Annotated in this window: 55 protein-coding genes, 1 other RNA gene and 1 pseudogene (1 of these 57 running past the window's edge); 31 read left to right on the top strand and 26 right to left on the bottom strand. The window is 65.6% G+C overall.

From position 1 onward, the window contains the following. The 3 genes in view from FG93_RS12705 to FG93_RS12715 are tightly spaced (at most 60 nt apart) and all read right to left on the bottom strand, a layout consistent with a single transcriptional unit that may run on beyond the window. Positions 1 to 317 carry the start of a Gfo/Idh/MocA family protein gene (locus tag FG93_RS12705; RefSeq protein WP_043234889.1) on the bottom strand. It extends 829 nt beyond the left edge of the window, so the window shows 317 of its 1146 coding nt (coding positions 1-317); the start codon lies at positions 315 to 317; its stop codon lies off the left edge, out of view. Between the two features lie 39 nt (positions 318 to 356). Then, positions 357 to 2741, bottom strand: coding sequence for a Wzz/FepE/Etk N-terminal domain-containing protein (locus FG93_RS31200; RefSeq protein ID WP_152579419.1), 2385 nt, complete (start codon positions 2739 to 2741; stop codon positions 357 to 359). A gap of 60 nt (positions 2742 to 2801) precedes the next feature. Further along, complete coding sequence (locus FG93_RS12715; RefSeq protein ID WP_043234890.1) at positions 2802 to 3863, bottom strand: endo-1,4-beta-xylanase; 1062 nt, start codon at positions 3861 to 3863, stop codon at positions 2802 to 2804. A gap of 151 nt (positions 3864 to 4014) precedes the next feature. Between FG93_RS12715 and FG93_RS12720 the strand changes: the two genes are divergently transcribed. Further along, positions 4015 to 5244: a lipopolysaccharide biosynthesis protein gene (locus FG93_RS12720; protein WP_043234892.1), complete on the top strand. Its 1230-nt coding sequence runs from the start codon at positions 4015 to 4017 to the stop codon at positions 5242 to 5244. A gap of 7 nt (positions 5245 to 5251) precedes the next feature. Here the strand turns inward: FG93_RS12720 and FG93_RS12725 are convergent, their stop codons facing one another. Beyond that, positions 5252 to 6145, bottom strand: a complete 894-nt coding sequence (locus tag FG93_RS12725) for a DUF6492 family protein (protein ID WP_052513695.1) — start codon at positions 6143 to 6145, stop codon at positions 5252 to 5254. Next, positions 6142 to 6945 carry a WecB/TagA/CpsF family glycosyltransferase gene (locus FG93_RS12730; RefSeq protein WP_244448598.1) on the bottom strand — a complete coding sequence of 268 codons (804 nt, stop codon included), beginning with the start codon at positions 6943 to 6945 and terminating at the stop codon, positions 6142 to 6144. Before FG93_RS12730 ends, FG93_RS12725 begins: the two co-directional genes overlap by 4 nt. Before the next feature lie 370 nt (positions 6946 to 7315). Here FG93_RS12730 and FG93_RS12735 point away from each other — a divergent pair, with 370 nt between their 5' ends. Both FG93_RS12735 and FG93_RS12740 read left to right on the top strand, forming a co-directional pair. Continuing rightward, positions 7316 to 8773, top strand: coding sequence for an undecaprenyl-phosphate glucose phosphotransferase (locus FG93_RS12735; protein ID WP_081881505.1), 1458 nt, complete (start codon positions 7316 to 7318; stop codon positions 8771 to 8773). Positions 8774 to 8885: 112 nt separating this feature from the next. Then, positions 8886 to 9632: an SDR family NAD(P)-dependent oxidoreductase gene (locus FG93_RS12740; RefSeq protein ID WP_043234893.1), complete on the top strand. Its 747-nt coding sequence runs from the start codon at positions 8886 to 8888 to the stop codon at positions 9630 to 9632. 49 nt (positions 9633 to 9681) lie between these two features. Here FG93_RS12740 and FG93_RS12745 read toward each other — a convergent pair whose 3' ends face one another. Beyond that, a complete protein-coding gene (locus tag FG93_RS12745) occupies positions 9682 to 10059 on the bottom strand; it encodes a glyoxalase superfamily protein (protein ID WP_043234894.1) in 378 nt (125 codons plus the stop codon). A 198-nt stretch (positions 10060 to 10257) separates the two neighbouring features. Between FG93_RS12745 and FG93_RS12750 the strand changes: the two genes are divergently transcribed. After that, positions 10258 to 11517, top strand: a complete 1260-nt coding sequence (locus tag FG93_RS12750; RefSeq protein WP_043235105.1) for an allantoate amidohydrolase — start codon at positions 10258 to 10260, stop codon at positions 11515 to 11517. A gap of 108 nt (positions 11518 to 11625) precedes the next feature. On the opposite strand, the gene hutH is transcribed toward FG93_RS12750, so the two are convergent. Further along, a complete protein-coding gene (gene hutH / locus FG93_RS12755) occupies positions 11626 to 13257 on the bottom strand; it encodes a histidine ammonia-lyase (RefSeq protein ID WP_043234895.1) in 1632 nt (543 codons plus the stop codon). Positions 13258 to 13563: 306 nt separating this feature from the next. Here hutH and FG93_RS12760 point away from each other — a divergent pair, with 306 nt between their 5' ends. From FG93_RS12760 to hemA, 3 genes are all read left to right on the top strand, one after another. Continuing rightward, on the top strand, positions 13564 to 14187 hold the full coding sequence (locus tag FG93_RS12760) for a 2-hydroxychromene-2-carboxylate isomerase (RefSeq protein WP_043234897.1): 624 nt from the start codon (positions 13564 to 13566) through the stop codon (positions 14185 to 14187). Positions 14188 to 14336: 149 nt separating this feature from the next. Further along, a complete protein-coding gene (locus FG93_RS12765) occupies positions 14337 to 15137 on the top strand; it encodes an SDR family NAD(P)-dependent oxidoreductase (protein WP_200878102.1) in 801 nt (266 codons plus the stop codon). A gap of 89 nt (positions 15138 to 15226) precedes the next feature. Continuing rightward, positions 15227 to 16438: a 5-aminolevulinate synthase gene (gene hemA, locus FG93_RS12770; RefSeq protein WP_043234898.1), complete on the top strand. Its 1212-nt coding sequence runs from the start codon at positions 15227 to 15229 to the stop codon at positions 16436 to 16438. A gap of 118 nt (positions 16439 to 16556) precedes the next feature. On the opposite strand, the gene FG93_RS12775 is transcribed toward hemA, so the two are convergent. The 10 genes from FG93_RS12775 to FG93_RS31800 form a co-directional block, all read right to left on the bottom strand. Further along, the gene (locus FG93_RS12775; RefSeq protein WP_043234900.1) at positions 16557 to 17753 is read right to left on the bottom strand and encodes an O-succinylhomoserine sulfhydrylase; all 1197 of its coding nucleotides are present in this window, start codon (positions 17751 to 17753) and stop codon (positions 16557 to 16559) included. 210 nt (positions 17754 to 17963) lie between these two features. Continuing rightward, positions 17964 to 18707, bottom strand: a complete 744-nt coding sequence (locus FG93_RS12780) for a pyrimidine 5'-nucleotidase (protein ID WP_052513697.1) — start codon at positions 18705 to 18707, stop codon at positions 17964 to 17966. 403 nt (positions 18708 to 19110) lie between these two features. Further along, positions 19111 to 20010 (bottom strand): acetylglutamate kinase, encoded by a 900-nt coding sequence (argB, locus tag FG93_RS12785; protein WP_043234901.1) that lies wholly within the window; start codon positions 20008 to 20010, stop codon positions 19111 to 19113. An 82-nt stretch (positions 20011 to 20092) separates the two neighbouring features. Then, positions 20093 to 20479, bottom strand: a complete 387-nt coding sequence (locus FG93_RS12790; RefSeq protein ID WP_244448599.1) for a DUF423 domain-containing protein — start codon at positions 20477 to 20479, stop codon at positions 20093 to 20095. After that, complete coding sequence (gene yihA / locus FG93_RS12795; RefSeq protein WP_043234904.1) at positions 20476 to 21141, bottom strand: ribosome biogenesis GTP-binding protein YihA/YsxC; 666 nt, start codon at positions 21139 to 21141, stop codon at positions 20476 to 20478. Before yihA ends, FG93_RS12790 begins: the two co-directional genes overlap by 4 nt. 9 nt (positions 21142 to 21150) lie before the next feature. Continuing rightward, positions 21151 to 21783 (bottom strand): CatB-related O-acetyltransferase, encoded by a 633-nt coding sequence (locus tag FG93_RS12800; protein WP_043234905.1) that lies wholly within the window; start codon positions 21781 to 21783, stop codon positions 21151 to 21153. 93 nt (positions 21784 to 21876) lie between these two features. Continuing rightward, positions 21877 to 23763 carry a membrane protein insertase YidC gene (gene yidC / locus FG93_RS12805; RefSeq protein ID WP_043235111.1) on the bottom strand — a complete coding sequence of 629 codons (1887 nt, stop codon included), beginning with the start codon at positions 23761 to 23763 and terminating at the stop codon, positions 21877 to 21879. A 46-nt stretch (positions 23764 to 23809) separates the two neighbouring features. Further along, positions 23810 to 24292, bottom strand: coding sequence for a ribonuclease P protein component (gene rnpA / locus FG93_RS12810; RefSeq protein WP_152579420.1), 483 nt, complete (start codon positions 24290 to 24292; stop codon positions 23810 to 23812). Then, positions 24267 to 24401 carry a 50S ribosomal protein L34 gene (rpmH, locus tag FG93_RS12815; RefSeq protein ID WP_038364779.1) on the bottom strand — a complete coding sequence of 45 codons (135 nt, stop codon included), beginning with the start codon at positions 24399 to 24401 and terminating at the stop codon, positions 24267 to 24269. The genes rnpA and rpmH overlap by 26 nt, the downstream gene beginning before the upstream one ends. Positions 24402 to 24601: 200 nt before the next feature. Continuing rightward, positions 24602 to 24928 carry a hypothetical protein gene (locus FG93_RS31800; protein WP_081881506.1) on the bottom strand — a complete coding sequence of 109 codons (327 nt, stop codon included), beginning with the start codon at positions 24926 to 24928 and terminating at the stop codon, positions 24602 to 24604. Positions 24929 to 24944: 16 nt separating this feature from the next. Between FG93_RS31800 and ffs the strand changes: the two genes are divergently transcribed. From ffs to recR, 4 genes are all read left to right on the top strand, one after another. Beyond that, an RNA gene (gene ffs, locus FG93_RS31805) (signal recognition particle sRNA small type) lies at positions 24945 to 25041 on the top strand. A gap of 154 nt (positions 25042 to 25195) precedes the next feature. After that, positions 25196 to 27040: a DNA polymerase III subunit gamma/tau gene (locus FG93_RS12825; RefSeq protein WP_043234909.1), complete on the top strand. Its 1845-nt coding sequence runs from the start codon at positions 25196 to 25198 to the stop codon at positions 27038 to 27040. Between the two features lie 24 nt (positions 27041 to 27064). After that, positions 27065 to 27385, top strand: coding sequence for a YbaB/EbfC family nucleoid-associated protein (locus FG93_RS12830; RefSeq protein WP_043234910.1), 321 nt, complete (start codon positions 27065 to 27067; stop codon positions 27383 to 27385). Between the two features lie 14 nt (positions 27386 to 27399). Continuing rightward, positions 27400 to 28005, top strand: a complete 606-nt coding sequence (gene recR, locus FG93_RS12835; protein ID WP_043234911.1) for a recombination mediator RecR — start codon at positions 27400 to 27402, stop codon at positions 28003 to 28005. 16 nt (positions 28006 to 28021) lie between these two features. Here the strand turns inward: recR and FG93_RS12840 are convergent, their stop codons facing one another. Next, positions 28022 to 28741 carry an outer membrane protein gene (locus FG93_RS12840; protein WP_081881507.1) on the bottom strand — a complete coding sequence of 240 codons (720 nt, stop codon included), beginning with the start codon at positions 28739 to 28741 and terminating at the stop codon, positions 28022 to 28024. Between the two features lie 240 nt (positions 28742 to 28981). Here FG93_RS12840 and FG93_RS12845 point away from each other — a divergent pair, with 240 nt between their 5' ends. Together FG93_RS12845 and FG93_RS12850 are read left to right on the top strand one after the other, a co-directional pair. After that, positions 28982 to 30037 carry a YihY/virulence factor BrkB family protein gene (locus FG93_RS12845; RefSeq protein ID WP_052513700.1) on the top strand — a complete coding sequence of 352 codons (1056 nt, stop codon included), beginning with the start codon at positions 28982 to 28984 and terminating at the stop codon, positions 30035 to 30037. Between the two features lie 382 nt (positions 30038 to 30419). Continuing rightward, the gene (locus FG93_RS12850) at positions 30420 to 31289 is read left to right on the top strand and encodes a VOC family protein (RefSeq protein ID WP_052513701.1); all 870 of its coding nucleotides are present in this window, start codon (positions 30420 to 30422) and stop codon (positions 31287 to 31289) included. A gap of 98 nt (positions 31290 to 31387) precedes the next feature. Here FG93_RS12850 and FG93_RS12855 read toward each other — a convergent pair whose 3' ends face one another. The 6 genes from FG93_RS12855 to FG93_RS12880 all read right to left on the bottom strand — a co-directional run bounded on the left by FG93_RS12855 (position 31388) and on the right by FG93_RS12880 (position 36667). Continuing rightward, the gene (locus FG93_RS12855) at positions 31388 to 31840 is read right to left on the bottom strand and encodes a GNAT family N-acetyltransferase (RefSeq protein WP_043234912.1); all 453 of its coding nucleotides are present in this window, start codon (positions 31838 to 31840) and stop codon (positions 31388 to 31390) included. Beyond that, positions 31837 to 32823 (bottom strand): cysteine synthase A, encoded by a 987-nt coding sequence (gene cysK, locus FG93_RS12860; protein WP_043234913.1) that lies wholly within the window; start codon positions 32821 to 32823, stop codon positions 31837 to 31839. The genes FG93_RS12855 and cysK overlap by 4 nt, the downstream gene beginning before the upstream one ends. A gap of 85 nt (positions 32824 to 32908) precedes the next feature. Beyond that, a complete protein-coding gene (locus tag FG93_RS12865) occupies positions 32909 to 33358 on the bottom strand; it encodes an Rrf2 family transcriptional regulator (protein WP_043234916.1) in 450 nt (149 codons plus the stop codon). Next, a complete protein-coding gene (gene dut, locus FG93_RS12870) occupies positions 33355 to 33840 on the bottom strand; it encodes a dUTP diphosphatase (protein WP_043234917.1) in 486 nt (161 codons plus the stop codon). Before dut ends, FG93_RS12865 begins: the two co-directional genes overlap by 4 nt. A 5-nt stretch (positions 33841 to 33845) precedes the next feature. Further along, positions 33846 to 35132 (bottom strand): phosphopantothenoylcysteine decarboxylase, encoded by a 1287-nt coding sequence (locus FG93_RS12875; RefSeq protein ID WP_043234919.1) that lies wholly within the window; start codon positions 35130 to 35132, stop codon positions 33846 to 33848. Positions 35133 to 35212: 80 nt separating this feature from the next. Continuing rightward, on the bottom strand, positions 35213 to 36667 hold the full coding sequence (locus FG93_RS12880) for an AMP nucleosidase (RefSeq protein WP_043234921.1): 1455 nt from the start codon (positions 36665 to 36667) through the stop codon (positions 35213 to 35215). 161 nt (positions 36668 to 36828) lie between these two features. On the opposite strand from FG93_RS12880, the gene FG93_RS12885 reads away from it, so the two are divergent. The 6 genes from FG93_RS12885 to FG93_RS12910 all read left to right on the top strand — a co-directional run bounded on the left by FG93_RS12885 (position 36829) and on the right by FG93_RS12910 (position 39636). Then, positions 36829 to 37209 (top strand): helix-turn-helix transcriptional regulator, encoded by a 381-nt coding sequence (locus FG93_RS12885; RefSeq protein ID WP_043234922.1) that lies wholly within the window; start codon positions 36829 to 36831, stop codon positions 37207 to 37209. A gap of 89 nt (positions 37210 to 37298) precedes the next feature. Beyond that, positions 37299 to 37721 carry a DoxX family protein gene (locus tag FG93_RS12890; RefSeq protein WP_052513702.1) on the top strand — a complete coding sequence of 141 codons (423 nt, stop codon included), beginning with the start codon at positions 37299 to 37301 and terminating at the stop codon, positions 37719 to 37721. A gap of 42 nt (positions 37722 to 37763) precedes the next feature. Beyond that, a complete protein-coding gene (locus FG93_RS12895; RefSeq protein ID WP_043234924.1) occupies positions 37764 to 38318 on the top strand; it encodes an SRPBCC family protein in 555 nt (184 codons plus the stop codon). A 44-nt stretch (positions 38319 to 38362) separates the two neighbouring features. Next, positions 38363 to 38839, top strand: a complete 477-nt coding sequence (locus FG93_RS12900; protein ID WP_043234925.1) for a DUF1579 domain-containing protein — start codon at positions 38363 to 38365, stop codon at positions 38837 to 38839. A 54-nt stretch (positions 38840 to 38893) separates the two neighbouring features. Then, a complete protein-coding gene (locus tag FG93_RS12905) occupies positions 38894 to 39310 on the top strand; it encodes a VOC family protein (RefSeq protein ID WP_043234926.1) in 417 nt (138 codons plus the stop codon). Positions 39311 to 39453: 143 nt separating this feature from the next. After that, positions 39454 to 39636, top strand: coding sequence for a hypothetical protein (locus FG93_RS12910; protein WP_043234927.1), 183 nt, complete (start codon positions 39454 to 39456; stop codon positions 39634 to 39636). On the opposite strand, the gene ubiB is transcribed toward FG93_RS12910, so the two are convergent. Together ubiB and ubiE are read right to left on the bottom strand one after the other, a co-directional pair. Continuing rightward, positions 39629 to 41185, bottom strand: coding sequence for a 2-polyprenylphenol 6-hydroxylase (gene ubiB / locus FG93_RS12915; RefSeq protein WP_043234928.1), 1557 nt, complete (start codon positions 41183 to 41185; stop codon positions 39629 to 39631). The genes FG93_RS12910 and ubiB overlap by 8 nt on opposite strands. Positions 41186 to 41201: 16 nt before the next feature. Further along, complete coding sequence (ubiE, locus tag FG93_RS12920; RefSeq protein ID WP_043234929.1) at positions 41202 to 41963, bottom strand: bifunctional demethylmenaquinone methyltransferase/2-methoxy-6-polyprenyl-1,4-benzoquinol methylase UbiE; 762 nt, start codon at positions 41961 to 41963, stop codon at positions 41202 to 41204. 112 nt (positions 41964 to 42075) lie between these two features. Here ubiE and mutM point away from each other — a divergent pair, with 112 nt between their 5' ends. The 12 genes and pseudogenes from mutM (at position 42076) to gyrB (ending at position 55717) form a co-directional block, all read left to right on the top strand. Further along, on the top strand, positions 42076 to 42966 hold the full coding sequence (gene mutM, locus FG93_RS12925) for a bifunctional DNA-formamidopyrimidine glycosylase/DNA-(apurinic or apyrimidinic site) lyase (RefSeq protein ID WP_043234930.1): 891 nt from the start codon (positions 42076 to 42078) through the stop codon (positions 42964 to 42966). A 138-nt stretch (positions 42967 to 43104) separates the two neighbouring features. Beyond that, positions 43105 to 43878 (top strand): enoyl-CoA hydratase, encoded by a 774-nt coding sequence (locus FG93_RS12930; protein ID WP_043234931.1) that lies wholly within the window; start codon positions 43105 to 43107, stop codon positions 43876 to 43878. Positions 43879 to 43983: 105 nt separating this feature from the next. Next, a complete protein-coding gene (locus tag FG93_RS12935; RefSeq protein ID WP_043234932.1) occupies positions 43984 to 44982 on the top strand; it encodes a threo-3-hydroxy-L-aspartate ammonia-lyase in 999 nt (332 codons plus the stop codon). Further along, positions 44979 to 45128: pseudogene (locus tag FG93_RS33950) on the top strand (RidA family protein); the annotation flags it as partial. The gene FG93_RS12935 and the pseudogene FG93_RS33950, both read left to right, overlap by 4 nt. Before the next feature lie 98 nt (positions 45129 to 45226). Next, positions 45227 to 45367 carry a RidA family protein gene (locus tag FG93_RS33955; RefSeq protein WP_348270476.1) on the top strand — a complete coding sequence of 47 codons (141 nt, stop codon included), beginning with the start codon at positions 45227 to 45229 and terminating at the stop codon, positions 45365 to 45367. Between the two features lie 188 nt (positions 45368 to 45555). Further along, the gene (gene rpsT / locus FG93_RS12945) at positions 45556 to 45822 is read left to right on the top strand and encodes a 30S ribosomal protein S20 (protein ID WP_043234934.1); all 267 of its coding nucleotides are present in this window, start codon (positions 45556 to 45558) and stop codon (positions 45820 to 45822) included. A 798-nt stretch (positions 45823 to 46620) separates the two neighbouring features. Continuing rightward, complete coding sequence (gene dnaA / locus FG93_RS12950; protein WP_244448600.1) at positions 46621 to 48123, top strand: chromosomal replication initiator protein DnaA; 1503 nt, start codon at positions 46621 to 46623, stop codon at positions 48121 to 48123. A 157-nt stretch (positions 48124 to 48280) separates the two neighbouring features. Then, positions 48281 to 49396 (top strand): DNA polymerase III subunit beta, encoded by a 1116-nt coding sequence (gene dnaN, locus FG93_RS12955; protein ID WP_043234935.1) that lies wholly within the window; start codon positions 48281 to 48283, stop codon positions 49394 to 49396. 14 nt (positions 49397 to 49410) lie between these two features. After that, positions 49411 to 50535: a DNA replication/repair protein RecF gene (gene recF, locus FG93_RS12960; protein WP_244448601.1), complete on the top strand. Its 1125-nt coding sequence runs from the start codon at positions 49411 to 49413 to the stop codon at positions 50533 to 50535. Positions 50536 to 50633: 98 nt separating this feature from the next. Further along, positions 50634 to 51248: a LysE family translocator gene (locus FG93_RS12965; RefSeq protein ID WP_043234938.1), complete on the top strand. Its 615-nt coding sequence runs from the start codon at positions 50634 to 50636 to the stop codon at positions 51246 to 51248. A 76-nt stretch (positions 51249 to 51324) separates the two neighbouring features. Beyond that, entirely contained in the window at positions 51325 to 53157 is a 1833-nt protein-coding gene (recQ, locus tag FG93_RS12970; RefSeq protein WP_043235119.1) for a DNA helicase RecQ, read from the top strand. A 139-nt stretch (positions 53158 to 53296) separates the two neighbouring features. After that, positions 53297 to 55717 carry a DNA topoisomerase (ATP-hydrolyzing) subunit B gene (gene gyrB / locus FG93_RS12975; protein ID WP_043234939.1) on the top strand — a complete coding sequence of 807 codons (2421 nt, stop codon included), beginning with the start codon at positions 53297 to 53299 and terminating at the stop codon, positions 55715 to 55717. The last annotated feature ends 69 nt before the right edge of the window (positions 55718 to 55786 follow it).

Below are 55786 nucleotides of genomic sequence, written 5' to 3' on the forward strand. Positions count from 1 at the left end.
GCGACGAGCTCGCGTGCCTGCTCGAGCTGCATGGCCAGCGGCTTTTCACAATAGACATGCTTGCCGGCGGCAAGCGCCTGCCTCGTGACCTCATAGTGGCTTTCGGGCGTCGTCAGGTTGACGACGATGCCGACCTGCGGATCGGCCAGCACGGCCTCCAGCCCTTCATAAGGTCTCGTGCCGTGAAAGGCGCAGAACGCCCGGAGACGGTCCGGCGAGCGATCATAGACGCCGGCAAGCTCAAGCTCGCGATGGTTGGCCAGCGTGGTCATGTAGTAGTCGGCCACGAATCCTGTGCCGATAAGCGCGATCTTCATCACGGTGTCCTGTCTGGCGATCGGGAGCGACGGCAGCCCTCAGGCTTCGTTGCTGACGAAGCCGCGGATCTTGGCTGCGTTCTTGCCCAGTGCCGCACTTGCCTGCTGGAGTTCGCCCGCGCCGACCTCGCCCTCGCGACCGACCAGAACGATGTCGTCGACTGCATCCGCGAAACGCTGTGTGAACGCGTCGGAGCCCAGCGACGCACCATCGATGAAGACCGGCCCGAAGCGGCGGGCCGCGCCGAAGAAGTCGTGGCTGATCTGTTCGGCCGTGACGAGTTCCGAGTGCCCCTTGCGCGGCACGAAGAACAGTCCGGTGCCCTCGTCCTGCAGTGCTGCACGGATCAGACTTGCGCTGCCGGAGACGATCTCGTGCACACCTGCCTGCGCATCCGGCGCAAAGACGGTTGTCAGACTGTTTCCGCCGAGGCCGGCATCGACCAGCATAGCCGGCAATCCCGCCTGCGCGGCGTCGAGCGCGAGGTTGAGCGCCAGCGTCGAGGCGCCGGCATTACGGCGCAATCCGACGACGAGGACCCGCCGATTGGGGCTGCCCTGGCTCGCGAGCTCGGTTCGGATGCCGCGGATCGCCCTGGCGAAGGACGCATTCGGTTTGTCGATGACGTCGACGAGATGAGCCTTGGCCTGGAAAACCGAGCGCACCTCGCCATCCCGCCGCCAGCGTCGATGCCTCACGACCGGTAGTTTTGCCAGGAGTACGGGGGGTGTCGCGGTGGCTTGCTCGACCTCCGGAGTACCGGCCGGTTGGCCGCCTTGGATCGTCATGAAACGCCGCCATCCGGTCCTGGCTGGGACCACAGCCGTAGCTGGGGAAGACGGCTCCGTAGCAGGGGGGATTAACGGGACAGGCTCAACAGGTGCGGCTGGAGGCGCGGCTGCGGCAGCAGGCTCACGGCGGGTGCGGAACGGCCAGCGGCGGAGCCCGGGTGGCGGTGCAGGCAGGGAGCCGCCAAACAGCGCCAGTCCGAGCGTGGCGATCGCGCCCAGGCCGCCGCCGGCAATGCCTCCGAGCATGACGACGGTGCGCCTGCTGACGCCGCTCTTCTCGAGAGCCGGCATGGCCATGCTGATGACGCGCGCATTCGTCGTGTCGATGCCGGATTGTTCCCCGGTCTCACGCGCCCGGCGCAGGAAGGCGTCATAGACGGCCCGCGAGGATTCGATCTCGCGTTCGAGCTCGCGCAACTGCACCGAAGCGCGGCCGGCGCTGTATTGCTGCCTGGTCAGCTCCTCGACGCGGCGGGCGATCTGCCTCTCGGCGTCGACGGCGCGGTCGTATTCGATCTTGGCCGCGCGCGCGATGCGGGCAAGTTCCTCGTTGATCTGCCGGCGCGCATCGCGCACCTGAGCCCGTGCCGAGGCGAGCGCCGGGTGCCGTGAGCCAAGCGAGGCCAGCAGATCGGCTTCCTTGCTGAGCGCCGCGCCCAGCTGGGAACGGAGCGCGGTCATGGTGTTCGACGCGACAGCCTCGGGTATGGCACCCGCCTCGACGCTGGAGGCGCGAGTCGCAAGCGTCTGGTCGTATTTTGCCTTGGCTTCGCTGACCTTGGTGCGCAAGGCGACGAGCTGGGCATTGTTCAGGGCAAGCTGCTCTTCGCCGATCGACTTGCCGCCCGCACCGACGAGGCTGTTGGCCTCCTTGTATTTCTCGGCCTTCTCCTCGGCGATGCGCAGGCGGTTGCGCAACTCCTCCAGGCGCCCGGTCAGCGCGCCGGTGGCGCGTTGTGCAGCCTCGGCACGGACGGAAGCCTGATCGTCGAGATAGGCGGTGGCAAGCGCATTGGCGATCCGCGCCGCCTTGTCAGGATCGCGCGAGGTGACCGAGATGTCGATGACGAAGGTACGCTCGCCACGCCGGACCGTGACGCTCTTATCGAGCGCTGCGAGGGCGTAGAGCAGTCCGTCACGAGAGGAGGTGCTGCTGCCGGAGAGAAGTCGGGCCAGCCCGCTCTTGGCGGCCTCGCCCCCGAATTCCGGATCCTTGTCGAGGCCCTCGCTCTTGATCACGCGCGCCTTGATACTGTCCGAGGCAATGATGCGCGCCTGGCTTTCGAGATAGGCCGTGATCGAGGTCGGGTCGCTGCCGACCGCATTTGGCGAGACTTCGTTCTGCAGCACGCGCAGGTCGCGCGGATCGATGAAGAGCTGTGCGGTCGAGACGTATTTCGGCGGAATGAACAGGCTCGCCAGAGCGGCAAGGAGAGCGCCCGCCAGCGCCGCCGCTGTGATCAGTCCCTTTCGGCTCCACAGCGTCTGAAAGAGCCAGGCCGGGTTGGTCAGGCGCGCCAGTGCCGACGGCATGGCTCCGCCGGCCGCCGGCTCCGCGCGGCTGCCGGCCTGTTCGGTTCTGCTGAGCTCGCCATCGGCGCTCTCGGTCGTGAACATGACGCTACGCTTCACTCAACCCCGCCCGGCCCGGGATGATGGTCACCCCGGCGGACATCGAACTCACCACGCCGCTCAGCTCGTCCCCAGCCGATAACGGTCAAGTACCTGCATCATCGGCTTCCCCCTGTAGTCCTCATCGAGGGGGAGCGGCCGGGCCTTGGCAGAATCCTTACGCGCGAAGGTCTCTCCGATCCATGAATAGCGGTCGCTGAGGCCCCAGGTGACGATCGCCTTGGGCTGGCGCGCGGAGACCACCGCCTTCAGGAAGGTCGAAACGAGCTCTGCCGCGGCGCTGTCGCGCTGTCCCGGGTCAGCGGGCAGCTTCCAATCGATCACGTCGAGTTCGGTGATCTCGACATCGACGCCGAGCGTGCCGAGATCCTGCATGAACTGCTGCAGGCCGGACGTATCGATGGCGCGTTCGCCATAGAGATGGGCCTGCATGCCGAGGCCATGGACCGGGATGCCCTTGTCGCGCAGGTCCCGGATGATCGAGAGAGCCGCGGCGCGGCGCCTCGCGATGCGCGGATCGGCGTCCTCGAAATCATAGTCGTTGATCACCAGCCGCGCCTCCGGATCGATCTGCGCCGCGGTCCGGAAAGCGATCTCGATATGTTCGGGGCCGAGCAGGCGCTGCCAGATCGTGTCGCGATAGGGCTGCTCGAGTGTCGGATCGTGAGCGATCACCTCGTTGACGACGTCCCAGGTCGCGATGGCGCCCCTGTAGCGGTCGACGACGGTCTCGATATGGGTGATCAGTTCGCGCTCGGCTTCCGCCCGCGTGCTCATCTCCTTGGCCCAGGGCGGCAAGGCCATGCCCCAGAGCAAGGCATGGCCGCGCAATGCCTGCCTGTTCTCGCGCGCGAAGGCGACCAGCTCGTCGGCTCCGGAGAAGTCGAACCGGGAGCGGTCGTGCCGCAGCGCTTCCCATTTGAGGTCGTTCATCGGCACGATGACGTTGCAATAGGTTTTCAGGGCCTCGCGGTAGCGCGGGTCGGCGCGGAAGGGTTCGATCTGCGCGGCCGAGCCGAATGGAATGGCGGGTCGACCTGCCTGTGCGAGACCTGCTCCCGGCCAGGCCAGGGCGAGGCTGGCAGTTCCGGCCAGGGCGTCGCGTCTGGAGATGTGGCTCATGTTCCGTTCCGATTCCAGGCGGCTGCGCGGGGGCAGCTCTGCCCATGCTCCGTTTAGGGTCGCTCAATGCCTTTGCGTTAAGCGAGGTTCGGGCTCAATTTTGGCATGAGCAGGGCCCGAACCAGCTCTCGCAGCCGCCGCAACGGACTCCATGTCGCCAGATCGTGCCACCATATCCGCCTACCTTACGATCCTGAGCGGCTCAGCCGGTCGTCTCATCATCTCTCTTGTATATTTCCTCATCGTTGCGAATACGTTGACCCTTGGTGAGTTTGGCCTGTTCGCGACCGCCTCCTCGACGGGCCTCATTCTCTCGCGGTTGCTGGCCTTCGGCTTCGTCTCGCCGGTCTATCGTGTCGCCACAGTCAAGCCGCGCCTGCTCGGCGCCTATCTCGCCGGCTTCGGCGGGCTTGCCGTCCTGTCGCTGCCGCTGATCGCTGCAGTCGCAGCGCTTGCCTATGTCGCACTGTTCAGGGAGCGGCTGGATCTCCTGCCCTTCGCCCTGGTCATCATGGCTGAGGTGCTCGGTTGGCGCCTCGTCGAGGTCGTCGCCATCATCAACAACGGTCTCAGGCGTTTCAGGCAGTCGGCTCTGCTCGTCATCATCGGCTCCTCGCTGCGCACGCTTGCTGCGGTGGCCTTCTATGGTCTGGGCCATGCGAGCCTGGAAACCTGGGTCTGGGCCTATCTCGGCACCACGATCCTGTCCGCAGTGATCGCACTGACGCTGTTTCTGCCGCCGCTGCGCCTGCGTTTCGTCCGGGCCCTCTATCCCCGCCGCATGGCTGATGCCGTCTTTGCGGGCGCCGCCGACGTCGTGTTCTACGTCCAGTCCGAACTCGACAAGCTGCTGATGCTGGCGCTGGCGGGCGAGCGCACAGCGGGGCTCTATGCCATCGCCATGCGTGTCATCGATCTCACCGCGATGCCGGTGCGCAGCTTCAACCAGATGCTGGTCCAGAAGATCATGAAGGACCGCGGCCTCGGCGGCGGCTGGCGCCGCAAGATGCTGGTCGAGCTCGCGATCGCGCTCGTCTCGATCGGCGGCCTGGTCGCCATCGTCATCCTGCTGATGCCGTTTCCCCGCGCGCTCGGCCGCAACGTCTCCGAGGCCGCCTACCTCTTCCTGCCGATGCTCGCGGTGCCTGCCTTCCGCAATCTCGTCGAGTATCACGCCGAACTGCTCTACGCGCGGGAACGTACCGGTTCGCGTATCACGCTGCTTTGCGCCATCACCGCGCTCAAGGCGGCGCTGATCGCCTGGGTGATGCTACGCTTTGGCCAGGACGAAGCCTGGGCGCCCTGGTTCAACGCCGTCTTCGGCGCCGTCTACCTGCTCTCGGCCACGGTCACCTATCGGTTGCTCGGCCGGGCACGCTGAACAGGGACTACTGCGCCTCGAACAGAGCCTTCAGGCGCTCAACGGGCTGCCCGATGAAGGATTGCACGCCGACCGCGACCTGTCCCGGTTCCAGTATCTCCTCGAAGCTGCGCAACGTCGCCAGCTCTCCGACATCTTCCGGAAACCAGTAAACCTTGCAGAGCTCGTGTTCGTCCGGCCAGTGGCCGGCGGCTTCGAGCCCGAGCACGCGCTCAACGAAATAGCCATAGATCAGGTACTCAGAGAATTGCCGGTGCGTTGCGATCGCCTCGACCCAGCTGCGGCCGGCTATCCCTTCGATGCGCGTCATCATCGCCGCGACGGCGTCCCGTCGCCAGCTGACGAGATTGTTGATGTAGTCGGCGCTGGGAAATGTTGGCTCCGGCAGCCCGAGCAGGCGAGCCGCCATCGTGCACCAGTCGGCATGCTGGGCCATCGTGCCGGCGATGCCATCCGGCTTGCGGTAGAGCCGGACCTTGCCGTCCCGGCCGAGGCGCGTGACGTCGAAAGGCCGCAGGAACATCATGTCGGAATCGGCGAAGATCACGACGTCTTCGTAGCTCTTCATCGGAAAGGCAAACTTGCGCAGCTGTTGCGCGTGCCAGCCGCGCAGTGGCGGCAACCCGCGCCGCAGGGCACCAAGGCCCGTCCAGACCCGGCGACGTCCGAAGCTCAGGAGATCGGGTCGGGGTTTCAGCCAGGAGGGCAGAAGCTCCGCTTCCGCGATCACCCGGCGCCGCGGACCTTCCAGCTGTTTGAACAGCGCGACATCCCGATCCTCGACCAGAAGGTAATGCGCTGTGTGGCCGGTGACGAAACGGTCGATGCTGGCGCAAAGCAGCCGGCAGCGTTCGAAGTCACCGGCATAGCTCGGCGTCGCGATGGCGTAGCTGTAGCTCATTGCGTCGGACCGCGGGGCTGGAACCTGATACGCAGTATCCGCAGCAGGAAAGCGGGGTTGCCGAGCACATAGCGCCGCCACAGCCGGCGGGGCTCCAGCAGGAGGCGGTAGAGCCATTCGAGCCGGAGGCGCCGCATGACATCCGGTGCACGCTCGACTTCGCCTGCCAGGAAATCGAACAGCGCACCAATACCGGCCGCGATCGTCGCGTGCCGGGGCGTGATCTTCTCGGCGATCCAGCGTTCCTGAAGCGGGTTCCCGAAAGCCACGAGCAGGAGATCGGGCGGGTTTTCGGCCAGCTGCGCCAGAATCCCGGCTTCTTCACTCGGAGCAAAATAACCGTGGCTCAGCACAATGAAGCCGTGCCGTGGATAATCCTGCGCCAGGCGGGCCGCAGCGCGCTGGGCGACACCCGGCTGCCCGCCGAGCAAGGTCACGCGCAGGGAACGGTTCTGAGCCGCGAGCAGGGCCGGGATGAAGTCGGTGCCATTGAGGTTTGCGGGGAAGGACGCGCCATGGAGAAGCCGGGAGCCGATATCGACGCCGATTCCGTCCGCAAGCACCAGGAAATCTTCGAGCTGCGCCCGGAGCTTTGCATTCACCGCGGCCAGATTGACGAGGTTCGCATTGCAGAAGGCCAGCTTCACGTGGCGGCGATGAGCAAGCGCCGCGTCAAGCACGGTGAGCGCCTGCGTGCGATCAAGCACCGCCACACCGATGCCGCCGATGTCGCGGCGCGCATGGACGGGATGATCAGCTGGCTGCGCGTGCGATGACATGTCGAAGAAAATGGCAGTCACGATCTCGTTCATTTCGAGGCGTTGTCGGTCCCAGTCTTGACTGCTCGCTCCGCTGATCGAGCCAAGCCCGGGTGGGCGCTGAACACCCCTTGATGCTGACTAACATCAGACCGGCTGCCGAGGAGTTGCGGGACGGGATTGAGGCTGTCTCATAACGGGACGTCGTCATGTCGGCCATTGCCGCCGACTTCCCTGCGCCATTCGCGTCCAGGTCGAACCCCGGGGGCGGCGTCTCATTCCGGTGCGTGACCGAGCGGCATGGCGCTTGCCGCCTGCAGCGGTGAGTGCGGTTGGAAGGGAGCGCCCTGTTCCCTTCCGGAGCGCTCGCCGCCGGCCGCCTGGCCGCTGTGGCTCCGGAGAGCCTGCCGCGATGATGAGCGTCAACGATCTGAACTATGCGGCGGCCACCGCAGCCGACGATCGCGCCAATGCCTGGCGCCACTGGATCGGTCTCGTCACGGCGCTGACGGACGCGGTCGTGGTGTTGACGATCGTGTCCCTCGCCTCGGTGGTCTACCATCTCCAGGTCTACGGCCATTTCGGCGATGTCCGGATCACACGCGAACTGGCGATGATGATCGCGGCGATCTTCGTCTTCACCAATGTCATGCGCGGTCGTTACCAGCTCAGCCATTACCTCTCCACCAAGGGGCAGATCGCCTCGGCCTTCACGGTCTGGAACATCACCATGGTGGCTTTCATAGCCGTCGCGTTCCTCGCCAAGATCGTCGATCACTATTCGCGCGCCGTCGTGCTCGTCACCTATCTCTCCGGCATTCCGCTGATCACTTTGGCGCGCGCCGGCATCGCCCGGATCATTTCGGTGGCCAGCAAGACTGGCCACATCACCACGGAACGGGTGTTCCTGATCGGCCGCGAGCCTGACGTGATGTCCTTCGTCTCGCGCCACCAGCCGTGGAATATGGGCTTCGCCATCATCGATGTCGCTTTCCTGCACAGCAACGACGCGCGCCGCATCAATGATCCGATTGCCGCGCTCAAGGCCGATCTGGCCACTGCTGCAGCGCGCTGTCGGCAGATGCGGCCGGACGCGGTCTTCATCGCCTTGCCCTGGTCCGATCAGGAGACGATCGACGCCTGCATCGATGCCTTCATGAACCTGCCTGTCGCGATCCACCTCGCGCCCGAGCGGATCATGGATCGGTTCGACAGCCCCCATATCGTGCGCATCGGCTCGCTCGCCAGCCTGCGGCTGACCCGCCCGGCGCTGTCCGCCGCCGCGATCGTCGCGAAGCGCGGCTTCGACATCGTAGCCGCATCAACCATCCTGGTTCTCGCGATGCCGGTTCTGCTGATCATTGCAGGGTTGATCAGGCTCGACACGCGGGGGCCGGTGCTCTTCCTGCAGCGACGCTACGGCTTCAACCAGCAGCCCTTCAGGATCTTCAAGTTCCGCACGATGACGACGACCGATGACGGCGACGTCATTCGTCAGGCGACACGCAACGATCCGCGCATCACGCGCATTGGCCGCATTCTGCGGCGCTATAACCTCGACGAGCTGCCGCAGCTCCTGAACGTCGTCGCCGGCCAGATGTCCCTGGTTGGGCCGCGCCCGCATGCACTCGCCCATGATCACGCGTTCCAGCGCAAGATCGCTCTCTATGCGCGGCGCCATAACGTGAAGCCGGGCATCACCGGTTGGGCCCAGGTCAACGGCCTGCGCGGTGAGACCGACACTGACGAAAAGATGGCCAGGCGTGTCGCCTTCGATCACTGGTACATCGACAATTGGTCGTTCTGGCTCGATCTCGGCATTCTTCTGCGCACGGTGTTCAGCGCGCGGGCCTATCTCAACGCCAAGTAATCGACTCTCCGATCAGCCCCGATTTGCGCAGACCGGCATGGCACCGAGCGCGCTGGCCTAGCGGATATCTGGCGGCTACCGTGCAGCCCGACTTCTCAGCCGGGGGCTTGCCATGAACCAAATCGATTTAGACGGTCGCGTCGCCATTGTGACCGGTGGAGCGCAAGGGATAGGCCGCGCTGTTGCAGAGCGCTTCGCGGCGAGTGGCGCCAAGGTCGAGATCTGGGACCTCGATGGCGCGCTCGCAGCGAAGGCGGCGGTCGAGATCGGCAAGGGGGCGACCGGAATCGCCGTCGACGTTACCAATGCTGCGGCCGTGAAGCAGGCAGCGGACGCGCTTGAGGCCCGCCTCGGCAGCGTCGACATCCTCGTCACCAGCGCCGGCATCGCGGGCCCCAATCTGAAGACCTGGGAATACCCGCTCGATGAATGGGCGAAGATCATGCGCCTGAATGTCGATGGCACGCTGCATTGCTGCCAGGCGGTGATCCCCGGAATGCTGAAGCGCAATTACGGCCGGCTGGTGCTGGTCGCGTCGATCGCCGGCAAGGAAGGCAACCCTAACGCCTCTGCCTATTCCGCCTCGAAGGCGGCGGTGATCGCGTTGACCAAATCGCTCGGCAAGGAGCTCGCCGACAAGGATATCGCGGTCAACTGCATCACGCCCGCGGCGGCGCGGACCCGCATCTTCGACCAGATGAGCGAGGAGCATATCGGCTACATGCTGGCCAAGATTCCGCGCGGCCGCTTCCTGCAGCCTGACGAGGTCGCCTCGATGGTTGGCTTTCTGGCTTCCGCCGAAAACAGCTTCACCACCGGCGCGGTGTTCGATCTATCCGGCGGGCGGGCGACCTACTGATCAAGGCCTGCGCAGCGCGGGTTCTGCGCGGCGCAGGCCTCTTGTCTGGTCAGATGCGCTGGCCGACATCGATCCTGTCGCCGTCCGGATCGGCGAAGACGAAGGATCGCAGGCCGTATTCCTGGTCGCGCAGCCCCTTGATGATGCGCAGCCCTTCGCGCTGGCAGATCGCGTGCAGGGCCTCGACATCGCCGACCATCAGATGGGCGACGTTGAATGGGGCGGCGGGATGCGTCTTCTGCAGGGTGAGATGCAGCTCGGCTTCATCGCGCTTCAGGATCATGAAGCCGACGGGGGCACCGTTCTCGAAGGTTTTCCGGAAGCCGAGCACCCGTGTGTAGAAGTCGTGGGCCTTGTCCATGTCGCGTACCGGCAACATGGCGGCAATCCGGCCGAAGCGGATGCCGTGGTCGGTTGGATCGGTCATGGCAACGTCTCGCGATTGGGAACCGCATCATCCAGTCCCGGCGGTGCGGAGCGGACGAGCGCTTTTCAGGGGATGAAGAGAGACGGTGCTCCGGGCGATGCTTAGCAGGCGGACGGGCCGTCGCGCCAGTGATGGAAATTCGGCGCGGAAATGCCTCTGGCCGCTTCCCCCGCAGGGCCGATGCGCTATGGTTTGGACATGACCGCCTCGCTTCCCTCCGCCGCCGTCCTTGGTGCCCGCGCCTTTGCCGCACTTGATGGACTGAACCGTTTCACCGACGAGCCGGGCAAGATCACCCGCCTCTACCTGTCCCCTTCGCATCGGCAGGCCGCCGAGTGGACGAAAGGCGCGATGGAAGTGGCGGGGCTCGACGCCTTCATCGATGCGGCCGGATCTGTCCAAGGCCGACGCGAGGGCGCAAAGCCAGGTCTTCCTGCCGTCCTGATCGGCTCGCATATCGATACGGTGAAGGATGGCGGCCGGTTTGACGGCAATCTCGGCGTCGTCGCCGGTGTCCTCGCAGCGCAGGCTCTTCGCGATGCCGGCATCATCCTGCCCTTCGCGCTGGAGGTGGTTGCCTTCGGTGACGAGGAGACGGTGCGCTTTCCGACCTCCCTTTCGACCTCATCGGCCTTGATCGGGCACTATGATCCGGCCTGGCTCGACTCGCGCGACGCTGATGGCGTGGTGCTGCGTGATGCCCTCGTCGCCTTTGGCGGCGACCCATCCGGGGTTGCCGCCTTGAAGCGCAAGCCCGGCTCCGTGAAGGCCTATCTCGAGGTCCATATCGAGCAGGGCCCGGTGCTGGAGAGCGAGAACGAGTCTGTCGGCATCGTCACCGCCATCAACGCCCAGAAGCGCGCCCGGGTCCGCGTCAGCGGCGAGGCCGGCCATGCCGGGACGGTCCCGATGAAGCTGCGCAAGGATGCACTCGCCGCTGCCGCGGAGATGGCGCTGGCGCTCGAGGATATCGCAGCCGCGCATGAGCAGGCGGTCGGCACGGTTGGCGTGTTCCGGCCCGACCCGGGCGCCACCAATGTCGTGCCCGGCGCGGTCGACTTCACCATCGATTTCCGTTCGCCGCGTAACGATACGCTTGCGAGCATGGACAAGGCCATTGCCGAGCGCTTCGCTGCGATCGCGGCACGGCGCGGTGTCGGGTTGGAGATCACGGCCTATTCGCAGGAAGATGCGACGCCGATGGCGGAGAGACTGCAGGAGGCTTTTGCGACGGGCATCGCCCGCACGGGCTCGAACCTCAGCGCTCGCCGTCTTCCGTCCGGCGCCGGCCACGACGCCATGGCGATGGCACGGCTTTGTCCCGCAGCCATGCTCTTTGTCCGCTGCGAGAAGGGCATCAGCCATTCGCCGCTGGAGAACATGACCGAACTCGACGCCGGTATCGCGATCCGGGTGCTGCTCGAGACCATCCTGGAGCTGGCGCGGCAGGAGGGGTGATCTCCCCGTCCTGCTCGGCCGTGCTGCCGAGCAGCCATCTCTCGAACCGCGCCGCATGGCAGCGCGGCGGGCCAGGGCAAGCCCGGCCATGTTGCGTGGCGGCTGGCCTTACTCCAGCGCCCCGATCACGGCCTCGACCGCCTCGACGATCGCGCCCGAGCGCACCAGCGCCGTCGCCTGATTCATCTCGGCGGCGTACCAGCGGTCGCCGTCGAGCGCGGGCGGGATCGTCTCGCGCAACGCGTCGAGCGCAGCCTGCGTGCCCCGCCCGAGCGGATGGCCCTTGGCCGTCTCCGCGATCAGCGTCAGCGCCTGGCAGGCCATCAGGATTTCCATGGCGATGATCATCTCGACATTCTCGACCACGGTCCGAGCCTTGCGGCCGCACAAGGTCGAGTTCGAGACATGGTCCTCGGCATTCGATTTGCCGGGGATGGAATCGACGGATCCCGGCGCCGACAGCGTCCGGTTCTCCATCACCAGCGCCGACATCGAGCACTGCACCGTGGCGAAGCCGGTGTTGAGGCCGCGCTTGCCGGCGAGCAGATTGCGCGGCAGGCCGTAGCTGAGCGTCGGGTCGATCAGACGGGCGAGGCGGCGTTCGCAGATCGAGCCGAGATCAGTCATGGCCATGGCAAGCAGGTCCATCGCCTGCGCGACGTACTGGCCATGGAAATGACCGCCGGAAATCACGGTGTAGCTGCCGCTCTCCTCGAAGATCAGCGGGTTGTCCGTGGCCGAGTTGGTCTCGGTGCCGATGACGCGCAACACGTAGTCGAGCGCCTCGCGCGCCGGACCATGCACCTGCGGGCCGCAGCGCAGCGAATAGACGTCCTGCACGCGCGGTGACGGCGGCTTGCCTTGCGTGCGACCGATCTCGTCAGGGTAGATCGTCTCGCGGGCCGAAGCCGAGCAGCGCTTCGAGCCCTGCGTCAGTTTCAGGATATTGCGCGCGACCAGCCCCTGGCCGGGATGGGGACGCGCGGCATGGACGCGCGGATCGAAGGCTGCAAGCTCGCCGCGCATCGCCTCCAGCGAAAGCGCGAGCCCGATATCGGCCGCCTTGACCAAGCGCTTGGCATCCTCGCTCGCCAGCACGCCGAGCGCGAGCGAAACCGTCGAGCCGTTGATCAGGGCAGACGCATCCTTGGCGCCGAGCGGGAAATCGGGTGTGAGGCCGGCCTTTGCCAGCGCGTCGCGCGCCGGCATGCGCCTGCCCTTGTAGATCGCTTCGGCCTCGGCGAAGCCGCAGACGGCCGCCGACATATGGGCGAGCGGGGCAAGATCGCCGGAGGCGCCGACCGAGCCCTTCTGCGGGATGACCGGGTGCACGCCGGCATTGAGGCAGGCGAGCAGGCGCTCGACGAGCTCGACCTGGGGGCCGGAATAGTTCGAGGCAAAGGCGTTGGCGCGCAGCAGCATGGTCGCGCGCGTCACGTCTTCGGGGAAGGGCTCGCCGATGCCGGTCGCATGCGCATAGACGCTCTTGCGCTGATACTCGGTCATCTCCGACATCAGCACGCGCTGGTCCTTGAACAGGCCGACGCCGGTGTTGAAGGAATACATGAACGGCGCATCGTCGGTCATGAAATGCGCATCGATATGGGCGCGCGTCGCCGCGATACGCTCGCGCGCCGCCTTGGCGAGGCCGGCCTTCTCGCAGCGGCCGGAAGGGCCGGGCCTTGCGACCTTGAGAACCTGCTTGCCCTTGAGCGTGCGCCCGTCGATCGAAACCGCCATGCTCGTCCCTTCCGCGTGGTCCGTTCTGTTTCCTCTGGTCTAGAGCATGGCATCCGAAAGGGGAAACCGGCTTTCCTACGATTTCGCGGCCTAACTCCTTGATAGGAGACGGGTTCAGGTTTCAAACCAAGCAGCTTTGCCGTTTCGTGAATAATCATCCGGCTCTTGCGGCATGTGCCGCAAGCGAAAATGGCCGGGTGCCGATGGGCGAGGTCAAGATTTGGAATTGGTCGCTCGGCCAGCGCCAGCGCATGGTGTGCCGAACGCCTCATCATGAGCGCTCCTGAAAGACGGATTCGCCTGCCAATGCCCCGCATGATCGACTATTTCTTCACGCTGTCCTCGCCCTGGGCCTATCTCGGGCATGCGGCTTTCATCGAGACTGCCAAGCGCCATGGCGCGACGGTGACCTACCGGCCGATGCCGGTGCGGGCGGTCTTCGACGAGACGGGCGGATTGCCGCTGCCCAAGCGCCACCCCTCGCGCCAGCGCTATCGTCTCGTCGAGCTGCAGCGTTGGCGCGAACGGCGTGGCCTGCCGCTCGTGCTGCAGCCAAAGCATGTGCCGTTCGATCCTTCGCTGGCGGATCGCTTCGTCACGGCGCTGGTGGCGGCGGGTCATGATCCGGATCCGTTCGTGCGCCGCGCCTTCCACACCATCTGGTCGGACGAGCGGGACATGGGCGATCGCTCGGTGATCGCCGGGCTGGCGACCGCAGAGGGGCTTCCGGCCGAGGCCCTGCTGACTGCGGCCGAGAGCGCGGCGAGTACGCAACGCTATGAGGCCAGCCGCGTTGACGCGATCGCCGCCGGCGTCTTCGGCGCTCCCTCCTATGTGCTCGATGGCGAAGTCTTCTGGGGCCAGGACCGTGTCGAACTCCTCGACGCCGCCCTGGCGAGCGGGCGAGCCGCCTATCTCCCGCAGGCCTGACCAGTCTCTCGCACAGCCGATCTGATGCGACGCCTCGGGTGCCCTGCGCCCGAGGCGCTGGTATGCCGCGTCCCGCGCTATATGGTTCGACGGGAACGCCTCCTCCGGCGTGCTCAAGAGTTCAATCGATTAAAGGAGCGTTGAGCGCGATGACACAGGATCATACGGCGCCGAACTGGCCACAACTGGCTGATCTCAGGGGCAAGAGGGTGCTGATCACCGGCGCCAGCACCGGCATTGGCGCGGCGGCTGCCCGAGCCTTCGGTGCCAATGGGGCCCGCGTCGGCGTTCACTACAATGCCAGCCGCGACAAGGCGGAAGCGGTTGCCCGCGAGGTCGAGGCGGCCGGTGGCAAGGCCGTGCTGATCGGCGGCGACGTGACGAAGAGCGCCGAGATCCCACGCATCATGGCGGAGGCGCTCTCGGGCCTCGGCGGGCTCGATGTGCTGATCAATAATGCCGGTGGGCTGGTGAAGCGCGTGCCGGTCACCGATTATGACGATGGAATCATCGACGGCATCATCGACCTCAACATCCGCCAGGTCGCGCATTTCATGCGTGAGGCGGCCAGGACCCTGATCGCACAGGGCACGGGCGGCAGCATCGTCAATGTCAGCTCGGTCGCGGCGCGCATCGGCGGCGGGCCCGGCTCCGTGCTCTACGCCGCTTCAAAGGGTTTCATCTCGACAGCAACCCGTGGCTGGGCCCGCGAGCTGGTCAAGCACCGGATTCGGGTCAATGCCGTCTCGCCGGGTGTGATCATGACGCCGTTCCACGAGCGCTACTCGACGCCCGAGCAACTCGTCGCAATGCAGGCCGGCATCCCGATGGACCGGCTTGGCCAGGCAGATGAATGCGTCGGCGCCTTCCTATACCTAGCGTCCGAGACACTCGGCAGCTTCGTCACCGGCCAGATACTCGAGGTCAACGGCGGCCAATACATGCCGTAGGAGTCGTCCGTAACGGCCCCCGCGACACCGCGCACCATTTCGCGCTAGGCTCCTCTCTCGTAGGAGAGGCCCGTCGCAGGAGGCCGCCGATGGACTACGAACACTTCTTCCGCACGGAGCTCGACGCGCTTCGCAAGGAGGGACGCTATCGGGTCTTCGCCGATCTGGAGCGCATCGTCGGGCGCTTTCCGCGTGCGCGCTATCATGGCGCGGACGGCCCCCGCGAGATCACCGTCTGGTGCTCCAACGACTATCTCGGCATGGGCCAGCATCCCGACGTCCTGGCCGCGATGCAGGAGGCTCTTGCCGGTTGCGGCGCCGGCGCCGGCGGCACCCGCAATATCAGCGGCACCAACCACTACCATGTGCTGCTCGAGCAGGAGCTGGCCGACCTGCACGGCAAGGAAGCAGCGCTCCTCTTCAACTCCGGTTACATGTCGAACTGGGCCTCGCTCTCGACGCTGGCCTCGCGGCTCCCGGGCTGCGTGGTGCTGACCGATGCGCTGAACCATGCCTCGATGATCGAGGGTATCCGGCATTCGCGCGCGGAGAAGCTGATCTTCGCCCATAACGATCCCGATGACCTGCGCCGCAAGCTGCAGGGCATCGATCCGGCCCGGCCCAAGCTGATCGCCTTCGAGTCGGTCTATTCGATGGACGGCGATATCGCCCCGGTCGCCGCCTTCTGCGATATCGCCGACGAGTTCGGCGCCATGACCTATATCGACGAGGTCCACGCCGTCGGCATCTATGGGCCGCGCGGCGGCGGCATCAGCGAGCGCGACGGCTTGAGCGATCGCCTGACCCTGATCGAGGGCACGCTGGCCAAATCCTTCGGCGTGATGGGGGGCTATATCGCTGGCTCGGCTGCGCTCTGCGACTATGTCCGCAGCTTTGCCTCGGGCTTCATCTTCTCGAGCTCCTTGCCGCCGAACCTCGCGGCGGGCGCGCTCGCCGCGATCCGTCATCTCAAGGCGAGCTCCGTCGAGCGCGAGCGCCAGAGCGACCGGGTCATGGCCTTGCGGAACAGGCTCGACGCTGTCGGCATCGCGCATCTCGTCAATCCGAGCCATATCGTCCCGGTGATGGTGGGCGACGCAGTGCTTTGCAAGGCGATCAGCGACGAGCTGCTGGCGCGCTTCGACATCTATGTCCAGCCGATCAACTATCCGACGGTGCCGCGCGGCACCGAGCGGCTGCGCCTCACGCCTTCGCCGCTGCACAGCGATGCTGATATCGAGCAGCTCGTGGCGGCGCTGACCGAGATCTGGAGCAGGGTGGGACTGAAGCGCGCGGCATAGCCGCCGCCGATCCTGTCCGAAGGGTGATCTTGGATCCATTCCGGAGTGCTCTGGATCCCGGCGCCAGATCACGCTGCTGTTGGACGAAACCGTCCAACAGCAGAAAACGTGATCGACGTCAGACCGCCGCCAGCGCGCGCTCGAAATCGGCGATCAGGTCGTCGGGATGTTCGAGCCCGACCGAGAAGCGCACCAACCCATCGGTGACGCCCATGCTGGCGCGAACCTCCGGCGTGAAGCGCTGATGCGTCGTCGTGGCGGGGTGCACGATCAGGCTCTTGGCATCGCCGAGATTGTTGGAGATGCGGATCAGCTTGAGCGCATTGAGCAGGCGGTAGACGGCCTCCTTGCCCCCATTGACCTCGAAGGCGACCAGGGTCGAGGGACCGCTCATCTGGCGCGCGATGATCTCGGCCTGCGGGTGATTGGGATCGCCCGGGAAGGTCACCTTCGGCAGTTTGGGCTGCCTCTTCAGCCAGGCGGCAAGGATCGCGGCGCTCTGTGCCTGGCGGTTGACGCGCAGCGGCAGCGTCTCCAGGGCCTTCAGCATCACCCAGGCGTTGAAGGGCGACATTGCCGGCCCGGTCTGGCGCAGAAAGGTCTGGATCTCGCTCTGGATCAATTCCTCAGAGGCCAGGACCAGTCCGCCAAGGCAGCGGCCTTGCCCGTCGATATGCTTCGTTGCCGAGTAGACGACGCAGTCGGCGCCGAGTTCGAGCGGTCGTTGGAAGAGCGGGGTGGCGAAGACGTTGTCGACGACGAGCTTGGCGCCGACCTCCTTCGCCAGCGCGGCGACGGCCGCGATATCGATGACCTCGAGCGTCGGGTTCGCCGGGCTTTCCAGGAAGAAGACCTTGGTGTTGGGCCGCACGGCCTTCTGCCACGCGTCGATATCCGGGCCGTTCACCAGCGTCGATTCCACGCCGTAGCGCGGCAGATGATCCTCGACGACATAGCGACAGGAGCCGAACAGGGCCTGCGCCGCAACGACATGGTCGCCGGCACGCACGAGGCTCATCAGTGCTGCCGTCACGGCGGCCATGCCGGTCGCGGTGGCGCGACAGGCTTCGGCCCCCTCGAAGGCGGCCATGCGCTGTTCCAGCATGGTCACGGTCGGGTTCGAGAAGCGGGCATACTGGAAGCCCGGATCCTTGTTCAGGAAGCGCGCCTCGCACTGCTCGGCGCTGTCATAGACATGGCCCTGCGTCAGGAAGAGTGCTTCCGACGTCTCGCCGAACTGCGAGCGCAGGGTGCCGGCATGGACCAGCCGCGTTTCGGGATGCAGCGCCTTTGCGCCAGCGTCTGGACCTGACATGAACTGAACTCCGGCCGTTCGTTATAACGGACATGGGGAATAACAGCTCAGCAATCGTTCGTAAAGACGGACAAAAATTCTCCGGAAGGAACGCCCGCGATCTGCTCCCTGAAGCATCGGCCCGAAAAGTGGATTGCGGTTTTCGGGAAAGCCGATGCAAACATAAAAAGGCTAGATTATTGAAGCGGATACGATATCCGGTCCGATAATCTAGCGTGACCCTTTTGTCGGGCGCCCGAGCGGGGCGAGGAACCCGGTCAGGTCGGTCGTGACATGATGGACATGGCCGGCTTCGATCGCGGCCTGCTCCCAGGCCTCTCGGAACGGGTCCGGTGTCTGCGGAATGATCAGCACGGTCTTCATGCCAAGCGCGCTGGGGACAAGCAGGTTCTTCTCGATGTCCTCGAACATGGCGGCGCGGCCGGGATCGACCGCGTGTTTCGCCAGGAAATGCTCATAGGTCGCGCGCTCGGGCTTCGGCAGGAAGCCCGCCTCGACGATGTCGAAGATATCCTCGAAATGGTGGAGGATGCCGAGCTTGCCCGCGACATTCTCGGCATGGCCGCGCGAGCCGTTGGTGAGGATGAGCTTGCGCCCCGGCAGGGCGGCGATGGCGTCGCCAAGTGCGGGGTTGGGATCGAGCAGGGACAGGTCGATCTGGTGCGCGAAATCGAGGAAGTCGTCGGGATTGACGCCATGCTCCTCCATCAGCCCCTTCAGGGTCGTGCCGTAGCGCTGGTAATAGTATTTCTGCAATGCCCGCGACGACAGCCCGTCGAGCCCGAACAGCTCGCCCAGGAACAGCGTGATGCGCTCGTCGACCTGCGGCCAGACCTTCGCCTCGTGCGAATAGAGCGTGTTGTCGAGATCGAAAACCCAGTGCTCGACATGCGCAAACGCTTCCGCATTCGGCAGGAGCGGCGTCGGAGCGGATATGATCGGTTTCTGATTCATGGGTTATGTCATGTGGCGACGCCAGCGTCGCATGCAAGTCTGGTTTACCGGAGAGCGACGAAATCGACACCGGACGATCGGCGGCCAGGCAGCTAGCCGACGATCAAAGCAATTGTCGGGCCGTTCGCTCGAGCGCTTCACGTGGCGCGAACGGATCGCGCATAAGACTCATGCGGGCCGTCTCCCGACCTTAAGGTGCGAAACGGCGTGCCGCTTCGCACCGGCACGCGCGCAACGTCCACTCGCCGGCGTGCCATGATGCGCAAGAGTGCAACGCTGACATGATCAGCGAGAAGCCGAGGCCGATGGTGATCGAGTAATCCATGATGGCTCCTCCCGCGAGAGCGCCCCCGGGAGGATGATGAACCTGTCATTGCCGGTACGCATCACCGGCAAAGGTGGATCACCTTCTGATGATGGTGCCCGAACCGGTATCGGTGAAGAGTTCGATCAGCGCCGCGTGCGGGATCTTTCCGTCGAGGATGACGACTGCCTCGACGCCCTTTTCAAGCGCGTAGATGCAGGTCTCGATCTTCGGGATCATGCCGCCGGAGATGGTGCCGTCCGCGATCAGACGGCGGCATTGTTCCACCGTCAGCTCCGGAATCAGATTCTTGTCCTTGTCGAGCACGCCGGGCACGTCGGTGAGCAGCAGCAGGCGCTTGGCGTTGAGCGCACCGGCAATCGCGCCTGCAAAGGTGTCGGCATTGACGTTGTAGGTCTGGCCGTCGGCGGCGGCACAGACCGGCGCCAGCACGGGAATCAGCTCCGCCTTCAGCACGGCCTCCAGCACGCTGATATTCACCGCTTCCGGCTCGCCGACAAAGCCGAGATCCAGCACCTGCTCGATCTTGGAATCGGGATCGACGACGGTGCGCGTCACCTTGCGGGCGGTCACCATATTGCCGTCCTTGCCGCAGAGCCCGATCGCCTTGCCGCCCTCGCGCGAGATGTAGCCGACGATCTCCTTGTTGACCGAGCCGGCCAGAACCATCTCGACGACATCGACGGTTGCCCGGTCGGTAACCCGCAGGCCCTGCTTGAACTCCGACTTGATGCCGAGCTTGTCGAGCATGCGGGCGATCTGCGGCCCGCCGCCATGGCAGACGACAGGCTTCAGGCCGGACTGTTCGAGCAGGACGATATCTTCGGCAAAATCCTCGGCGGTGGCCGCATCGCCCATGGCGTTGCCGCCATACTTGATCACGATGATTTCCTGATCGTAGCGCTGCATATGCGGCAGCGCCTGAACCAGAAGTTCTGCCGATTGCGACGGCGTCAGGTGGACGGCGGGATTGATCATCGGCAGGCTCCGCGGGACGCGAGGATCGCGCGCCGGGCCTTCTAGCCGAAGAATGGCCGGGGCGGAAGCCGGCGGGCGCGGTTCAGCTACGCCGCGCGAACAGGGCGGAGACGGTCAGCGCGAGCCAGCCGGCCAACATCAGGAAGCCACCGGCTGGCGCGGCGCCCGCGAAGAGCCGCTCCTCATAGAAGCCACGCCGGGTAAGATCGGCGGCAAAAAGCGCGACGCCGAGGATGATGACGGAGAGCGCGACACGCGCCAGCAAGTCGGCGAGCAGGCCGGCCTTGCGCGCAGCCGTCGCGCCCAGGATCACCGGGGCGTGGGTCAGCAGCATCTGGCCGGCGGTCTGGAGGCCGCTCGTGCCCGGACCATGCGCCGCTGCGGCCAGGAGCGTCACGCCGGCGAGGCCCATCAGCGCGGCCAGCGTGAGATGAATCTTCGCGGCGTTCATGGCAGCTGCGGTGCTCATGCCCGCTCCGCCAGCACGCGCGCGATCGCGGCGCGCAATTCCGGAATGCCGAGGCCCTTTTCGCTTGAGGTCAGCAACACCTCCGGGAAGGCGGCCGGCCGGCGCTTGATCTCGTCGAAGGTTGCTTCCTGCATGAACTGCTGGTCTGCCTTCTTGATCGCGTCGCCCTTGGTCAGCACGACCTGATAGGAGACGGCCGCCTTGTCGAGGGTCTCGAGTACCGCGCCGTCGAGATCCTTGATGCCGTGGCGGGCGTCGATCAGCACATAGACCCGCATCAGGTTGGAGCGGCCGCGCAGGTATTCGTGGATCAGATTGGTCCAGGCCGCGACCTTGTCGCGACCGACGGCGGCGTAGCCGTAGCCGGGCATGTCGACAATGGTCAGCCGCTCGTCATGGTCGACTTGGCGGAAGAAGTTGAGCTGTTGGGTGCGGCCGGGCGTATGCGAGGTCCGCGCCAGCGCATTGCGCCGCGTCAGGGCGTTGATCAGGCTCGACTTGCCGACATTGGAGCGGCCGGCAAAGGCGATCTCCTGGCCGACCATGGGTGGCAGGTCGTCGATCTTGGTCGAGGCCCAGACGAAATCCCAGGGACCTTCGAAGAGCTTGCGGGCGCTCTCGATCTCGTCCGGGGTGAAGGGGGCTGTCGTGCTTGTTGTCATGGGTCCTGCCTACACGGCGGCGCGCAAGGCGTCGATGTTGGCGCCGGCGATTGCACCGAGATTGCGGGCGATTGTCTCTGCATCCCAATCCCACCAGCGAATGGCGAGGAGCTCTGCGACCGTCTCGGCCGGGAAGCGCATCTTTACGATCCGGCCGGGATTGCCGACAACCACCGCATAGGGTGGTACATCGCGCGAGACCTGTGCCCGCGTCCCGATGATGGCGCCGTCGCCAACCGTCACGCCGGGCATGATCACCGCCTCGCGGCCGATCCAGACATCATTGCCGATCACCGTGTCGCCGCGCAGGCCGAGCTTGTCCTGCGTCATCTCGGGAGCGCCCTCGAATCCGAACATCTGGAAAGGGTAGGTCGAGAAGCCGCCCATCGGGTGGTTCGCGCCGTTCATGATGAACTGCGCCGCCTGGGCGATGGCGACGAATTTGCCGATGACCAGCCGGTCGCCGATGAAGTCGAAATGATAGCGCACGCAGCGGCCGACGAAATGCTCCGGCCCGCGCGAGTCGTCATAGTAGCTGTAGTCGCCGACCGCGATCAGCGGGTGGTCGACGACGGCCTTCAGGAAGGCCGTGCCCTTCCAGCCCGGGATCGGGTGAAGGGTCCGCGGATCGGGAAGCGGCATGGAAGCTCCCTTTCGAAAGCAGCGTGAATGAGGTCCAGAAAAGCAAAAGCCCCCCTCCCGAGGGAGAGGGGCGTCGCGTCGCAGCCTGGTGGCTTACTTCGCCTTGTTGCTGTTCGCCGGCTTTCCGGGCGCCGGCGTGGCGGCTGCCGCGGCCGGCTTCTTGCCGAACATGCCCTTCAGATTGTCGAACAATTCGATCTTCACGCCGTGCTTGCGCATGATGAAGCCCTGCTGGACGATCGAGAGCAGGTTGTTCCAGCTCCAGTAGATCACCAGGCCGGCCGGGAACGAGCCGAGCAGGAAGGTGAAGAACACCGGCATCCAGGTGAACATCATCTTCTGCACCGGGTCCGGCGGCTCCGGGTTCATCTTCATCTGGATGAACATCGTGATGCCCATGAAGATCGGCCAGGCGCCAATCATCAGCATGGCGGGCACGGCGAAGGGCAGCAGCCCGAACAGGTTGAAGACTGAGGTCGGATCGGGGGCGGCAAGATCCTTGATCCAGCCGAAGAACGGCGCGTGCCGCATTTCGATGGTGATGAACAGGATCTTGTAGAGCGCGAAGAAGACCGGGATCTGCACCAGCACCGGCCAGCAGCCGGCGAGCGGGTTGATCTTCTGGGTCTTGTACAGCTCCATCAGAGCCTGCTGCTGCTTCATCTTGTCGTCGGCGTAGCGCTCGCGAATGGCGAGCATCTCCGGCTGCACCGCCTTCATCTTCGCCATCGAGGCGTAGGACTTGTTGGCGAGCGGGAAGAACAGCGCCTTGAGCAGCACGGTGACGATCAGGATCGAGACGCCGAAATTGCCGACGTGCTTGTAGACCCAGTCCATCACGAAAAAGAGCGGCTTGGTGATGAAATAGAACCAGCCCCAGTCGATCATCAGCTCGAAGCGCTTGATGCCGAGATTCTTCTCGTAGCCGTCGATGGCGGCGACTTCCTTGGCGCCGGCGAAGAGCCGGGCATTGGCGGTCGCGCTGGCGCCCGGCGCCACGGTGACGGCCTCGCCGAGGAAATCGGCCTGGTAGGTGTGCGAATTGCCGGTCTGGACCGAGGAATAGCGCCCGTCATATTTGCGCTGCTGGTCGGGGATGACCGCGGCCGCCCAGTACTTGTCGGTGATGCCGAGGAAGCCGCCGACGGCATCCTTCCAGACCTTGCCGGTGGTGCCGGGCGAGAGTGCCGGTTCCTTGTCGATCTTGTCGTAGGTGTATTCCTGCAGGCCCTGCTCGCCGAGATTGCCGACAAGGCCCTCGTGCAGCACGTAGTAGCCGAGCGTGGGCGGCTTGCCGTGGCGAACCACCTGGCCGAACGGATACAGCGTGACCGGCGCACCGCCCTTGTTCTCGACCTCGTCGCGGATCGAGAACATGGCGTTGTCGTCGACCGTGATCATGCGCTTGAACAGCAGGCCCTGGCCATTGTCCCAGGTCAGCGTCAGCGGCGTACCGGGGCGGAGCACTTGCGCGTCCGCGGTCCAGATGGTCGTCGCGTTCGGCAGCGCGACATTGGCGCCGGGTGCGGCGACCCAGCCGAAATCGGAATAATAGGCGTTCGGTCCGCCGAGCGGCGAGAGCAGCACGATGTTCGGGCTGCTGCGGTCTACGGTCTCGTGATAGGCCCTGAGCGAGACATCGTCGATGCGCGCGCCAGTGAGCGAGATGGAGCCGGCAATCTTGGGCGTGTCGATCTTGACGCGCGGACCACGGGCGAGCGCCTGCCCGCGGGTCTCGACAGCAGCAACCGCCTGGGCCGTGCCGGGAGCGGCGGTCGCTGCCGGTTGGCCCGGAACGGTCGCCGGCGCCGGAGCAGCTGACGAGCCGGGCTGAGCCGTCTGGCTCTGTGCCTGCTGGCTCTGCTGCGCGGCCTGCTTCTGCTTTTCCATCTGCGGCACGCCGTAGAAGAACTGCCAGCCGAGCAGCACGACCACCGACAGGGTGATCGCCAGAAGCAGGTTGCGATTGTCTTCTTTCATCATGACCGGAAACGGATCTCGCTGAATGCCCTGAGGGGCTTTTGGCCTAAGGCTGGGAACGGGTGCCACCACTGGTGGGGCGCTTGTCGGTCGGCCTGCGGCCGGGTTTTGCGGGTCTGGCGCGATCGAGCGCGACGGAAAGATCGGCGATCAGCGCAGAAAACGAAGCTGTCAGCACCTCGCGCCGGGCAACGATCACGAGATCGCAGGGCCGGTCGGCCTGGGCGGCAAGGGCTTGTTCCGCGGCGGCGCGCAGGCGGCGGCGGATGCGGTTGCGCTCGACGGCATCGCCGACCTTGCGGGAGGCGGTCAGGCCGAGGCGCAGGCCATGACGGCCTTCTTCACCCGCGGCGTCGCGCACCTGCGCCGTGAAGGCAGGCGAACGAAAACGGCGGCCATGCTCGGCCGCCGCCAGAAACTGTTTGCGTTCGGTCAGACGGGCGTGGCGCATGGCGATGGGCCTGTCTTCCGGAAACGGCGCGTGCAGGTCACGCGCCGGTCGCTCAGGCCGACAGGCGCTTGCGGCCATGTGCCCGGCGGGCGGCGATGACCTTGCGGCCACCCTTGGTCGCCATACGGGCGCGGTAACCGTGGCGGCGCTTGCGAACCAGCTTGCTGGGTTGATAGGTTCTTTTCACGGTCCGTCTCCGGGGCCTTGTTCCGGCATGGCGACCGGGTTCCCGCAGGGGAAAATCGGCCGGCCAAGCCTGTCATGCAAAAGGGGCGGCGCCGCCCGGAAGGCTGCGCAGGTCGCGGGCTTATGGCGGAAGGGCGTGGGCGAGTCAATGCCGAAGGCGCATGCTGCGACGATGCCGCGCGGATCGACAGGCTCGGCTGCCTAACCGGAGTGTGCTTCGAGGGTGTTTACCATCCGTGCTGCGACGCAGCCGGCCAGCAGAAGACCTCCAACGGCGAGCGCCGGAAAGTCGTCCTCGACGAATATGCCGATCAGCAGGGCAGGCTGCTTCATCGGGCTGGCTCTGTGGCGGGACGGCAGGCGCCCGGTGCTGGCTGAGCGGCTGGTCCGGTCGGAGACGATACCTTGACGCTTATGCGCAAAATCTCGTCGCGGCGCAGGCAAGATCACTTCGCGGCGCAGGATGGAAAATCGCCCGGTTGAACTGCGCGACAAGGCGTAGCTCCTGCTTGCGCTCTCGATCGACATGCACGATATAGCGCCCGGGAGGTTGGCGAGGGACGTCTCACTCGCCAACCGGGTCAGGTCCGGAAGGAAGCAGCCCTAACGAGACCGAACGGGTCTTCGTCCAGCCTCCCACTTAGCGGCTGCCTTGCGCGCCGCTCCCGCCCGGCCAGGCCTTGGATCCAGGGCCTTGGATCCAAGCCTTGGACTAAGGTCGCTCCTGCCTCGTCCCGGCCGGAGTATTGCAAGTCCGGCGTTGACCGTCGCCTCCCGATTGGCGAAAGCATGCGGATGACCGACGAGACCGCCGCTGCCGATTCCGTTGAAGAGCTGGGCTTCCCCGGCCTCGCGCCAGCGCCCGTCGCGACCGCGGCCCCCTATCGGGTGCTTGCGCGCAAATACCGTCCGGCCCATTTCGGCGACCTGATCGGCCAGGACGCGATGGTGCGTACCTTGACCAACGCCTTCGCTGCCGGCCGCATCCCGCAGGCGTGGATGCTGACGGGCGTCCGCGGTGTCGGCAAGACGACCACGGCCCGCATTCTGGCTCGTGCCTTGAATTTCCAGAGCGCGGACGGTTCGGGTGGGCCGACCACCGATCTCTCGCGTTTCGGCGTGCATTGCCGCGAAATCATCGAGGGCAGGCATATCGACGTGATGGAGATCGACGCCGCCTCGAACAACGGCGTCGACAATATCCGCCAGATCAACGACAGCGTGCGCTATGCGCCGGTCTCCGCGCGCTACAAGGTCTACATCATCGACGAAGTGCACATGATGACCGGGGCGGCGTTCAATGCCTTCCTGAAGACGCTGGAAGAGCCGCCGCCGCACGCAAAGTTCATCTTCGCCACGACCGAGATCCGCAAGGTGCCGGTGACGGTGCTGTCGCGCTGCCAGCGTTTCGATTTGCGCCGGGTCGATGGCAATCTGCTCGTCGGTCATCTCTCGAACATCTGCAAGGCCGAAGGGGTCGACGCTGAGGAGGAGGCGCTCGGCGCGGTTGCCCGCGCTGCCGAAGGCTCGGTTCGCGATTCTCTCTCGATCCTCGACCAGGCCATCGCCCATGCGGCCGGCCGAATCACGCTCGAGGATGTGCGTTCCATGCTCGGCCTCGCCGATCGGGCCCGCGTCATCGACCTGTTCGAGTCGGTGATGAAGGGCGATATCGCGGCGGCGCTCGGTGAACTCAGGGCGCAGTATGATGCCGGTGCCGATCCGGTCGTGGTGCTGACCGATCTCGCCGAGTTCACCCATCTGGTGACGCGTCTGAAACTCGTGCCGGAAGCCGCCAGGGATAACGGCCTGAGCCAGGCGGAGCGCGTGCGCGGCGGTGATTTCGCGGCTCGCCTGTCGGTGCGCGTGCTGGCTCGCGCCTGGCAGATGCTGTTGCGCGGTATGGCCGAGGTGAAACAGGCCGACAGGCCGGTGATGGCGGCCGAGATGGTGCTGGTCCGCCTGACCCATGCAGCCGACCTGCCGACGCCTGACGAGGCCATGCGGATGCTGCGGGACGGCAATGGCTCTCCCGCTGGTGCCGGCAATGGCGCGGGGCAAGCCGCGCCGCGTCCGCCCTCCGGCGGGGGTAACACGGCGCTTGCTGCACGGCCTGTGCTCGCCAGCGCCAACCCCGCGCCTGCTGCCGCCCCGCGTGCGGTTGCGGCCCCTGCCGTGCTCGTCGCCTCGATCGAAGATATCGTCGCGCTCGCTTCGCAGAATCGCGACATCACCTTGAAGATTGCACTCGAGCGCGATGTGCGGCCCGTCCGCTTCGAGCAGGGGCGGATCGAGTTCGCCCTTGTCGAAGGTGGTTCGCGCACGCTCGCCAATGATCTGTCGCGCCGTCTCAAGGAGTGGACCGGACAGACCTGGATGGTCGTCATCGTCAATGCCGACGGAGGCGCGACACTGCGCGAGCAGGCCGTTGCCGCCAAGGACCAGCGCGAGAGCGATGCCGCCGCGCATCCTGCCGTGAAAGCGGTGCTCGAGCGCTTTCCCGGCGCCCGCATTGTCAATGTGCGCGATCCGCGGGCTGCCGAGGCGCAATCCTCGGATTCGGCCGGCGATGACTATCTGCCTGATGCCGAGCCGTTGTTCGACGACAGCGAGCCGGATTTCGACGGCATCGATTTCTGACACTTTCGCAGACGGAGAGACACCATGCGCGACATGATGGGCCTGATGAAGCAGGCGCAGCAGATGCAGCAGAAGATGGCCGATGTTCAGGCCGAGCTCGACATGATCGAGGTCGAGGGCGCTTCCGGCGGCGGCATGGTCACCGTGACGATGACCGCCAAGGGGGCGCTCAAGTCGGTCAGGATCGACCCGAGCCTGATGATGGCCGATGAGCGCGAGATCCTCGAGGATCTGATCGTCGCGGCCAGCACCGACGCCCGCGTCCGCGCCGAGCGCGTCATGCAGGAGCGCATGGCTGAGATCACCAAGGGCCTGCCGATCCCGCCCGGCATGAAACTGTTCTGAGCCTCAAGCCCCGCATGTCACGCGCCATTGCCGGCCCCGAGATCGAGCGGCTGATCCAGCTCCTCGCCAAGCTGCCGGGCCTCGGGCCCCGGTCGGCCCGGCGCGCTGCCCTGCATCTCGTCAAGAAGCGCGAGCAGCTTCTGGGCCCGCTCGCCGAGGCCATGGCGACGGCGCGCGAGCGCATCGTCGTCTGCACGACCTGCGGCAATATCGATACCAGCAATCCCTGCTCGGTCTGTCGCGACGCTCGCCGCGACGATGGATTGATCGTCGTCGTCGCCGACGTCTCGGACCTATGGGCGCTCGAGCGCTCGGGCGCTGTTTCGGGCCGCTATCATGTTCTGGGCGGCGTGCTCTCGGCGCTCGACGGCATCCGGCCCGAGCACCTGACGCTCGATGCGTTGGTGGCCCGTGCCTCCGATCCGGCCGTGAAGGAGGTCATCCTGGCGCTCAACGCCACGGTCGACGGGCAGACCACGGCGCATTTCATCACCGATCTGCTTGCCCATTTTCCGGTCAAGGTGACGAAGCTCGCCCATGGCGTGCCGGTCGGCGGCGAGCTCGACTATCTCGACGACGGCACGCTCGCAGCCGCCATTCGCCAGCGCACGGGCTTCTGATCCGGGCTTCCGGCCGTCAGAACTTGTAGCTCAGGCTTGTGCGGACACTGTGCAGCGTCGAATCCTGATCGGTCGTCACGCCAAGGAAGGCGCCCTGCGCCAGGCGGCTGAACCGGCCGAAATCGGTGTAGCGATATTCGAGGCCGGCGATCAGGTGGTCGGTCAGGGCAAAGGAAAGGCCGCCGCCCACGCTCCAGCCCGTGCGTGATGTCTGGGCGCCGTCACGCGCTCCCGAGGTCGGATCGAACAGGTGCTGGTCGAACTCGGTGAAGGTCGCGCCACCTGTGGCGTAGATCATGAAGCGGTCCATCGCAAAGCCCAGGCGACCACGCACCGAGGCCTGCCAGTCGCGCTTCACCTCGCCGATGCCGAGGGAATGGTTGAAGCGACCATCGCTGTTCAGGGCCTCGACATCGCCTTCGACGCCCACGACAAAGGAGCCGAACTGGTAGTTGAAGCCGGCATGGCCGCCGCCGAGCACCGAATCGGTATCGGAGGAGAAGGCTGCGCCGATGCCGTTGGCGGCGACGAAGCGAGTGCGATCCGAGCCCCAAGAATAACCGATCTGACCGCCGGCATAGAACCCGGTCCAGGAAAAGAATTCCGGCAGCGCTGGCGCCGGCGGCAGGGTACTCTTGCGATAAGGCATGTCCGCCGCGGACGCCGCACCGCCAGCCAGAAGGGCGAGGCTCGCAAGGCCGGCTTTCAGGAACATCTTCATCGCAGGTCTCTGCATGTCGTTCGCCGATCGGGAGGCCAGATGCGGTGCCTCCGGTCATCCAGGACGAGGAGGCCGCAAGCCTTTGCTGGCGCGTTTGAAGTGCGCGCTTTCTGGCCTTGATTAGGAACTGTTAAGGTTAACAAACGGATAAGCGACCTCGGGAGGCCCCCGCGCAGGGAACAAACTCTCTGACCGTCCGGTTTGCCCTAGGCTGGTGCCAGGCCGCGTGTCGACCCACCGTGGCGGAGACTTTTCATGGCCTTCTTGAAACGCATCACGGGCGCGGCAGGCGCGGGGGTGGCGTTGGGCTATGTGGCCGAGGCGATCTCGCGTTGGCGTGCGCGGCCTTCGCGGAAGGAGGTTGCACGCGGCCGCGACGCGGCTTCGCCGCTCGAGATGACCTGGCTTGGCTGGAAGGATGTCCTGCTGCGTTTTGCCGGCAATGTCGCCGATAACCGCCTCAGTTCGCTGGCCGGCGCGGTCGCGTTCTTCACCTTGCTTTCGCTGGTCCCGGCGCTCGCGCTCCTTGTCGCGCTGTACCGCTATTTCACCGACCCGCTGACCATCGCCGGCCAGCTGGACAGTCTCACCACGGTCCTTCCGGCCGCCGCACGCGAGCTGATCCGGGAGCAGGCGATGCGGCTTGCGACGCAATCCACTGCCGGCCTCTCCCTCGCCGTTCTGATCAGTCTGCTCGTGGCGGCCTGGAGTGCGAACGCCGCAGTGAAGGCGGTCTTCGATGCGCTCAACATCATCTATCGCGAGCGGGAGAAGCGCAGCTTCTTCAGGCTGAACCTGATCTCGCTGCTGACCACACTCAGCGGGGTCGTGCTGCTGATGGCGGCCCTGATCGCCATCGCCATCCTGCCGGTCATCTCCGCCTTCTTCCCGTTCCACTACGAGCTCGAGCAACTGGTCCGGTTGGTGCGCTGGCCGACTTTTGTCGTGATGGCGACGCTGGCAATCGCCTGCCTCTACTGGATTGGGCCGAGTCGGCGACCGCCGCGCTTCGCCTGGGTCATGCCCGGCGCCATCGCCGCCTCGCTGCTCTGGGCAGCCGCCTCATGGGCCTTCTCCTGGTATGTCGGCACGCTCGGCAATTACACGACTACCTATGGCTCGCTCTCGACGGTGGTGGTCTTCATGACCTGGCTTTGGCTGTCGGCGATGATCGTGCTCGCCGGGGCCGAACTCAATGCCGAGCTCGAGCATCAGACCGAGCGCGACACCACGATTGGCCGACCCAAGCCGCTCGGTCGCCGCGGCGCGACCATGGCGGACAGGGTCGGCGCCGCCATGGCGGACGAGTAGGCGATGCTGGATCCCGGCGGCGCGCGCCAGAGCGACCTGCACAGGGGCTCGAGTCCCTGGCGGGCAGGTGCTCCACCCGGCGAGACGCTTGCCCCAGCGCCTTCCATCCCCGTGATACGGTCCGGCTCGCGGCTGGGGAGGTCGGGCTAGCGTATCCCGCGCGAGCGGGCGGGCTTGCCGGGCTCGCTCGCGCCCTGCTTGATGGCAGAGAGAAGCCTTGGTTCTCTCATTTCGCGAAAGACCGGCGGGAACCGGCCTGATGTCGGGTGACATTGCGCCACTGCAATCTTGGTCTTGCCATGCCAAGGGGCGACAATGGCTCGGATTATTGCCATTTGAAGGTCGCGGCGGTCATCGGGCCGTATCAAGTTCGGAGGCGGCGATGCTTACGGTACAGGACAAGGTTTCGTCACCGGTACGGCTGGAGGCCTATGACGCGCCTTATCATATTGGTGCGGTGTCGTTGCGGGTGAGCGATCTGCCGCGCCTGACGGACTTCTATCGCGATGCGATCGGGCTGGCGCTGATCTCGGAAGAGCCCGGTCTCTCGGTGCTTGGCGTCGACGGCGTACCGCTGGTGCGGCTCGAAGCGGGTGCGAGCGCGCCGACATCGGCCGCCGGCCTCTTCCATCTCGCGCTCCTGCTGCCCTCGCGTGGCGACCTCGCCAACTGGCTGGCGCACGCGGCCAGGACCCGCGTGCCGCTGGAAGGCGCCTCCAACCATCTCGTCAGCGAGGCACTTTACCTCTCTGATCCGGAGGGTAACGGCATCGAGATCTATCGTGATCGCAGCCGGCCGGAATGGCCGCGTCTCGACGGCGGCGCCATCAAGATGTCGACCGACCGGCTCGATCTCGACCAGCTTTTGCGTGAGTCGGACGGAGCCGAATATTCCGGCATGCCGAGTGGCACGGGCATGGGGCATGTTCATTTGCGCGTCGGCGATACCGCCCACGCGGAGGGCTTCTATCGCGATGGGCTCGGCTTTGACGTGATGGTGCATTATCCCGGCGCCAGCTTCCTCGCGACCGGCGGCTACCACCACCATATCGCCGTCAATGTCTGGGGCAGTCGGGGGGCAGGCATACGCGCTGACGGCGACGCGGGGCTAGCGAGCTTCGAGCTCGTTGCCGCTGACGACCAGGCCTTCGCAGCGATGCGGACGCGGATGATCGCTGCCGGCGGCCGCGATCAGGTCGGCACCGTCACGGTCGCCGATCCCTGGAATAATCGTCTGATCCTGCGCCGCTAGAGCATTTTCGAGCGAAGTGGACACCGGTTCGCGTGAAGAAAATGCGATAAAACAAAGAGCTAGAGCATTTCCGCGATTCGGAGAAATACGGAAATGCTCTAGCGCGTGAGCAGATGGCTGCGCCGTGTGCCGCCGCCATCGGGCTTGAAGCCCATGGCTTCCCAGAATGCGGCCGCGCCGGAATCCGCGGCGTTGAGCGAGAGCCTGGGCGCCAGAGACAGCCCTTGTTGCACGAGTGCGCTCGCCAGCAGGCGGCCGACTCCACTGCGTCGGCCGATCGGCCGTACATAAACATGGCGAATGCGCAGGAGGTCGGGCGCCGGGTCATAAGGGTCCGGCGTCACCGCGCCGATTGCGGCGAGCACACCGTCGCGAAACACGGCGAACAGAGCGTTCCGCTCGTCTGCGCCGCGATAACGGCCGGATTGCCATTCTTCCCGCAAGCCGTCGACGAAGCGGTAGCCTTCGGCCGCCGCTTCGTCCTGCAGGGCAGAAAAATCGTCCGGCAGCGTTTCGCTGAGCCGGACGACCTGAAGCGTCGTGGGGGTCACAGGCCTTCGAAGAGAGCGCTCGAAATATAGCGCTCGGCGAAGGAGGGGATGATCACGACGATGGTCTTGCCTTCGTTGCCGGGTCGCGCGCCGATTTCCAGTGCAGCAGCGACTGCCGCACCGGAGGAGATCCCGGCCGGGATGCCTTCGAGGCGGGCCAGCGCGCGAGCCGTGTCGAAGGAGGTCTGGTTGCCGACGGTCACCACCTCGTCGATCACCGAGCGGTCGAGCACGCCCGGCACGAAGCCGGCGCCGATGCCCTGGATCTTGTGCGGCCCTGGCTGGCCGCCGGAAAGGACCGGGGAGTCCTCAGGCTCGACCGCGACGATCTTCAGCCCGGGCCGGCGCGGCTTCAGCACCTGGCTGACACCGGTGATCGTGCCACCGGTGCCGACACCGGAGACAAAGATGTCGATCGTGCCGTTGGTGTCGTTCCAGATCTCTTCGGCGGTCGTCTTGCGGTGAATCTCGGGGTTGGCCGGATTCTCGAACTGCTGGGGAATGATAGCGCCGGGGATTTCGGCCTTGAGCTCTTCGGCCTTGGCAACGGCACCGCGCATGCCGCCCGGCCCAGGCGTCAGCACGAGCTCGGCACCGAGCAGCGCCAGCATCTTGCGACGCTCCAGCGACATCGTCTCCGGCATGACCAGGATCAGGCGGTAGCCGCGGGCGGCGGCGACGAAGGCGAGCGCGATGCCGGTATTGCCCGAGGTCGGCTCGATCAGCGTGCCGCCCGGCTTCAGAGCGCCCGAGGCTTCCAGCGCATCGACCATGTTGACGCCGATACGGTCCTTGACGCTGGAGATCGGGTTGAAGAACTCGAGCTTGGCCAGGATCGTCGCCTTGACGCCGCGTTCTGCCGGGAGACGGTTCAGCCGTACCAGCGGGGTGTCACCAATCGTATCGGTGATCGACTCATAGATCCGGCCCCGACCCGGCGCCTTGTCCTGTACGGGATTGAGCTTCTGTGCTGCTTCGGCCATGTCGGCCTCCCTTGCGTCATGTGGTCAGGATCGAAGGGCTAACGCATTTCACATCTACTGTCGATAAATAACATTAATAACATATCTATATTGTGAAATCGGCTCTCTGGGCGATGTCCCCGAAGACCGCCTTCTGCTCGGACTGGCGACAGAGATCTTCGACCGTGACACTGTCGAGCTCGGCCAGGAAGGCATCGGTGGCCCGCCTCAGCGCCGGGCCGACCACCTCGTCGATAAGCCGGGACCGCGGCAGGGGCGTGGATTCATCGCTCGTTTCCTGCATGGCTGCACGCGCGATATCCCCGGCCGTGATGCGGCGCCGTTCGCGAGCGAGTTCGTAGCCGCCGCGCGGACCGCGCACTCCCTTCAGGATGCCGGCGCGCACCAGGGCCTGCAGCATGGTTTCGAGATGGCGCGGCGGCAGGTCGTGGCGTGCAGCCAGGAATTTGGCGGCGACCGGCGACGGGCGGGCATGCAGTGCGATATCGACCACTGCGGCGACGGCGAGGAGGCTGCGATGCGAGAGCAGCATCATCGGCCGCTCCCTTGCGCCGCCGCCTTGCCACCGGCGATGCCGGTCGAGCCGAAGCCGTCGGCCCCGCGCGCGGTCTCGTCGAGTGCCGCAGCCTCGACCAGGGCAGCCTGCGAGACGGGGGCGACAACAAGCTGGGCGATGCGGTCGCCGCGCCGGATCACGAAGTCTTCCGCGCCGAGATTGATCAGGATCACCTTGATCTCCCCACGATAGTCGCTGTCGACGGTGCCGGGCGAGTTCAGCACCGTGACGCCATGCTTGAAGGCTAGGCCCGAGCGCGGCCGGACCTGCGCCTCGAAACCCTGCGGCACTTGCAGCACGATCCCTGTCGGGATGAGACCGCGCCCGCCGGCGGCCAGAACGCAGGGTTCATCGGCGGGCAAGGCAGCACGGAGGTCCATGCCGGCGGCACCGCTGCTCTCATAGGCCGGCAGCGGCAGGTCGGCGCCATGGGGGAGGCGCTGGATGGGAAGCGTGACCATGGCGATCAGCGTTCCGTCTCGCTGGCCTGCGGCATGGCCGCCAGATGAGCGATCAGCCGGCTCGCGACCTCGCCCTTGGGCAAGGTCGGCCAGGTTTCGACATTGTCGGAGGTGACGAGATGCACGGTGTTGGCGTCGCCGCCCATCACGCCGGTGCCGCCGACATCGTTTGCGACGATGAGGTCGCAGCCCTTCTTCGCCAGCTTGGCACGGGCATGGTCGATCACGTGATCGGTCTCGGCCGCGAAGCCCACGACCAGGGCCGGGCGATCGATCTCGCGGGCGGAAATGGTCGCCAGGATGTCGGGATTCTCGACGAGTGCGAGGGCCGGCGCGCCCGCGCCGGCCCGTTTCTTGAGCTTTCCGGGAGCTTCTTCCGCGACGCGCCAGTCGGCGACCGCGGCGGCGAAGATCGCGATGTCGGCGGGCAGCGCTCCTTCGACCGCGGCGAGCATATCGCGGGCGGACTCGACATGGATCGTGGTAACACCTTCGGGGTCGGCGATCGCGACCGGGCCGGATACCAGTATTACGCTGGCGCCTGCGGCCGCGGCTGCGGCTGCGATCGCGTGACCCTGCTTTCCGGAGGAACGGTTGGCGATGTAGCGCACGGGGTCGATCGGCTCATGTGTCGGCCCGGAGGTGATGAGCACACGCTTGCCGGCGAGCAGCTTGGGGGCACCGGACGGGCCGCCCGGATTGCGACCGAGGAAGCCGATCGCTCCAACCGGGGAGAGCCGGGTTTCGCCGGCCAGCGCCTGTTCGATCGCCGCCAGCAACTCATGCGGCTCGGCCATGCGGCCGGGTCCGTTTTCGCCCCGCTCCGCCATGGCACCGGAGTTCGGCCCGACGACGAGCACCCCGTCCGTCTCGAGTTGCGCCATGTTGCGCCGTGTCGCCGGGTGCTCCCACATGCGTGGGTTCATTGCGGGCGCGATCAGGATGCGCTTGTCGGTGGCGAGCAGCGCTGTCGAGGCAAGGTCATTGGCGAGGCCTGTCGCCATCTTGGCGATCAGGTCGGCAGTTGCGGGAGCGACGACGACCAGATCGGTCGAGCGCGACAGCGCGATATGGCCTATATCGGCCTCGTCGGTCAGCGAGAACAAATCGGTGAAGCAGCGTTCGCCCGCCAGCGATGAGACGGCGAGCGGCGTCACGAACTCTTCGCCGGCCTTGGTCAGGATGCAGCGCGAGGCGATGCCGTGGTCTTTCAGGCGCCGGATCAGCTCCAGCACCTTATAGGCGGCGATTCCCCCGCCGATGATCAGCAGAACGGAGCGAGATGCGGACAAGGGCGGGCTCCCGAGGCAAGAAGCCCTTCACCTAGCATCGCTTAGGCGCGGCTGTCATGGGGCGGACGTGCAGGGGGGCCTTATCGGAAGGGCGGCTCGTCGAAGGAGCGCAGTTTTCGCGAATGGATCGTGCTGCCGGCTTCCTTGAGCTTCTCCAGCGCGGCCAGTCCGATCTTCAGATGCTCGCCGACGGCGCGCTCGTAAAAGGCATTGGCGGCGCCGGGCAGCTTGATCTCGCCGTGAAGCGGCTTGTCGGAGACGCAGAGCAAGGTGCCGTAGGGCACGCGCAGCCGGTAGCCCTGTGCTGCGATGGTCCCGGATTCCATGTCGACCGCGATGGCGCGCGACAGGTTGATACGGCGGCGCTCCTTCGTCCAGCGCAGCTCCCAGTTGCGGTCGTCCTGCGTCACGACGGTGCCGGTGCGCAGCCTCTGCTTCAGCCGGTCGCCCTTCTCGCCCGTGACCTCGGCCGCAGCCTGCTGCAAGGCGACCTGGACCTCGGCGAGCGCCGGAATCGGAATATCCGGCGGTACGTGTTCATCCAGAATGCCGTCTTGGCGGAGATAGGCGTGGGCCAGCACGTAATCGCCGATGATCTGCGTCTGTCGAAGGCCGCCGCAATGGCCGACCATCAACCAGCAATTCGGCCGGAGCACCGCGAGATGATCGGTGATGTTCTTCGCATTGGACGGACCGACCCCGATATTGACCAGGGTGACGCCTTCGCCTCCGGCGCGAATGAGGTGATAGGCCGGCATCTGGAAGCGATGCCAGGGCGCCGACATCACGCGCTCGGCGGCGCTGACATCGATGCCTTCGCGGTCGATCCGGATGCCGCCCGGCGCGACGAGCGCTTCTGCGGTGCCGGCTTCGATCTCGGCCAGCGCCAGCCGCACGAACTGGTCGACATAGCGATGGTAGTTGGTCAGCAGCACCCAAGGCTGCACCAGCCGCCAGTCGGTACCGGTATAGTGGACCAGCCGCCGCAGCGAATAATCGACGCGCACCGCATCGAAGAGCGAGAGCGGGCGTGGCTCGCCCTCGATGATGTCGAAGGTGCCGTCGGCGATCTCGTCGCCGACCAGCGAGAGCAGCGGCGTCGGGAAATGCCGCGCGAGCTCCGCCGGCGAGATTCGGCCGCCGCCCAGTTCGTCGCCGCCCTCGATCGCATAGGGGTAGGGAATTTCCTGGGTGCTGATGCCTGTCTCGATGGTGGCGCCGTATTCCTTCGCCAGGGGCTCGAGCTGGTCGAGCAGATAGGCACGGAACTCGGCCGGCTGGGTCACCGTGGTCGAATAGATACCGGGCGCCGCAAACTTGGCGAAGCCGCGGCGTGTCGCTGCCGGCAGCTTCGACGGCTCATAGGTGACGCGCAGCATCGGATAGCGATAGCGGGCGCGTTCCTCCTGCGTCGGCGGCTGTCTCGTGTCGAAAAAGCGTTGGAGATCGGCGCGTAGTGCGTCCTTCGCTTCGCCATAAAGCGCCTCCAACCGGTCGATGGCGTCATGCGGTGTGGCGGCGATCTCGAAGCTCATGGCCGACTCTAGCCGGCTGCGGGCGCTCCTGACAACAACCGGCATCGCGCCGGCCGATGGTCGCCATGCCGGGGCGTTCGGCGGGCTCGCGAGGGGCGCTTGACGTTACGGCTTTGCTGCAGTAGTAAACCGATCAATTAATTAACTGATCGGTTTAGTGAATGACGCCGGACCACCTCAGCGCCACGCTCTCTGCCCTCGCCGACCCAACGCGGCGGGCCATCCTGGCGCGCCTCGCGCTTGGGGAAACCTCGGTCAAGGAACTGGCGGAGCCTTTCGCGATGAGCCTGCCGGCCGTCTCGAAGCATCTGAAGGTGCTGGAGAAGGCGGGCCTGATTTCGCGTGGCCGCGAGGCCCAGTGGCGACCCTGCCGGCTCGATCCCGGCCCGCTGCGCGATGTGGCCGCCTGGCTCGAGCACTATCGGGTCTTCTGGGACCGGAGCCTGGACAGGCTGGAGAGCCTGATTCTGGATCTGAGGACTGAGGACCAGGGTGCGGCGCCGTCGTTGAGCCTGCCTTCGCAGGGAGAGGACGGACAATGATCGCGGCCCGTCATCGCCCGGGAGCGCAGGTGGGCTTGTCTGCTCGCAATGAGACATTGGATCAAAATTAAACAACTTAGGAGAGTATCATGTCTCTATCGATGACCGAGCCCGTGTTCGCAGAGCCAAGAGCCAAGCTCTGGACGGGACGGGTGCTGAGCGGAGTGGTCGTCGCGTTCCTGCTGTTCGACGGCGGCATCAAGCTGGCGCCCCTGCAGGTGGTCAACGATACGCTGCAGCAGCTGGGTTATTCCGGAAGTAACGAGCTGGCGCGGGGGCTCGGCGTCATGACGCTGATCATTGCGCTGCTTTATGCCTATCCCCGCACCTCCATTCTTGGCGCCGTGCTGCTCACCGGGCTGATTGGCGGCGCTATGGCGACGCATCTGCGCGTCGGCAGCCCGCTCTTCAGCCACCTCTTCTTTGGGCTCTATCTCGGCCTCATGGCCTGGGGCGGACTCTACCTGCGCGATCCGAGGCTGCGCGCACTCATCCCGCTGCGAAGCGTCTAGCAGCCCTCGCCACTCCATCTCGACCCGTCACAGGAGCGTTCCGTGCTCAACACTTTTCTTTGGGCCATTGCCGCCATCCTCGCCCTCGGTATCGTCGTCGTGCTCGTACTGGCCGCGATGAAGCCCGACAGCTTCCGCGTCCAGCGTTCGCTTGCCATCAACGCACCGCCAGAGCGCGTCTTTCCGCTGATCAACGGGTTTCGGAGCTGGGGTGCCTGGTCGCCCTGGGAGAAGAAGGACCCGGCGATGAAGCGCAGCTTCAGCGGTGCGGAAAGCGGCATCGGCGCGGTCTATGCCTGGGACGGCGACAAGAATGTCGGCCAGGGCCGTATGGAGATCGTCGAGGCCTCGGCTCCCCGCAGGATTGGACTGAAGCTCGATTTCATCAAGCCCTTCGAGGCTCATAACGAGGTCACATTCGCGCTCGAACCTCGCGAGGCAGCGACCGAGGTGACCTGGACCGAGGTGACCTGGACCATGACCGGCCCGGCGCCGTTCCTAGCCCGGATCATGCACGTCTTCTTCAATGTCGATCGCATGGTCGGGAGCGATTTCGAAACCGGCCTCGCCAATCTGAAGGTGGCGGCCGAGCGCTAGACCCGTCTCATTTCCCGAAGATCCAGCAAAAGGAGGACATTCCCATGCAGACTGTCGAACCGCAGGACGAACATCGCTGGCTTCAGCAGCTCCTCGGCAACTGGACCTATGAATCGAACTGCTCGCCCGACAAGCCGGACGAGGTCTTCAAGGGCTCGGAGACCTTTCGTTCCATCGGCGATCTCTGGGTTGTCGGCGAGAGCACGAGCGAGATGCCCGGCGGAGGTGCCTCCACCATGCAGATCACGCTCGGATTCGATCCCCAGAAGGGCCGTTTCGTCGGAACCTGGCTGGGCTCGATGATGGCGATGATCTGGACCTATGAAGGTTTCCTCGACGACAGCCGCAAGATCCTGACGCTCGAATCCGAAGGGCCGAGCTTCTCCGGCGACGGCACGACGGCGAAATACCGGGATATCGTCGAACTCAGGAGCCCGACCGAGCGGCTGTTCTATTCGAAGGTGCTCGGTGCCGACGGTAGTTGGACCGAGTTCATGAAGGCCCGCTACCAGAAGATCTGATCAGCCAGCCGATCCAGGCCGGCGTGACCGGCCGTTTCTCAAGGGAATAGCCCAATGAAGCTCTCGACATATCTGATGTTCAACGGCAATTGCGAAGACGCGTTCACGACCTACCAGAAGGTGCTCGGCGGCAAGATCACCGCAATGATGAGCCATGAAGGCACGCCGGCGGAGAACGACGTCTCGCCGGAATGGCGCAAGAAGATCATCCATGCCTGCCTGGAACTCGACGGCCAGATGCTGATGGCCTCCGATGCGCCGCCGGACCGCAGCAGCGGCCCGATGCGCAGCGTCTACGTCAACGTCATGGTCAAGGAAGTCGCGGAGGCCGAGCGCATCTTCAAGGGGCTGTCGGAGGGCGCCCAGATCCAGATGCCGATCGGGGAGACATTCTGGTCCAAGAGCTTCGGAATGCTGACCGACCGCTTCGGTACGCATTGGATGGTCAATGCCGAGTTCAAGAACGGATAAGCGCTGGCTTGTCTGAAAGGGCCTCGCCGACATGGCCGCCGCGATGCGCGGCTATGTCACGCGCGGTACCGTCGCCGGGATCGTCACGCTGATCGCGGGCGGCTGGGGCTTCGGCGTCGGGGTCGTGACGCGGCCCGACCCCGGTGCCGGGACGCTATGGCTGGGAGGACGGGTTCGACACCAGCCTCAACATCGACCCGTATCGCGACCTCGTCACCATCTTCCTGAGCCAGCGACTGATGCAGGGGCTGGAGGAAGCGGCCCTCGACGAGGTATTCCAGGCCCTGGCCTATCGGGGCGGTCGCCGGCTGAGGATCGTCAGCTGAAGATGCCGTAGGCCAGCACGCCCGCGATCAGCCACAGCGCCCAGTTGCCCCAACGGTTGCGCCGGGCTTCGGCCCGGCCGATCTCCTGGATGCTGCGTTCGTCAAGGACAAAGCCCTGGCGCGAGGCGTCCTCGAGCTGTCCCAGCACGCGCTCGGCCCGGGCAGCGGTTTCAGGCAGGCTGGCCAGTGTCGAGAGCAGGGACTGGGCGCCTCGGCCGACCTCCTCGATCTTGCCGAGGGGGCCGAGATTGCGGGTGATCCACTCCCGCACCACCGGCTCGGCCGTCTTCCACATGTCGAGCTGCGGATCGAGCGAGCGTGCCACGCCTTCGACCACGACCATGGTCTTCTGCAGCATCACGAGCTCGGTCCGGGTCGCCATGTCGAACAGCCCGGTGATCTCGAAGAGCAGGGTCAGAACCTTGGCCATCGAGATCTCGTCGGCACGCCGGTCATGAATCGGCTCGCCGACGGCCCGGATCGCCTGGGCGAAATCCGCGACATCGTGACGGGCCGGAACATAGCCGGCCTCGAAATGGACCCGGGCCACGCGGGCGTAGTCACGCGTGATGAAGCCGAGCAGGATTTCGGCGAGGAAGCGCCGCTCCTTGAGGCCGAGCCGCCCCATGATGCCGCCATCGACCGCAACCAGCCGCCCCTGCGCATCGACGAACAGGTTTCCGGGATGCATGTCGGCATGGAAGAAGCCGTCGCGGATGGCGTGCTTCAGGAAGGACTGGATGACATTGCGGGCGAGCGCCACGAGGTCATGGCCGGCGGCGCGCAGCGCTTCGACGTCGGAGAGGCGAATGCCGTCGATCCATTCGTCGACGAGCACCTCGCGCGCCGTCAGCTGCCAGTCCGGCTTCGGTACGCGGAAATCGGCGTCTTCCCTCGTGTTCTCGGCGAATTCCGAAAGCGCTGCGGCCTCGAGCCGGAGGTCCATTTCCATGGTGACGGAGCGCGCCAGCGTCTCGACCACGCCGGAAAAGCGCAGGCGGCGCGCCTCGTGCGAGCGGCTCTCGGCGAGTTCGGCGCCGAAGCGCATCGCCGCCAGATCACGGTTGAAACGATCACGGATGCCGGGCCGGAGCACCTTGACCGCGACCTCCGAGCCATCCTTCAGCCGAGCGCGATGAACCTGCGCGATGGAGGCGGCCGCGACCGGCTCGCCGAATTCGGAGAACAGCGCCTCGACCGGCTCGCCATGCGCGGCTTCGATCGTGGCGCGCGCCTGTTCCATCGGGAACGGCGCCATCCTGTCCTGCAGCGCCGACAGGTCTTCGGCGATCTTCATCCCGACCACATCTGGCCGCGTCGCCAGAAACTGGCCGAACTTGACATAGGACGGACCAAGCCGGGTCATCGCAGCGGCAAGGCGCGTGGCCGAGGAGCCAGCGCCCCGGCGCTCGATCAGCCGGCCGACCCTGATCAGTGCGCGCGCCGCGGGCGGCAGAACCGAGGGATCGACCAGCGCGAGCGCGCCTTCGCGAGCCAGAACGAAACCAACCCGCGCCATGCGGGCGAAATGGGCGATTGAGGAGATCATGCTGGAAGGCGGGCCGTCACAGCTTCCAGCCGGAATGCAGTGCCACGACGCCACCGGTCATGGGCGTGAAGCGCGCCCGCCGGAAGCCGGTTGCGGCGATCATGTCGGCGAAAACCTGCGGCTTCGGGAACTTGCGGATCGATTCGACCAGATAGCGATAGGGCTCCGCATCTCCCGTCACGAGCCTGCCCATCGGCGGGATCAGGTTGAAGGAATAGGTCTCGTAGATCTTGTCGAGCATCGGCACGTCGACATGGCTGAATTCGAGGCAAAGGAAGCGCCCGCCACGCTTCAGGACGCGATGCGCTTCGGCCAGCGCCTTGTGGATGCGCGGGACGTTGCGGATGCCGAAGGCGATCGTATAGGCGTCGAAACTGTTGTCCGGCAGGCCGAGCTCCTCGGCATTGCCCTGGACGAAGCGGATGCGGTCATCGCCGGGAAAGCGCTTCTGCGCGCGTTCGCGTCCGACGCTCAGCATCTCGCCATTGATGTCGAGCACCGTCACCTCGGTTGCGGGGCCGCCGGCTTCCAGGACCTGGAAGGCGACATCGCCTGTGCCGCCGGCCACGTCGAGATGGCGGAAAATCCGGTCGCGCGGCGGCTTCAGCGTCGAGATCAGCGCGTCCTTCCAGAGCCGGTGCAGGCCTGCCGACATCAGGTCGTTCATCAGATCGTAGCGGCCGGCGACCTTGTGGAAGACGTCGTCGACCTTGGCCTGCTTCTCGACAAGCGGCACGGTCTCGAAGCCGAAATGGGTGGTATCGGAGGCTGCTGTCACGGCTTGGCCTGGCGCTTGTGTTCTGGTGAGGCGGTAACTAGAGCCGGATGAATAGCGAAACGAGCGAGCCTTGTCGCGGCCCGTCTCGACGCATGCTGAAGAGCGAAGTGCAATGCCCGAGCTTCCCGAGGTCGAAACCGTCCGCCGTGGGCTGGAGCCCGCCATGCTCGGCCAGGTGCTGGCCCGGGTCGAACAGCGCCGGCCCGATCTGCGCTTTCCATTGCCGGAACATTTCGTCGAGCGCCTGACCGGGCGGCGGGTTGAAGGCCTGTCGCGCCGCGCCAAGTACCTGATCGCCGATCTCGATGATGGCGAGGCGCTGATCATGCATCTCGGCATGAGCGGCCGTTTCGTGGTCGAGGCGCCGGGCACGCCACCCACCGAACCTGGCGCCTATTACAACGAGATCGGACGGCACCTGCAGCACGACCACGTCGTCTTCCATCTCGGGTCAGGCGCACGCGTCACCTATAACGATGTCCGTCGCTTCGGTTTCATGGATCTCCTGCCGCGGGCCGACCTGGAGACCTCGAAGCATTTTGCGGGAATGGGAATCGAACCCCTCGGCAACGAGCTCTCCGGTGAGGTCCTGGCAAGGCTCTTTGCCGGCAAGCTCGCACCGCTGAAGGCGGCGCTGCTCGACCAGCGGCTCGTTGCCGGCCTCGGCAATATCTATGTCTGCGAGGCGCTGTTCCGGGCGGGACTTCACCCGGAAGCTGCGGCCGGCACGATCGCGACGCCAACCGGTCGGCCACGCGAGGCGGCGCATGCGCTCGCGCAGATCATTCGCGAGGTTCTCGACGAGGCGGTGGCCGCTGGCGGCTCGACCCTGCGCGACTTCGCCCATGCCGACGGCTCGCTCGGCTATTTCCAGCATCGCTTCAAAGTCTATGATCGCGAGGGCGAGCCTTGTGTCACGCCCGGCTGCGGCGGCCTGGTGAAGCGGCTCGTCCAGTCCGGTCGCTCGACCTTCTATTGCGAGAGCTGCCAACCGAAACGCTGACTGTGCGTCATATCGCGCAGAGCGGTGTCGGTGAGCACGGCCTCCGCAGGGTTCGCAGCCGCCTTTGCGCGGGCGCGCATGGACCGCGCCCGCGCCCGCCGCTAATGCTGCAGGCGAAGCATCATCCGGGAGGCCGCCATGGCTTATGAGACCATTCTCGTCGAGGTGAAGGGCAAGGTGGGCGTCATCACGCTGAACCGCCCGCAGGCGCTGAATGCGCTCAACGGCCAACTAATCGGCGAGGTCAACACCGCGATCGATGGTTTCGAGAAGGATGCCGGCATCGGCTGCATCATCATCACCGGTTCGGAGAAGGCCTTCGCCGCCGGCGCCGACATCAAGGAGATGCAGTCCCGCACCTTCCCCGAGACCTATCTCGACGACAAGTTCGAGCCTTGGGATCGCATTGGCCAGCGCCGCAAGCCGATCATCGCCGCAGTCGCGGGCTTCGCGCTCGGCGGCGGCTGCGAACTTGCCATGATGTGCGATTTCATCATCGCCGCGGACAACGCCCGCTTCGGCCAGCCCGAGATCAATCTTGGTGTCATACCCGGCGCCGGAGGCACGCAGCGCCTGACCAAGGCGATCGGCAAGGCCAAGGCCATGGATCTCTGCCTCACCGGCCGGATGATGGACGTGAACGAGGCCGAGCGCTCCGGCCTCGTCGCCCGCATCGTTCCGCTGGCCGACCTGATGAAGGAAGCGCTGAAGGCGGCCGAGGCGATCGCGGCGAAATCGCTGCCCTCCGTGATGATGGTCAAGGAATCCGTCAACAGAGCTTTCGAGGTCACCCTCAGCGAGGGGTTGCGCTTCGAGCGCCGGGTGTTCTCCTCGCTCTTCGCGACGCAGGATCAGAAGGAAGGAATGGCCGCCTTCTCCGAGAAGCGGCCGCCGGATTTCAAGAACCGCTGAGCGCAGCCATGAGCGGGGCGAATGCCGGGGCCGACGATCTTTGATTTGCGGCTCAGCCCCGCTTGCTGACACGATGCGGGTTCTCTTCGAAGCTAGGGATACCAGATGACCGCTGCCGCTCCTTCCGCCACGGGCGGGCTCGTCCTGCCGACCTATGAGGATGTCGTGACGGCGGCGGGCCGTCTCCAGGGCATCGCGCACCGGACGCCGGCGTTGACCTCGCGAACCGCCAATGCCCGTACGGAGGCCTCGCTGGTCTTCAAGGCCGAGAACCTGCAGCGCATGGGCGCATTCAAGTTCCGTGGCGCTTTCAACGCGATTTCAGCGCTGAGCGCCGAACAGAAGCGCGCCGGGGTTGTCACCTTCTCCTCGGGCAATCACGCTCAGGCGATTGCTCTGTCGGGCAAGTTGCTCGGCGTGCCGACCGTCATCCTGATGCCGCAGGATGCGCCTGCCGCAAAGGTTGCGGCGACCCGTGGCTATGGTGCCGAGGTCGTGCTCTTCGACCGCTACAGCCAGGATCGCGACGCGCTCGGCCGCGAGCTGGCCGAAATGCGCGGCCTCGCCCTGATCCCGCCCTATGATCACCCCGATGTCATAGCCGGCCAGGGCACCGCAACCAAGGAGCTGATCGAGGAGGCCGGGCCGCTCGATATCCTGCTGGTCCCCCTCGGCGGCGGCGGTTTGATTTCCGGCGGCGCTCTGGCGGCCAAGGCGCTCAACCCCGGCATCCGCGTCTTCGGCGTCGAGCCCGAGGCCGGCAATGACGGCCAGCAATCCCTGCGCAGCGGCAAGATCGTCAAGATCGACGTGCCCAAGACCATTGCCGATGGCGCCCAGACCGCCTTCCTCGGCCATTACACCTTCCCGCTCATCCAGAGCCTGGTCGAGGATATCGTCACGGTGTCCGATGCGGCGCTGATCGAGACGATGCGCTTCTTCGCCGAGCGCATGAAGCTCGTGGTCGAGCCGACCGGCTGCCTTGCGGCTGCCGCTGCCTTCACCGGGGCGGTTCCGGTCGCGGGCAAGCGTGTCGGCGTCATCATCAGCGGCGGCAATGTCGATCTCGCTGCCTTCGCGCGTTTCGTCGGAGCGTCGGCATGAGCGGCATCGAGACCGTCACGTCGCCGGAGGTGCCGGCTCCGGCGGGGCATTATGCGCATGCCGTGGCCTATAAGGACCTCGTCTTCGTCTCCGGCCAGCTCGCTCCCCGCCCTGACGGCAGTCACACCTCGGCCGAGCCCTTCGCCGTCCAGGCGCGTCAGGCGCTGGCGAACCTGCTCGCGATCCTCACGGCGGCCGGCTGTGCGCGGCCGATGTCGTCAAGGTCACGGCCTATCTGGTCGGGGTGGGCAACTGGCCCGAATTCAACCGGATCTACGCTGAGGCCTTCGGTGATCACCGCCCCGCGCGCTCGGTCGTGCCGGTGCCCGAGCTGCATCATGGCTATCTGATCGAGATCGAGGCTGTGGCGGTTCGAAAGGGCTGATCTCGCACTCGTGGCGTGATACAGCCATTCCGGCGTTGACGCGGCCCGCTCAAGATACTATAGGCCAGCGTCTCGCGACGGCTAGCGCAAGCAACCGCCGCCGCACATGCATTTCAATCAAGGTAGCGGCCCGAACCCGCCAGGCAAATCCGCCGGGTGTTCGGTCGCAATGAAGACGAGGACGATCGATGGCCAATACGACGTCGGCCAAGAAGGCCACGCGCAAGATCGCGCGGCGCACCGAGGTGAACAAGGCTCGCCGCAGCCGGATGCGCACCTTCCTGCGCAAGGTCGAGGAGGCAATCGCCTCGGGCGACAAGGGCGCCGCAGCCGAGGCGCTCAAGGCCGCTCAGCCGGAAATCATGCGCGCCGCTCAGAAGGGCGTCGTTCATAAGAACACCGCTTCACGCAGGGTCTCGCGCCTGGCGCATCGGATCGGCGCCCTCGCTTCCTGAGCGGCGTTCTGCAGAGCAGTTTCTGACTGAAAAGCCCGGCCGTCAGGCCGGGCTTTTTTGTTTGCTGTGTTAACCGTCCGCTAGGTGAACTTACTTGCCGCAGACGAGAAAAATTTCATCGGCCAGGCCGATTCCGTACTCTTTCCGCAGCGTTATGGACTTGACTTCGGTTGTGGTTTCAGGGCGCAAAAAGGGTCCTTTTTCGCCTTTTGACCGCGCAAATAAATCCCATATTTTTCATGAGCTTAGCGGGCAAAGGAATCTGCCGTCGGGAATCGCCGGAGCTTCTGCAGGCCTCTTCGCCGCTTCCTGAAAAAAAGATTCGCGCTCCGCGCGCAGCCTCCGCCGTAAAAAAAACGTTAAGTTCCCCAACCTATTGGGCCTGCCTTGCCTATAGGTCAGGGCTGTCCTGAAGGGGCTCGAGTCTCCGAAGCCGGCTGAGGGGGATATTGCCCCCGTTCGAGGCGCCCTTGTAAGGTCCTTTCATCGCCGGGCGGACAGCAATGACCTCCGGGGGTTTCCAAAGATCAACGGCGTTTTTGGCTCACGCCCCAGAGGGGAGAGGATGCGGCTCTTTGTCTGTTTGAGTTGAGATGAAGTAGCGGCTCCGTCCTTTGGCGAGCCTTCTAAGCGTAATCAAAAATGGACCGAGAGCTGTCACCCGCCGGCGCATGCCGTCGAGTGGGCGTCATTCTCTTTGCCCAAACAACAGCACCGGCAGGCGGTCCACCAAGAGCCGCCGCCGACGGCGCATCTCTTGATATTGAAATGGGGCACGAAATGTTCGAGCGGCAAGGCATGGACGAGATTACCGAGGCAAAGGCTGTGCCGGCGTCTGTGATCGCGACCACGACTGCGAGCATCCAGGGTGAGGGGGCAGCGCTTTCCCTGGCCGAAGCCTGGGACCGTGTGCGCCGCCGCCTGCGTGCCGAACTGGGCGAGGATGTTTTCTCCAGCTGGTTCGCGCGTGTCGAGATCGGCGGCCTCGTCGATGGCGTGGCGTATCTCACCGTGCCGACCCGTTTCCTGAAGAGCTGGCTGGAGGCGCATTATGCCGAGCGCCTGCGGGCGCATTGCCTGGCCGAGTTGCCTGCTGCCAATGGCATCCTGCTCTCGGTGCGCCAGGCTGCCCGGGATTCCATTCCGGCCGCGGTCCGCGAGGCCGCCATGGCTGCTCCGCGTGCGGCAGCGCCTGTCCCCGTCACTGCCGCTCGCTCGGCGGAGACCGGGGCGCTGCCCTGCGAGCAGGAACTCGTTGACGCCTGCGGCACGATGCTCGACCGGCGTCTGAACTTCCAAAGCTTCATCGTCGGCAAGTCGAACCAACTCGCCTTTGCCGCAGCCGAGCGAATTGCCGCGGCCCCGGCCGGAACGACCCCCTATAATCCGCTTTACCTTCATGCCGGGGTCGGGCTTGGCAAGACGCATCTCCTGCAGGCGATTGCTCAGGATGCGCGCAATCATGGCAAGCGCGTGGCCTATTTCACGGCCGATCGCTTCATGTACGGTTTCGTGGCGGCGCTGAAGTCGCAGACGGCGCTCGCCTTCAAGGAAAAGCTGCGCGGCATCGACCTGCTGATCGTCGACGACGTGCAGTTCATCCAGGGGCGCTCGATCCAGCAGGAGTTCGGCCACACGATCAACGCCTTGATCGATGCCGGCAAGCAGATCGTGGTCGCGGCCGACCGGCTCGCCAATGATCTCGAAGCGCTCGACGAGCGCATCCGCTCGCGGCTGGCCGGCGGCCTTGTCGTCGAGGTCGGCGAGCTGGACGAGGCGCTGCGCGTGAAGATTCTCGGAAGTCGGCTGGAGTCGCTGCAGGCGGCGCATTCGAGTTTCCACGTCAATTCCGACGTGATCGCCTATGTCGCTCGCGTCATCACCACCAATGGCCGCGATCTTGACGGCGCCGCCAATCGGCTGCTGGCCCACGCCACCCTGTCCGGCAATGCGGTGACGCTGGAAACGGCGGAGGCTGCGATCCGCGACCTGGTCCGGACCCGCGAGCCGCGCCGCGTCAAGATCGAGGACATCCAGAAACTGGTCGCCACCCGCTACAATGTCAGCCGGGCCGACATTCTCTCCGAGCGCCGCACCGCGGCAGTGGTGAAGCCGCGCCAGATCGCGATGTATCTGTCCAAGGCGCTGACTCCGCGCTCGCTGCCGGAGATCGGCCGCCGCTTCGGTGGTCGCGATCACACCACAGTGCTGCATGCTGTGCGCAAGATCGAAAAGGCGATCGCGGAAGATCGCCTGCTGCATGACGAGGTCGATCTCCTGAAGCGGATGCTGCAGGAGTGAGCTGCCTGCCGCGCTGTGCCCCGGAGGCGAGCGCGGCTTTGGCTGTGGCCGGTTGTGAGAGCGCCCTTGCGCCACCGGCGCGCGTCCTGCAATGTCGCGGGCCATTCCGTCGCCCGCGCAGTCGCTGCTCGGGCGCTAGCACGCCAGAAGACAGACGATGAAGGTCACGGTCGAACGTTCTACGCTGTTGAAGTCGCTGGGTCATGTCCACCGCGTGGTGGAACGCCGCAACACGATCCCGATCCTGTCGAACCTTTTGCTGAGCGCGGACGGTGCCGGCCTTAAGCTGAAGGCGACCGATCTCGACATCGAGGTGGTCGAGACCGTCCCTGCCGATGTCCCGGAGCCGGGTGCGACGACCGTGCCCGCGCATACGCTCTACGATATCGTGCGCAAGCTGCCCGACGGCGCCCAGGTCTCGCTCGAGACGACTGGCGAAGCGGGGTTGACGCTCCGCTCCGGCCGCTCGCGTTTCATGCTGCAGACCCTGCCCGAGGGCGATTTCCCCGACATTACCGCGGGCGAGATGGCGCATCGCTTCACGCTCGCGGCTGGCGAGCTCAAGCGCCTGATCGACAAGACCCAGTTCGCGATCTCCACCGAGGAGACGCGCTATTATCTGAACGGCATCTATCTCCACACCATTGATGTCGAAGGCCGCAGCCTGCTGCGCGCCGTCGCGACTGACGGACACCGGCTCGCCCGCGTCGATACCGCGGCCCCGAGCGGGGCCGCCGGCATGCCGGGCGTGATCGTGCCGCGCAAGGCCGTGGCGGAGATCCAGAAGCTGCTGGAGGATGGCGACACCGAGGTTTCGGTCGAGCTCTCCGCCACCAAGATCCGTGTCGCGACGCAGGCCGTGGTGCTGACCTCCAAGCTGATCGATGGCACTTTCCCGGATTATCAGCGGGTGATTCCAAGCGGAAATGACAAGCGGCTGACAGTCGACAAGGGCGATTTCGCCGCCTCGGTCGATCGTGTCTCGACAATCTCCTCCGAGCGCGGCCGTGCGGTGAAGCTGTCCATCGCCGATGGCCGCCTGACCCTGTCGGTCACCAATCCCGATTCCGGGTCGGCAACCGAAGAGGTCGAGGTCGACTATGACGCGAGCCCGCTCGATATCGGCTTCAACGCCCGCTACCTGATGGATATCGCCGCGCAGCTCGATGGCGACACGGCGCTCCTCAAGCTTGCCGATCCCGGCTCGCCGACCGTGATCCAGGATCGCGAGGGCGCGTCCGCGCTCTACGTGCTGATGCCGATGCGGGTTTAGGCTGCGCTCGCATCTTGACCACGGTCGCGCGCCTGATCCTTCAGGATTTCCGCTCCTATGAGGCCCTCGATCTCGCGATCGGGGGCCAAATCGTTGCGCTTGTCGGCGAGAACGGCGCCGGCAAGACCAATCTGCTCGAAGCCTTGTCTCTGTTCGCGCCGGGCCGGGGCTTGCGCCGCGCGGATCTCTCCGAGATGGCGCGCCAGGCCGGACCGGGCTCCTTCGCCGTATCGATTGCGCTTGCGGACGATGGGCCGCGCCTCGGCATCGGGCTCGGCAGCGAAAGCGACGGGCGGCGTGCAAGGCTTGCCCGTATCGACGGGGTTCAGGTCGGTTCGGCGCTGGCTTTCAGCGACTATCTCCGCGTGGTCTGGCTGACGCCGGATCTCGACGGGTTGTTCCGCGGCGCAGCCGGCGACCGCCGCCGCTTCCTCGACCGGCTCGTGCTTGCGGTCGATCCTGGCCATGCGACGCGCTCGAACGCGCTCGAACGCGCCCTGCGCTCGCGCAACCGGATCCTCGAGGAGACCCCGCATGAGGTGTCCTGGCTCGATGCGATCGAGCGGGAAATAGCCGAACTCGGCGTGGCCGTTGCGGCGGCGAGGGCCGAGACGGTCGGCCGCCTGGCGACAATCATCGCGGCCACTGCCGACGAAGCATCTCCCTTTCCCCGTGCCGCGCTCGGCCTTGAAGGCGAACTCGACCGGCTTGTGGCGGGCCTCCCTGCCCTCGATGCCGAGGATCGCTATCGCGACATCCTGAGGCAGGGCCGCCAACGCGATCGCGCGGCTGGGCGCACCCTCGTCGGCCCGCAAGCTTCGGACCTCCTCGTGCGCCATGCCGCCAAGGATATTCCGGCCGAGCAGGGTTCGACCGGCGAGCAGAAAGCTCTGCTGATCGGCCTCGTCCTTGCCCATGCGAGGCTGGTCCGGAGCATGAGCGGGCTCCCACCGCTGGTCTTGCTCGACGAAGTCGCCGCTCATCTCGACCCGCGCCGCCGCGCTGCGCTCTATGCCGAACTTGCCGAGCTGGGCTCGCAGGTCTGGATGACGGGGGCCGACCCGGCGCTCTTCACCGACCTGCCGGCGGGGGCGCAGTGTTTCACGGTGACGTCCGGGCAGGTTGAAGCCATCGGCTGAGGCGCACCAGCCGGGCTGATTGGTCAGATCACGCGTCGCAATGAGACGCCTGGGGTGCATTCTGCTAGGGTTGCCGCTGCTCCGAAGAGGCTGCTCCCATGGAACTCACAGGTCTTCTGGTTTTTGCCGGCGTCTATTTTCTGGCGGTCGCTTCGCCCGGTCCTGCCGTCGCTGCCCTGGTTGCGCGTTCGCTCGGCACCGGCTTTCGCCGCTCGCTTCCCTTTGCGGCGGGAATCGTTGCAGGCGATCTGATCTGGTTCTCCTGCACGGCGTTTGGCCTTGCCGTGCTGATGCAGAGCTTCCATGGGCTCTTCGTCGCGATCAAATATGCCGGTTGCGCCTATTTGCTCTATCTCGCCTGGAAGCTCTGGACCGCCCCGGCCGAGGCGCCGCGTCAGCCGCCAAGCGCTCGCGGGGAGGGCTTGCGCCTGTTTCTGGGGGGCATTGCGCTGACGCTCGGCAACCCCAAGGTCATGGTTTTCTTCCTGTCGATCCTGCCTCTCGTCGTCGATCTTGGCCGGATGACGATGCTCGCCTTCGTCGAGGTTGCGTTGCTGCTGAGCCTGATCATCGGCTCGACGATGCTCGCCTATGCCTATGCCGCCGATCGGGCTCGGCGGCTGGTGGCGAGCCCGACGGCGATGCGTCGGATCAATCGCCTGACCGGCGGCGTCATGGCCGGTGCGGCGGCTGCCATCGCTGCGCGGGGCTGAAAGGCCGTTCCAACGGGTCAGAAAGGTCGCAGCTTGGGGCTGGCCATTGCCGCCGGCCTCGGGCAAACCCTTCGGCATGCCGCATTCTCGCGAATCACAGGCGCGCGCGACGCTGAAATCCGTCTTCGGCTATGACGATTTCCGTCCCGGACAATGGGAGGTCATCGCGGCCGCGCTCGCGGGAAACGACGTTTTCGCGGTGATGCCGACCGGCTCCGGCAAGTCGATGTGCTACCAGCTGCCCGCGCTGGTCACTGGCGGGTTGACGCTGGTGGTCTCGCCGCTGATCGCGCTGATGCGCGATCAGGTCGGGCAGTTGACGCGGGCCGGCGTCGCGGCCGCTTCGCTCAACTCGATGAACAGCGAGAGCGAAGCGACGGATGCCTGGACAAAGCTCAACGCCGGCGACTTGCGGCTGCTCTTCGTCTCGCCGGAGCGATTGGCGGGGGAGGGACTCGTCGCGCGGCTGCGCAGGCTCGGCGTTGCCCGGCTTGCCATCGACGAGGCCCATTGCGTCTCGCAATGGGGCCATGATTTTCGACCGGAATACCGCTTGCTCGCCAAGGCTCGCGAAGCGCTCGGCGGCGTCCCGGTCACCGCGCTGACGGCCACTGCAGATCGGCAGACGCGCGATGACATCGCCCAGCAGCTGTTCCCGAAGCCGCCTGTCACGGTCATCCATTCGTTCGACCGGCCGAATCTGAAGCTCGCCTTCGCACCGAAGGACCAGCCGCGGCGCCAGATCGCCGATTTCCTGAAGCGGCATCGTGGTGGCAGCGGCATCGTCTATTGTTCGTCGCGCGGCCGTACCGAGCGCCTCGCCGAAGGCCTGCGCGAGCAGGGCTACAAGGCTTTTGCCTATCATGCCGGCATGGAGCAGCAGGAGCGCAACCGCAACCAGGACCTCTTCTTGCAGGAAGATGGTGTGGTGATCTGCGCCACCATCGCCTTCGGCATGGGCATCAACAAGCCCGATGTCCGCTTCGTCGTCCATGCCGACATGCCTGGCTCGATCGAGGGCTATTATCAGGAGATCGGCCGCGCCGGCCGTGACGGACTGCCGGCTGATACGCTCACCCTCTATGGTGTTGAGGACATGGCGCTGCGCCGCCGCCAGATCGAGGAGAAGGCGATCGACGACGAGCGCCGGCGCATCGAGCATAAGCGCCTCGGCGCGATGATCGACCTGTGCGAATCGGCGCTCTGCCGGCGCTCCTCCCTGCTCGCCTATTTCGGTGAGGAAACGCCGCCTTGCCGGCATCGGGAGGCACAGTTCCGCTGCGATCTCTGCGGGGGAGAGGCGACGCTCCAGGATGCCACGCTTGATGCCCGAAAGCTGCTCTCGGCGGTGGCGCGCTCCGGACAGCGCTTCGGCGCCGGACATCTCGCCGATATCCTGACCGGAACGATGAGCGAGGCGGTCCGCCGCCAGAACCATGACGGGCTGAAGACCTTCGGCGTCGGCAACGACAAGCCCAAGGCCGCCTGGGCGGCCCTGACCCGTAAGCTTTTCGCCGCCGGCGCGCTCGCGGAAGCCAGCGTCGAGCATGGCGGGTTCTGCCTGACCGAGAAGGGCGAAGACATCCTGTTCGGGCGCGAACCGATCGCGCTCAGGGCCGATGCCCTTCCAGTGCGGCGCGGTCGAGCTGCCGAGCGTGGCGCGCGGGCCGATGGCCTCGATGAAGGCACCGCCGCCCTGTTCGAGCATTTGCGCCAGCTTCGGCTGACCATCGCCCGCGAGGAAGGCGTTGCGGCCTATATCATCTTCACCGATCGCACGCTGATTGCCATGGCACGCGAGCGGCCGCTCGGGCTGGATCAGATGCGCGGGATCGAGGGCGTCGGCGAGCGCAAGCTCGCCCAGTATGGCGAGGTCTTCGCCGATGCCATCGCGGGCTTTCGGGGGTAATGGGGCAGTTCCGTCATGGCGCGTGGGCGCCTGCGCGCACGTACGCGTACGCGCGTGAAAAAGCCACCGTTCCCGCCTATATTCATGATACGAATCAAGACGATCGCGGGCATAGCCTCGCCCGCTGAAGGACCCCGACATGAGTGATGCTGCCCGCGACCTTGAAGACGCTGCCTATGGCGCCGATTCCATCAAGGTTCTCAAAGGCCTGGATGCGGTGCGCAAGCGCCCCGGCATGTATATCGGCGACACCGATGACGGCTCGGGCCTGCACCACATGGTTTACGAGGTGGTCGACAACGCCATCGACGAGTCACTGGCTGGGCATGCCGACCTCGTCACTGTCACGCTGAACGCCGACGGTTCGGTCACGGTCACCGATAATGGTCGCGGCATCCCGACCGATATCCACAGCGAGGAGGGCATTTCCGCCGCCGAGGTCATCATGACCCAGCTCCATGCCGGCGGAAAGTTCGACCAGAATTCCTACAAGGTTTCGGGCGGCCTGCACGGCGTCGGCGTCTCCGTCGTCAACGCACTCTCGGTCTCGCTCAAGCTGCGCATCTGGCGCGGCGGCAATGAGCATTTCATGGAGTTCCACCATGGCGACGCGGTCGCGCCGCTCGCCATTGTCGGCCCGGCCGGCGACAAGCGCGGCACCGAAGTCACCTTCCTGCCCTCGACCCAGACTTTCACGATGGTCGAGTTCGACTACAAGACGCTCGAGCATCGCCTGCGCGAACTCGCCTTCCTGAATTCAGGCGTCCGCATCGTCCTCACCGACGCGCGCCATGCCGAGGTCGTTCGTGAAGAGCTGATGTATGAGGGCGGCGTCGAGGCCTTCGTGCGCTATCTCGACCGCGCCAAGACCCCTGTCGTCGACAAGCCGGTGGTGCTCGGCGCCGAGAAGGACGGCATCACTGTCGATGTCGCGCTGTGGTGGAATGACAGCTACCACGAGAACGTCCTGTGCTTCACCAACAACATCCCGCAGCGGGACGGCGGCACTCACTTAGCCGGCTTTCGTGCCGCGCTGACCCGCCAGATCACCGGCTATGCCGAGAACTCCGGCATGATGAAGAAGGAAAAGGTCTCGCTCACCGGCGACGACTGCCGCGAAGGTCTGACGGCGATCGTTTCGGTGAAGGTGCCGGACCCGAAATTCTCCTCGCAGACCAAGGACAAGCTGGTTTCGTCCGAGGTGCGTCCCGTCGTCGAGAACATCGTCAACCAGGCACTTTCGACCTGGCTCGAGGAGCACCCGAACGAAGCCAAGACGATCGTCGGCAAGGTGGCGGAAGCTGCCGCGGCGCGCGAGGCCGCCCGCAAGGCACGCGATCTGACCCGGCGCAAGGGCGCGCTCGACATCGCCTCGCTGCCCGGCAAGCTCGCGGATTGCCAGGAGCGCGACCCCGCCAAATCAGAAATCTTCATCGTCGAGGGTGACTCGGCCGGCGGCTCCGCCAAGCAGGGCCGCGCCCGCGAATACCAGGCGGTGCTCCCGCTGCGCGGCAAGATTCTCAATGTCGAACGCGCGCGCGTCGACAAGATGCTCTCCTCCGAGCAGGTCGGCACGCTGATCATCGCGCTCGGAGCCGGCATCCGCGAGGAATTCAACATCGAGAAGCTGCGCTACCACAAGATCATCATCATGACCGACGCGGACGTGGACGGCGCCCATATCCGCACCCTGCTGCTGACCTTCTTCTTCCGGCAGATGCCGGAGGTGATCGAGCGCGGGCATCTCTTCATCGCCCAGCCGCCGCTCTACAAGGCGGCGCGCGGCAAGTCGCAGACCTATCTCAAGGACGAGCGCGCGCTCGAGGAATACCTCGTTGACTCGACGTTGGACGGTGCTGTTTTCCGAACAGGGGACGGCATCGAGCGCGCCGGTCCCGACCTGCGCAGTCTGATCGAGGAGGCGCGCGGCGTGCGCCATACGCTGTCGCAGCTGCATTCGCGCTATGACCGGCGCATCGTCGAGCAGATGGCGATCGCAGGCGCGCTGCACCCCCTGACCAACGAGAGCGACGAGCAGGCCAACGAGGCCGCGGCCTCTGTCGCGCGCCGGCTGGATGCGATCTCCGATGATCTCGAGCGCGGCTGGGAAGGCCGGGCCGAGGATGGCGGCTTCACCTTCTCGCGGCTCGTGCGCGGCGTGAAGCAGGTCGCAGTGCTTGATGCCGGCCTGCTCGCGAGCGCCGAGGCACGCAAGCTCGATGCGGCAGCCGTTTCGCTGCAGGAAGCCTATGCCCAGCCGGGCGTGCTCAGCCGCAAGGGCGATGACCATATCGTCAATGGCCCGAGCGATCTTTTCGACGCGGTCAGCGCCATCGGCAAGAAGGGCGTTTCGCTGCAGCGCTACAAAGGTCTCGGCGAAATGAACCCGGAGCAGCTCTGGGAGACGACGCTCGATCGCGATGTGCGCTCGCTGCTCAGGGTCAAGAACGACCAGAACGACGAGGCCGATGATCTCTTCGTCAAGCTGATGGGCGACGTCGTCGAACCCCGCCGCGACTTCATCCAGAGCAATGCACTGAACGCGACCGTCGATACGTGAGGGCGCGGCGGCTGGAGCCAATCATCAGGTTCCAGCCCATTTTGCCGGACAGGAACCGTATCGGCAGTC

It is taken from the genome of Allobosea sp. LC85, assembly GCF_000735605.1.
Taxonomy (GTDB): Bacteria; Pseudomonadota; Alphaproteobacteria; order Rhizobiales; family Beijerinckiaceae; genus Allobosea.

Coding starts and splice junctions, on each gene's coding strand:
- FG93_RS12715 (WP_043234890.1), bottom strand. CDS start 3,863: ATGAGCCACATCTCCAGACGCGACGCCCTGGCCGGAACTGCCAGCCTC.
- FG93_RS12720 (WP_043234892.1), top strand. CDS start 4,015: ATGTCGCCAGATCGTGCCACCATATCCGCCTACCTTACGATCCTGAGC.
- FG93_RS12725 (WP_052513695.1), bottom strand. CDS start 6,145: ATGAGCTACAGCTACGCCATCGCGACGCCGAGCTATGCCGGTGACTTC.
- FG93_RS12735 (WP_081881505.1), top strand. CDS start 7,316: ATGATGAGCGTCAACGATCTGAACTATGCGGCGGCCACCGCAGCCGAC.
- FG93_RS12740 (WP_043234893.1), top strand. CDS start 8,886: ATGAACCAAATCGATTTAGACGGTCGCGTCGCCATTGTGACCGGTGGA.
- FG93_RS12745 (WP_043234894.1), bottom strand. CDS start 10,059: ATGACCGATCCAACCGACCACGGCATCCGCTTCGGCCGGATTGCCGCC.
- FG93_RS12750 (WP_043235105.1), top strand. CDS start 10,258: ATGACCGCCTCGCTTCCCTCCGCCGCCGTCCTTGGTGCCCGCGCCTTT.
- hutH (WP_043234895.1), bottom strand. CDS start 13,257: ATGGCGGTTTCGATCGACGGGCGCACGCTCAAGGGCAAGCAGGTTCTC.
- FG93_RS12760 (WP_043234897.1), top strand. CDS start 13,564: ATGCCCCGCATGATCGACTATTTCTTCACGCTGTCCTCGCCCTGGGCC.
- FG93_RS12765 (WP_200878102.1), top strand. CDS start 14,337: ATGACACAGGATCATACGGCGCCGAACTGGCCACAACTGGCTGATCTC.
- hemA (WP_043234898.1), top strand. CDS start 15,227: ATGGACTACGAACACTTCTTCCGCACGGAGCTCGACGCGCTTCGCAAG.
- FG93_RS12775 (WP_043234900.1), bottom strand. CDS start 17,753: ATGTCAGGTCCAGACGCTGGCGCAAAGGCGCTGCATCCCGAAACGCGG.
- FG93_RS12780 (WP_052513697.1), bottom strand. CDS start 18,707: ATGAATCAGAAACCGATCATATCCGCTCCGACGCCGCTCCTGCCGAAT.
- argB (WP_043234901.1), bottom strand. CDS start 20,010: ATGATCAATCCCGCCGTCCACCTGACGCCGTCGCAATCGGCAGAACTT.
- FG93_RS12790 (WP_244448599.1), bottom strand. CDS start 20,479: ATGAGCACCGCAGCTGCCATGAACGCCGCGAAGATTCATCTCACGCTG.
- yihA (WP_043234904.1), bottom strand. CDS start 21,141: ATGACAACAAGCACGACAGCCCCCTTCACCCCGGACGAGATCGAGAGC.
- FG93_RS12800 (WP_043234905.1), bottom strand. CDS start 21,783: ATGCCGCTTCCCGATCCGCGGACCCTTCACCCGATCCCGGGCTGGAAG.
- yidC (WP_043235111.1), bottom strand. CDS start 23,763: ATGAAAGAAGACAATCGCAACCTGCTTCTGGCGATCACCCTGTCGGTG.
- rnpA (WP_152579420.1), bottom strand. CDS start 24,292: ATGGCCGCAAGCGCCTGTCGGCCTGAGCGACCGGCGCGTGACCTGCAC.
- FG93_RS31800 (WP_081881506.1), bottom strand. CDS start 24,928: ATGTCGATCGAGAGCGCAAGCAGGAGCTACGCCTTGTCGCGCAGTTCA.
- FG93_RS12825 (WP_043234909.1), top strand. CDS start 25,196: ATGACCGACGAGACCGCCGCTGCCGATTCCGTTGAAGAGCTGGGCTTC.
- FG93_RS12830 (WP_043234910.1), top strand. CDS start 27,065: ATGCGCGACATGATGGGCCTGATGAAGCAGGCGCAGCAGATGCAGCAG.
- recR (WP_043234911.1), top strand. CDS start 27,400: ATGTCACGCGCCATTGCCGGCCCCGAGATCGAGCGGCTGATCCAGCTC.
- FG93_RS12840 (WP_081881507.1), bottom strand. CDS start 28,741: ATGCAGAGACCTGCGATGAAGATGTTCCTGAAAGCCGGCCTTGCGAGC.
- FG93_RS12845 (WP_052513700.1), top strand. CDS start 28,982: ATGGCCTTCTTGAAACGCATCACGGGCGCGGCAGGCGCGGGGGTGGCG.
- FG93_RS12850 (WP_052513701.1), top strand. CDS start 30,420: ATGCTTACGGTACAGGACAAGGTTTCGTCACCGGTACGGCTGGAGGCC.
- cysK (WP_043234913.1), bottom strand. CDS start 32,823: ATGGCCGAAGCAGCACAGAAGCTCAATCCCGTACAGGACAAGGCGCCG.
- FG93_RS12865 (WP_043234916.1), bottom strand. CDS start 33,358: ATGATGCTGCTCTCGCATCGCAGCCTCCTCGCCGTCGCCGCAGTGGTC.
- dut (WP_043234917.1), bottom strand. CDS start 33,840: ATGGTCACGCTTCCCATCCAGCGCCTCCCCCATGGCGCCGACCTGCCG.
- FG93_RS12880 (WP_043234921.1), bottom strand. CDS start 36,667: ATGAGCTTCGAGATCGCCGCCACACCGCATGACGCCATCGACCGGTTG.
- FG93_RS12885 (WP_043234922.1), top strand. CDS start 36,829: ATGACGCCGGACCACCTCAGCGCCACGCTCTCTGCCCTCGCCGACCCA.
- FG93_RS12890 (WP_052513702.1), top strand. CDS start 37,299: ATGTCTCTATCGATGACCGAGCCCGTGTTCGCAGAGCCAAGAGCCAAG.
- FG93_RS12900 (WP_043234925.1), top strand. CDS start 38,363: ATGCAGACTGTCGAACCGCAGGACGAACATCGCTGGCTTCAGCAGCTC.
- FG93_RS12905 (WP_043234926.1), top strand. CDS start 38,894: ATGAAGCTCTCGACATATCTGATGTTCAACGGCAATTGCGAAGACGCG.
- ubiB (WP_043234928.1), bottom strand. CDS start 41,185: ATGATCTCCTCAATCGCCCATTTCGCCCGCATGGCGCGGGTTGGTTTC.
- mutM (WP_043234930.1), top strand. CDS start 42,076: ATGCCCGAGCTTCCCGAGGTCGAAACCGTCCGCCGTGGGCTGGAGCCC.
- FG93_RS12930 (WP_043234931.1), top strand. CDS start 43,105: ATGGCTTATGAGACCATTCTCGTCGAGGTGAAGGGCAAGGTGGGCGTC.
- FG93_RS12935 (WP_043234932.1), top strand. CDS start 43,984: ATGACCGCTGCCGCTCCTTCCGCCACGGGCGGGCTCGTCCTGCCGACC.
- rpsT (WP_043234934.1), top strand. CDS start 45,556: ATGGCCAATACGACGTCGGCCAAGAAGGCCACGCGCAAGATCGCGCGG.
- dnaA (WP_244448600.1), top strand. CDS start 46,621: ATGGACGAGATTACCGAGGCAAAGGCTGTGCCGGCGTCTGTGATCGCG.
- dnaN (WP_043234935.1), top strand. CDS start 48,281: ATGAAGGTCACGGTCGAACGTTCTACGCTGTTGAAGTCGCTGGGTCAT.
- FG93_RS12965 (WP_043234938.1), top strand. CDS start 50,634: ATGGAACTCACAGGTCTTCTGGTTTTTGCCGGCGTCTATTTTCTGGCG.
- recQ (WP_043235119.1), top strand. CDS start 51,325: ATGCCGCATTCTCGCGAATCACAGGCGCGCGCGACGCTGAAATCCGTC.
- gyrB (WP_043234939.1), top strand. CDS start 53,297: ATGAGTGATGCTGCCCGCGACCTTGAAGACGCTGCCTATGGCGCCGAT.